The following is a 54,808-nucleotide window of genomic DNA, read 5'->3' as shown; positions in this document are numbered from 1 at the left end:
TCGCGACCCGGGCCGGGCGGCGCTCGACCCGGTGACCGGCTGGCGGTGACGCCGGACGTGCAGAAGTTCCTCGTGGGGGCCTGACGGGGCGCTCCGGCCGGGTTCTGCACGTCCGGCGTCACGCGCCCTCGTCCCGCCCAGCGGGCAGAAGTCGCTCGGGAGCGACTCCCCACCCCACCGGCGGTACTCCTGCATGCCCGAGGGGACGCCGCCGTGCCGGGTCAGCCGGCGGCGGGCACCTGCACGGGGCCTCCCAGGTGCATCCCCTCACCGGCGCCGTCGTCGATGCGGCCGTGGACGTCCACCAGCTCGCGGTTCCCCAGCTGCTGACCAAGATCCACCACGAGCGGAGCCGCCGGGTGGTTCGGACAGCCCTGCGCCCCCTTGCGGATGTAGGTCGACACCGCGATGCGCACCTGCGTGCCGGTGACCTCGACCTCCGGAGGGGCGGTGTTGCCCTCGGCCCCCCGTCCGCCGGTGCATCCCTGCTCGACGACCAGCACCTCCACGCGGGTCGCCGCCGGGTCGGGCACGAAGCCTTCCGGCAGGAACCACGTCGCGGCGTTCGTCGTCGTCGGGTCCCGGTCGTCGGCCTGGACGTCGACCGACAGCGGCGCGTCCCACCCGAGCGCGCCTTGCGCGGCGGCGATGACCGCGTCCTCCGTGCCCGCATCGGGGCGCCGCGTGAGCGGGTCGGTGGAGTAGTCGATGGTGACCACGCCGGTGGTCGAGTCGAAGTGGCCGCCCAGCACCAGCCCCTGCTCGGCCACCCCGAGGTCAGCGGCGAACGCCGTCGTCGCCGCGTCGATGATGACGCCGTTGCGGTGGCTGGACACGAGCGCTCCGCCGCGCAGCTCGATGGGGAACGGCAGCTGCTCCGCCATGGTGACGACCTCCGGCGGCACGGTTCCGGTGAAGGCGACCCACGGCCGGCCCTGCGACGACTCGTCCCCCGCGTGTGACGTGGAGAGAGCGTCCCTGAACCGCTCCTGGACGTCGTAGGTGAAGACCCCCACCAGCTCCTGGTCCTGGACGATCCGCGCGGCCTCCTCCAGCGAGATGCCTTCCTCCTGTGCGATCTGGTCCTGCAGCGACCCCGGGGTCGCCCACGTGAGGTCCAGGGGCGGGCGGACGCCGCGGGGCGTCGTGACGACCGTCAGCGCAGGGTCGGGCCAGGCGAAGGTGGCGCGCGGGGTGGGTGAGGAGGAGGACGACGACGCGCCGCCGGGCGGTAGCGGATGCGCCGCGCTCCCGCACCCGGCGAGCACCACCACCGCTCCCGCTGCCCCAGCTGCCAGCGCGACCGCTCGTGCCCTGGAACGTCCCACGTCCACCCCGTCCTCCGCCTCACCACCGACCGGCGCAGTGATCACCAGTCAGACGCTCCCGCAGGCGCGAGCGTTGCAGGGCGGCGCCGCGTCGTCGTCGTCCTCATCCGGCGGGCGGCGTCAGGAGCCCACCGCCGGGTCCTGCGCCGTCTCCGCGGAGGGAGCCGTTGACGTCCACGAGCGTCCGGTCGCCCAGGGGCTGGCCGAGGTCGACCACCAGCGGGGCCGTGCCGTGTCCGGGGCAGGTCTGCGGTCCCTTCAGGATGTAGGTGGACACCGCGATCCGGACCTGCGTGTCCGTGACCTCCACCTGCGGCGGGGCCATGCGCTCCCCCGGGTTGACCCCGCTCGCGCACTCCGGGGCGTCGACGACGACCTCCAGGCTCGTGGCGCTCGGGTCGGCGGTCCAGCCTGCGGGGAGGTACCAGAAGGCCGGCTCGGTGGTCTTGGGGTCACGGTCGTCCAGCTCGACCTCGACGCGGAACGGCGCGTCGCGGCCCAGCGCCTTCGCCGCAGCGGCGACCACGGCCGCCCTCACCTCGTCACCGCCCTGCCACTGCTCGGCAGGGATGCCGCCGTAGGTGAACGTCGCCGTGGGGGTGTCGAGGCTCCCGCTCCAGCCGAAGCCCCTCGGCGCTGCCGCGGCGAAGGCGTCGGTGCCGACCGACCGCACGCGGTCTGCCTCCGTCGCGGTGAGCAGCGCCCCGCCCCGCAGCTCCATCGGCAGGTAGAAGGCCTCCGCAGCCGCGACGAGCTCGGGCGGCACGTCGCCGGTGAACCCGATCCACGCCGGCCCGCCCTCCATCTCCGGGCGCGCCTCGGAGAACCGGTCACCGAGGATCGGCGTGACCGTCGCGGCGACCCAGTCGTGGAAGGCGGTCACGTCCTCCTGCTCCCGGACCACCGCCTCGACCGGCACGCCCTCCTGCTCGGCGTAGGTGGTGAGGTCCTGCAGCTGGGCCTCGTCGGGCGGAGGCATCGGCGGGCGCTGGCCCTGCGGCGTGATGACGACCGTGCGCGCCGCGTCGGGCCAGAGCTGGCCGGGGTCGGTGTAGGCGGACGACGACGGCGACGCGCTGCTGGCGTCCGGCGCCGGCTGCGCCAGCGGGGTGCCCCCGCACCCAGCCAGCGCCAGTCCCACCGCGAGCGCCGCCCCTGCTGTCAGACCGACCGATCCCGCCCTGGAACGCCGCACGCAGACCCCGCCCTCCGCAACCGCGCCGTCGCTCGTCGCGACGATCACCGGTCAGACGCTGCCGCACCGCCGTGCGTTGCAGAGCGGCGGCGCGCCGTCGTCGTCCGACCCGTGATCACCGACGTGCAGAAGTCTCCCGGTAGCGCCGCAGAGGGCTCCGGTCAGGACTTCTGCACGTCCGGCGTCACGCAGACGGCCGGGGCAGAGGGAAGGTGGGTCAGCGACGGCGCTCGGGGACGGCGGGCATCACGGACGTGGTCAGCGCCGGGTCGGGGTCCTCCCGGAAGCGGCGGCGGACCGCCTCGCGCTCCTCGGCCTCCACCCGCTCCCGCTCCTCACGGAGGAGGCGCTCGACGCGGTCGGCCTGCTCGGCCTCGCTGGGCCCGGCGAACGCCCGGGACCTCTCGACGGCCTCCATCGAGCCGGTGAACAGGGAGTCGTCGCGGCGGTCGGGCTGGCGGTCGGCGGCCACGGGGGGCAGCACGACGGTGGCCGGCGTCGGCACTCCCGCGCCCCGGCGGGGGGCCTTCGGGTCGTGCCCGCTCTTCGCCGGCACGCGCTGCTCGCGGGTCATCTCTGCGAGCGCGGCCTCCTCGGCGTCGGAGCCGGCCAGGCGCAGGCGCGGCAGCCCCTGGGGGTTGGAGGCCACCAGCCAGCGGACCATCGCCTCGCGCACGTGGCAGCGCAGGTCGAAGATCGTGGGCCCGTCCTGCGCGGACACGAGGATGCGGACCTGCACGAAGGTGTTGACGGCGTCGGTGACCTGCAGCACCGCCACGCGGCGGTCCCACAGCTCGTCGGCCTCGACCACGCGGTGCAGCTCGTCGCGCATGCCGTCGAAGTCGGTGCGCCAGTCGACCTCGAGCATCACGACGCCGAGGATCTGGGAGTCCTTGCGGGTCCAGTGCTCGAACGGGGTGGAGGTGAAGTAGGTGGAGGGCAGCACGTAGCGGCGGTCGTCCCAGACGTGGACCACCACGTAGGTGAGGGTGATCTCCTCGATGCGGCCCCACAGCCCGTCGACCACCACGACGTCGTCGACGCGCAGGGCGTCGGTGAACGCGAGCTGCAGGCCGGCGAAGACGTTGCTGAGGGAGCTCTGGGCGGCCAGGCCGGCCACCACGGACAGCAGGCCGGCGGAGGCGAAGATGCCGGTGCCGACCACGCGGGCCTCGGGGAAGGTCCAGAGCATCGCACCGACGGTCAGCAGGGCGATCACCAGCAGCGCGATGCGCCGCAGGAAGATGATCTGGGTGCGGATCCGGCGGGCGTGGCGGTTGTCGGCGACGTCCACCCGGAACTTCTCGAGCAGCAGGTCCTCGACCACCAGCACGACCTTGGCCAGCAGCCAGCCGATGCAGGCGATGACGGCGAGCAGCAGCACGGTGCGGGTGGCCATGAGCCAGCCGTCGTTCCCGGTGGAGCTGACGAACACCTGCTGGGCGGCCAGCGTCACGAGGATCCAGCGGAACGGGCCCTTGAGGCGGGCGGCGAGGGTGCGCGCCACCACGGACCTGCGGCCGATCCGCAGGACGACGGCGTGCACCACCATCCCCAGCACCAGTGCCCCGAGCGCCGCGCCGACCGCGACGGCGACGAGCTGCAGCGCTTGGAGCCCGGTCAGGGGCGTGGTCGCAGCGGCTTCGTCGCCGTTGAAGAGGTCGTAGAAGGCTTCGAGCATGGCTGGGGAGGGCCTCCGGGTCCGGGGCGGGTGGTGCGGGCGGTGCATCCACTGTCGCAGAAGATCCCGGGGTCGTGCACGCTCGCTGGGTGGCACCTCGGCGCCGGCTGGCGATCGCTCTGATGGCGCTCGTCGTCGTCCTGGTGGTGGCGGCGGGGGCGGTGCTGCTGCGCGGCGCGGGCCCGTCCGCAGGTGGCGCTGAGGACGACGACGCGCGCGGGTCCGGCGCGGCCAGCTCCGCCGGGCCGGCCGACCAGGCGGTGCAGGGCACGGTGCTGCTCGTGCCGGGGTACGGCGGCAGCACCTCCGGGCTGCAGGTGCTGGCGGGGGCGCTCGAGCGCGCCGGGCGGCAGGTGCGGGTGGTGTCGGCAGCAGGGGACGGCACGGGCGACCTGGCCGAGCAGGCCACCGCCGTCCAGGCCGCGGCTCAGGCGGCCCTCGCCGGCGGGGCGCCGTCGGTGGACGTGGTCGGCTACTCCGCCGGCGGGGTGGTCACCCGGCTGTGGCTGGCCGGTGACGGCGCCGACGAGCCCGTGCGCCGCGTGGTCACGCTGGGCTCACCCCACCAGGGCACGGACCTGGCGCGCTTCGCGGCGGTGAACGCCCCGCAGGACTGCCCGCTCGCGTGCCAGCAGCTCGAGCCGGGGAGCAGCCTGCTGCGGTCCCTGCCGGAGACCCCTGGCGACGGCGTCCGCTGGACCAGCGTGTGGTCCGCCGCTGACCAGGTGGTGGTGCCGCCGGCGGACGCCTCCTCGCTGCGCGGCGCCGTCGACGTGGAGCTCCAGCAGGTGTGCTCGGCGTCGAGGGTCGACCACGGCGGGCTGGTGCGGGACGCGCTGGCCGTCGGCGTCGTCGACGCGGCCCTCGACGGTCCGGTGCTCGACGCCGCGCCGCCCGCCACCGACTGCGACGCCCTCACCTCCCGCGGCCGGCAGCTCCTGGCCGGTGGGTAGCGGTCAGCTGGTGACGTCGCGGGTGGTGAAGGACGCCCAGGCCGCCGCCAGCAGCACGCCGGCCCACCCGAGCTGCACGAGCACGCCGCGCCGCACGTCCGTCCACAGGACCGGATCGCGGAAGAGGTCCACCCACGCCAGCCAGTACCGCGTGGGCAGCAGGTCGTGCACGGCCGACGCCGCGTCGAGCCCGACCAGCACGGTGCTCGCCACGAGGAGCGCCAGCCCCCCGAGCGCGGCGACCAGGGGCGAGTCGACCAGCGTCGACAGCAGCAGCGCCAGTGCCGCCACCCCCAGCATCGACACCGACACGTACGCCATCACCAGCAGCGTGCGCACCAGCAGCTCCTGCGGCGACAGCGAGGTCCCCGACAGCGAGGCGGTGGTCGTGCCGAGGGCGTCGGGCCGGGTGCCCAGCAGCTGCGTGCCCGCCGCGAACGACACCAGCGCCACGGCGATCACCGCCCCGAAGGTGAACGCCAGCACCGCGAACAGCTTGGCCACGAGCAGACGGGTCCGCCCGACGGGCCGCACGAGCAGGTAGCGCAGCGTGCCGGCCTGCGCCTCCCCCGCCACGGCGTCGCCCGCGACCACGCACACCGCCACCGGCAGGAAGATCGGGACGACGATGCCGAGCGCCGCCGCCGGGTAGAGCTGGCCGTTGCCGAGCACGGCCGAGAGGAACGCCGGGCCCTGCCCGGGCCGCGGCGCCAGCTCGCTCGTGGCGAGGAACGCCGCGACGACGACGGGCAGCGCGCACAGCAGCCCCACCGAGACCCAGGTGCGGGGCCGCAGCGCCAGCTTGCGCAGCTCCACGCCCGTCAGCGCCAGCAGCTTCACGCGCCCATCCCCTCGCCGACCGCCGTGGTGCGGGAGAGGACGACGTCGGTGAGCGTGCGCCGCTCCACCACCGCCTCCCGCACCACGAGGCCGCCGCGGACGAGGTCGCCGACCGCGTCACCGGAGTCAGCAGCGACGAGCCGCACGCCCTCCGGCCCGAAGACGGGGGCCCCCAGCAGGCGGGCCCCGAGCAGCGCAGCGGCCGCCGCTGGGACGCGCCCGCCGTCGTCGTCCTGAGCACCACCGGCGAGCGTCACGAGCAGCCTGCCGGTGGGGGCGCGCAGGGCGTCGACGTGGTCCTGGACCACGAGGTGGCCCCGGTCCATGACGCCGACCCGCGTGCACAGGTGCTCGACCTCGGAGAGCAGGTGGCTGGAGACGAGCAGCGTGGTGCCCTGCGCCGAGAGCTGCAGCAGCAGGTCGGTGACGAGGGCGATGCCCTGCGGGTCGAGGCCGTTGGTCGGCTCGTCGAGGACGAGCAGGCGCGGGCGGCGCACCAGCGCGGAGGCGATGCCGAGCCGCTGGCGCATGCCGAGGGAGTACGCGCGGACCGGCCGGCGCCCCACCTGCGCCAGGCCGAGGGCCTCCAGCGCGTCGTCTACGCGGCGGCGCCGGGTGCGGCGCCCGCCCGGGGTGGGCACGGCGGCGTCGAGCAGGCGCAGGTTGGCCCGCCCGGACAGGTGCCCGATGGCCGCCGGGCCCTCGACCATGGCTCCGACCTGCGGCAGCACGCGGGCGGCGTCCTGCGGGACGCGACCGCCCAGCACGCGCACCCGGCCCCCGGTGGGCAGCACCAGGCCCAGCAGCATCCGGACGGTCGTCGTCTTGCCCGAGCCGTTCGGGCCGAGGAAGCCGTAGCGGTCTCCCTCGGCGACGCGCAGGTCGACGTCGGCCACCGCCTGGACCCTGCCGAACCGCTTGGTCAGGCCCGTCGTCTCGACGGCCAGCTCGCTCGCGGCAGGTCCTCTCACGGGTGGATCACGGGCGGCGCTCCGGGGGGTCGGTGACCAGCTGCGCGGCGGCACGGGTGAGCAGCTCGGGCTGCACCGCCCCTGAGACGAGGTAGGCCCGCCCCTGCCGCGGGCCTCCCCGACCGTCGACGACGACGATCGCGGCGCTCAGCGCTCCGGCCCGCACGAGCGCCGTCCGGGCGTCTCCGGTGCGGGTCTCGTCGAGGGGGTCCGCGCCGGCGGCCTCGGCGGCGAACAGCGCCTGGCGGCCCTGGTCGGCGGGCAGCGAGACGACGGCCAGGCGCAGCAGCCCGGTGCCGTAGGCGACGGCACCGGTGGAGCGCGGGTCCTGCAGGGCGGGCAGCCCGGCCAGCTGGTCGGGCAGCACCCACGGCGCAGCGGTCGCGGCACCGGCGGCGACGTCGACCTCGGCGCTGCGGACGCTGGCGCCCGGCGGGTCCGGGACGCCGAGGGCGGCGGGGTCGGGTGCGCCGACGGTGATGTCGTCGAAGGCCGCCGCGACGACGGGACCGCCCACCACGTCGACGAGGTCCACGGCGAGCGGCAGCCCGGTGGCCCGGTCGACCCAGAGGTCGGCGTGGTCGAGCGTGGACAGGGCTGCGTCGTCTGCGCTGCCGGTGGGCGGGCGCAGCCGCACGCCGTCGGCCAGACGACCGGCCACCACGCGCTCCCCGGTCCGGGCGGCGCCCTGCGCGAGGAGCTCGGCCGGGGTGGCGCCGGCGAGCAGCGAGCGGGCCAGCGCCGGGGGCAGCAGGTCGCTGGCGCGGGGCAGCCGTGCGCCGGACAGCGGGGCGCCGACCGTCAGGGCGTCGCGCTCGTAGTCCCACCCGGTCAGCTGCCCGCCGGAGGCGTACTGACCGCGTTCGCCGGTGGCGGTGAGCACGTCGGTGCGCCAGGTCTGCTCGTCGGCCCACCACGTGCGGGTGCGGGTGCTCTCCCCCACGAGCGCGGCGACGTCGCCGAGGCGCGGCAGGTCGGGCAGGCCCAGGGCGCCGCTGCTCGTGGCGGTGCCGGTGAACGGGACGGACGCCGACGCAGCGGCCCGGGCGAGCACGTCGGTGACGTCGTCGTCCTGAGGTCCGCCGCCAGCGCCGGTCGCGCTCCAGGCCGGTCGGCCCACCATCGCGAGGGTCACGAGCAGCGCACTGCCGACCACGACGGCGGCCCACCGCAGGCCGGCGGCCCGTCGGTGCGGGACGGCGGGCACCTCGCCACCGTACGTGCCGCTCCTAGGAGCCGCCCTCCCCTCGCGGTCGGTCCTCGATCGTCGCGGGGTGGGGGGAGCCCGGGCTCTGGGGGTCCGGCCGCGTCAGCGGCTGTGCAGGGCGACCAGCGTGGCGAGCCGGTCGGCCTCGGCCGCGCCGCGCTCCCCGTCGGCGCGCTGCACGCCCATGACGGCGAGCGTGTCGCCGTCGGACAGGTCCAGCTGCACCCACGGGCGGCCGCCCCCGAAGGAGACGCCCACGACCTCGGCCCACTCCACCCGCTGCCTCCTGACGAGGTTGCGGACGAACAGCCCGCGCTCGTCGGGCACGGCGACCACGCGCGCCTGCATCTCGCAGAACGCCATGACCGCGAGCCCCACCACGAAGAACCCGAGCCGGTCCCACACCGTCTGCTCGACGACGAACGCCGCGAGGCCCGTGAACAGGACCACCGCCGCGACGCCCAGCGCACGGCTCATCGCCCGCCCGCGCACGGGCCGGAACGGCGCGTGCAGCCGCGCGGCGTCGGAGGAGGACGACGACGGAGACGTCACAGGCGGCACGCGTGGATCGTGGTGACGAGGATGGCGCGGGCGCCGAGGTCGTAGAGGTCGTCCATGACCTTGTTGGTCCTGGCCTTCGGCACCATGGCGCGCACCGCGGCCCACGCCGGGTCGGCCAGGGGCGCCACGGTCGGCGACTCGAGCCCGGGGGTCAGCGCGCACGCGTCGTCGAGGTGCTCGCGCGGCACGTCGTAGTCGACCATGACGTACTGACGGGCCACGAGCACGCCCTGGATGCGTCGCAGCAGCACGTCCAGGCCGGCTGGGCGCACGGGCCCGTCGGCCCCGCGGCGCGTGATGACCACGGCCTCCGAGCGCAGGATCGGCTCGCCGAAGACGGCCAGTCCTGCCGAGCGCAGCGTGGAGCCGGTCTCGACGACGTCGGCGATGGCGTCGGCCACGCCCAGCTGGACCGCGGTCTCCACCGCGCCGTCCAGCCGGACCACCGAGGCGCTCACGCCAGCGGCGGCGAGGTGGTCGGCCACGAGACCCGCGTAGCTGGTCGCCACGCGCTGCCCGTCCAGACCGGCCACGTCCAGCCCGCTGCTCACGGCGGCGGCCGGCCCGGCGAAGCGGAACGTCGACGCCCCGAACCCCAGCTGCATGACCTCGTCGGCCTCGGCGCGGGAGTCGAGGAGCAGGTCACGGCCGGTGATGCCGACGTCGAGCGTGCCCGAGCCGACGTACACGGCGATGTCGCGCGGACGCAGGAAGAAGAACTCCGCACCGTTCTCGGGGTCGGCGAGCACCAGCTCGCGGCCCTCGCGGCGCGTGGCGTAGCCGGCCTCGCGCAGCAGCTGCGCCGCCGGCTCGGACAGCGACCCCTTGTTGGGGACGGCGATGCGCAGGGGCTGGGGGGTCTCAGCCGTGGTCGAGGTGCTGGTCAGCGTCGTGGTCATCGTGCTGCTCACAGGTGGTCGTAGACGTCGTCGAGGGACAGGCCGCTGGCGATCATGAGGACCTGCGCGTGGTACAGGAGCTGGGAGATCTCCTCAGCGGCCCGCTGCGGCGTCTCGTGCTCGGCGGCCATCCACGACTCCGCGGCCTCCTCCACCAGCTTCTTGCCGATGGCGTGGACGCCGGCGTCGAGCTCGGCGACGGTCCGGGAGCCGGCGGGGCGCTCGGCGGCCTTGGCGGACAGCTCGGCGAAGAGCTGCTCGAACGACTTCACGAGCGGCCAGCCTAGGGGCGTCCGGTCCCCGCTCCGCCACCCCGGGGGCCGAGCGGGTGCTCCACGTCACCCGCGGCACCACCCAGCGCACCGCCGGCGGAGGCCCGCTGGCGCTCTGCGCGCTCCTCCTCCAGCAGCGCCACGGCCCGCCGCAGCAGCTGCTTGACCTCCTCCTGCTCCCGGTCGGTCCAGGCGTCGGAGTCGACGATCAGCTTGGCCGCGAGCGCCGCGGGCGAGACCACCGCGAGCAGGGTCCCGAGGATCCAGCCGAGCAGCAGCCGCGGGGTGTTCGCCACCCTGACGAGGTAGTCGACCAGCCCCGTCACCAGCCAGGTCGCCAGCACGCCTGGTGCCGCTGCTCTAGGCGACGGAGGCGACGACGACGCCGGCCATGGCCAGCTGGAAGGCGGAGGTGACCCACGCGGCGGGGTGCATCGCGCCGCTGGGCAGGTGGGTGCACACGAGGTCGCCGAGCCTGCCGGGGGTGAGGAGGTCGAGCACGACGAGCGCGACCGCCTGCATGACGATCCCGACCAGCCCGAAGACCACGGTCCACAGCAGGGCCGGCCCGAAGCCGGCGTCCGCGTTGCGCCAGATGGTGGTGAAGGTGATCAGTCCCACGCCGAGGGCACCGGCGGCCGTGACCAGCGCCGCTCCGGGCTCGGCGTCGCGGAAGACCCGCGTGGCCAGCTTGCCCGGCACGATGAGGTCGAGGGCGTAGAAGCCCGCGAGCAGCAGCCCGAGCCCCACCGCCGTGTACACCGCGGCAGCACCGACCGCCATCACCAACCCGTCCACGCGGACCTCCTGCTCGATCCTGCTCGATCGCTGTCGATCACTCGGCGAGCCAGGCGGCCCGCTGCTGCGGGCTCGGCGCCGGCCCGTCGATGTGGTGCGGCACGAAGCGCGCGTAGTAGTCGGTGACGGGCGAGTCGCTCTCGCGGATGCCGCACCCGGCGGCCTGCCCGTCCACCACCCAGCTGCCGACGACGCACTTGTTGCCCTCGAAGTCGGGCATGCGCACGTACTGCTGGTAGACGAAGCCCTCCTCGCCGTACTCGCCGGGCTGGACCAGCGACAGGTCGCGGGAGGAGACCTCGATGTTGTCGCCCTCGCGGCCGTGGAGGGGCTTCTTGACCCACTCGGCCATCCCGTCCGGCTCGAAGGCGGCCGGCAGGAGGTTCTCGTGGCCCGGGAAGCACCGCCACAGCGCCACGAGCAGCGCCTTGTTGGACAGCACCACCTTCCACAGCGGCTCGAGCCACACCGTGGAGCCCTGCTCGAGGGTGGTCAGCGCGTGCGCGCCGAAGTCCTCCCAGAGCACGTCCTCCCAGGGGTAGAGCTTGAAGAGGGCGTCGATGACGTCGTCGTCCTGACCGATGAACCGCTGCACGTCGGGGTTCCACCCCAGCTGCTCCACCTGCAGCTGCCGCGTGGTCCAGCCGGCCTGGTCGGCGCAGTCCCGCAGGTACCCGACCGTCATCTCCTCCTCACCGCTCTTCTCCGCGCCGAGGTGCGCCAGGTGCAGCACGCCGAGGCCGGTGCGCTCGCGGATGCCGCGCCAACCGTCGACGAGGCGCTCGTGCAGGGAGTTCCACTGGTCGAGCTCGGGGGCGACGTCCTGCAGCCAGTACCACTGGGCGACGCTGGCCTCGACGAGCCCGGTGGGGGTGTCGGCGTTGTACTCGAGCACCTTGGCGGGGGTGTCGTCGCGGCCGTCGAAGCGCAGGTCGAACCTGCCGTACAGCGACGGCGGGGAGGCGTCGAGGGAGGCGCGGGCCGCCGCGAGCGCGCCGGGCGGCAGGCCGAGGTCGCCGCACTCCCCGCTGCAGAGGTAGCGGGCGGCCTCGACGCACATCGCGTGGGCGCGCTCGGTGACGGACTCGAGGTGGTCGACCTCGTCGCTGCCGAGCACGTAGCAGGCCCGCTCGAACCAGTACTCCTGCTCACCGAGCCCCGAGCGCGCCGGCGTCATGGGGTAGACGAGTCCCTGCGACTCCACCGCCTCCCGCCAGCCGGGGCGCGGGGTGGTGCGGATGCGCCTCATCGCAGCCCCACTCAGCTGCCGGCCTTCGAGCCGCTGCCGAGCCCGCCGCGCACGGTCGTGCCCGACTCCGAGGCGGACAGGACCCTCCCGGAGGGCGCCTGCGCGGCGGTCCTGAGCGACGACGACGAGACGGTGCCGCCGGCCTTGTCCGCTCCTCCGGAGACGTAGCTGCTGCCCGTGGGGACCGAGCGCACGTAGTCGCTGCCCTCGCGGAACGTGCTCACCGGCGCGCCGACGGCGGGGAAGGCGCGACCGCGCAGGAAGTAGTACCAGAGGAAGGCCGAGCCCACTCCGCCACCGGACCCGTGGTAGCCGTCGTCGTCGTCGCAGACGTCGTCGTCGACCCGCTGACCGGTGTTCGGGTCCACGCAGACGCCCTGGTACTGCAGGTCGTCGGAGGCGGTGTCACCGCCGCCGGAACCGCTGCTGCCGGAGCAGCCCGACAGGGCCAGCGCCAGCGACGACGTGATGACGAGCGGCACCGCTGCCGACTTCCTCACTCCAGCCCCCCGCGTGATCGGTGGGGCCACACCCTACGGCGTCAGGCCTGGCCGTCGGCGCTGACCACATCACCGCTGGTGGGAGCCGCCGCAGGGGTGGTGCCGCCGGCGCGGCGCAGCAGCGCGCCGACGTCCACGCCGGTGGTGCGGCGCACCAGCTCGAGGGTCTCGGTGAGGTTGGTGGCCACGCCCTTGGACAGCGCGCTGGCGCCGTCGGTGGAGATGACCGTGAGGTCGCTGATCGCCGCCATGGGCGCCGCGAGCTCGCGGGCGACCTTGGGCAGGGCCTCCACCACCATCTGCGTGGTGGCGGCCTGGCCGTAGCGCTCGAACGCCTCCGCGCGCAGGCGCTGGGTCTCGGCCTCCGCCTCGCCCTTGGCGCGGATCGCCGCCGCCTCGGCCTCGCCCTCCGCGCGGACGGCGTTGGCGATGGCGGTGCGCCGGGCCAGCTCGGCCTCGCCCTCCAGGCGCACCTTCTCGGCAGCGGCTGCGGCGGCCACGCGGGCGGCGTCGGCGTCGGCCTTGGCGAAGGTGGTGGCGCGCTCGGCGTTGGCGGCGGTGGCCAGGCGGGTGCGCTCGGCCTCGGCCTGCGCCTCGGCGATCGAGGTGGCCTTGGCACCCTCGGCCTGGTAGATCTCGGCGTTGCGGCGGCCCTGAGCCTCCTGCTCGGCCTGGTAGCGGGCGGCGTCGGCGGGCTTGCGGACCTGGGTGTCGAGCTGGCGCTCGGTCAGGGCCGCCTGCCGCTCGGCCACGCGCTCCTGGCTGGTGAGCACCTCCTGGTCGCGCTCGGCCTTGGCCAGGGAGCCGGCGGCCTCGGCGTCGGCGGCGGCGCGGTCGGTGTCGGCCTTGAAGGCGGAGCGGCGCAGGTCGAGGTCGCGCTGGCTCTCGGCGATGGCCTCGTCGGCCTTGGCCTGCGCCTGGCTGGCCTCCCGGCGGGCGGCGGCCTCGGCGATGGCGGCGTTGCGGGCCGCGGCTGCGGCCTCGGGGCGTCCGAGGTCGCGCAGGTAGTTGGTGTCGTCGGAGACGTCCTGGATCTGGAAGGTGTCGAGGACCAGGCCCTGGTTGCTCAGCGAGGAGATGGACTCCTCGGCCACCTGCGCGGCGAACGCGGCGCGGTCGCGGATGATCTCGTCGACGGTGAGCGTGCCGACGATGGAGCGCAGGGAGCCCGCGAGGACCTCCTGCGTGAACGACTCGATCTCGTCCTGCTGGTGCAGGAAGCGCTGCGCGGCGGCGCGCACGTTGTCCTCGGAGCCGCCCACCTTGACGATGGCGACCGCGTCGAGGTTGAGGCGGATGCCCTGCTTCGACACCGCTCCGCCGATCTTCACGGAGATGCGGCGGCTGCTCAGCGACAGCACGTGGACGCGCTCGACGAGCGGCTTGACGAAGACGCCGCCACCCATGACCACGCGCTGGCCCGAGAGGTCGGTGGAGACCTGACCCGTCTCGGGGTTCGTCACCGCCTTGCCCTTGCGGCCGGTGACGATGAACGCCTCCGACGGGCTGGCGATCTTGTAGCGCCGGGCGATGGAGAAGACCACCACCAGCACGACCAGGACGACCAGGCCGATGATGACGGCGGGCACGAGCACCGATGTCGGGTCCACGGCTCGACCCTAGGGGGACACCGCCGGGCGACGGGTCATCCCAGGGGTGGGTTCACCCGCCCGCGACCCGCCCTGGCGCCAGCCGCCCGCCAGCACGCTGCGCTCACCCGCCGGCGAGTCCGCGCAGCTGCGCGATGGCGGCGGCCGGGTCGTCGGCGCCGTAGACCGCCGAGCCGGCCACGAAGACGTCGGCCCCGGCCTCGGCGCAGCGCTCGACGGTCTCGGCGGAGACGCCGCCGTCCACCTGGAGGCGCACCTCCAGGCCGTGCTCGTCCACGGCGGAGCGCAGGCGTCGCAGCTTGGGCAGGCACCCGTCGAGGAAGCTCTGGCCGCCGAAGCCGGGCTCGACGGTCATGACGAGCACCATGTCGAACTCGCCCAGCCAGTCGAGGAACGGCTCGGCCGGGGTCGCCGGGCTCAGGGCCAGTCCCGCACGGGCGCCGCGCTCGCGCAGCTCGCGGGCCAGGCGCACGGGAGCGGCGGCGGCCTCGGCGTGGAAGGTGACCGAGTGGGCGCCGGCCTCGGCGTAGGAGGGGGCCCACCGGTCGGGGTCAGCGATCATGAGGTGGCAGTCGAGCGGGACCGGGCTGACCTGCGCCAGGCGCTGCACCACGGGCAGGCCGAGGGTGAGGTTGGGCACGAAGTGGGCGTCCATGACGTCCACGTGGGCCCAGTCGGCGGTGGCGATGCGCCCCAGCTCGGCCTCGAGGTTGGCGAAGTCGGCGGACAGGATGCTCGGGGCGATGGTCACGGCCACGGTCGCAACCTACCCAGGCCGCCGGTGGACGGCTCAGGGCGTCTCAGCGGCGGCGCTCCCCGCGGACGTACGCGAGGTACACCGCCACCACCACGGCGACGAAGAAGACCGGGCTCCCCCACGAGGCGAGACCACGAGCGACGTCGCCCTGCACCAGTCCCACCACCACACCGACGACGACGGCGAGGACCACGCCCAGCCCGATCGTCACGAGCGCGCTGCGGAACGCCCTCCCGGTGCCGCTGCGGCCTCGCCCGCCCCTGCCCGTGCCAGCTGCCACGCCCCGACCGTAGAGGGACCGCGCCTCCGGCGCCTCCTCCTGCCCTGGCCGGGTGGCGGCGCCCCGGTCGTCAGCGGGGTCGGCGCAGGAGGCTGACGCTCATGGCGTCCGTGCCGTGCAGGTGCGGCCACAGCTGGGCACGGTTCGACCCGGCTCCCGTGCCGGCGTCCACACCGGCCAGCTCGCGCAGCACCGCGGGGGCGTCCAGCACCTCCAGCTGCTCGCCGTCCTTGGCCCAGCGGCGCACGACGTCGTCGAGCACCGCCTGCGTCTCCGCGGGGTGCGGGCTGCACGTCACGTAGGCGACCACCCCGCCCGGACGCACCGCCTCCAGCGCGGAGGACAGCAGCTCGCGCTGCAGCGGCGCCAGGGCCGACACGTCGGCGGGGGTGCGCCGCCAGCGAGCCTCCGGACGGCGGCGCAGCGCCCCCAGCCCGGTGCACGGGGCGTCGACGAGCACCCTGTCGAACTCCCCCGGCCGCTCAGCCCCGACGGTGCGACCGTCGCCGGCCACCACCTCCACGACGCTGCGGCCCTCCGACGACGAGGACGACGCGACGACACCGGCCAGCGCCTGCTCCACGAGCTGCGCCCGGTGCGGCGCCACCTCCACGGCCAGCAGGTGGGCGCCCCGCTGCGCGGCGCTCGCAGCGAGGAGGGCGGCCTTGCCTCCGGGGCCCGCGCACAGGTCCGCCCAGCGCTCGTCACGGCCCGGCCTGCCGCTGGGACCGGCCAGCGGAGCGGCCAGCAGCGCCAGCGCGGCGAGCTGGCTGCCCTCGTCCTGCACGCGGGCCCGAGCCTCGCGCACAGCGGGCAGGTCGCCGGGGTCTCCGTCCGGCAGCACTGCGGCCAGCGGCGACCACCGCCCGGGCTGCGCGCCCGCCGCCACCAGCTCGGAGGGATCGGCGAGCCCGGGCAGCGCGGCCAGCGCCACGAGGGGGCGGGCGTTGTCGGCGGCCAGCAGGTCGGGCAGCTCGGACGCAGGGCGCCCAGCGAGCACGAGCGCCTCGCGCAGCGCGCGCACCACCCAGGCGGGGTGGCTCTCGCGCACGGCGAGCGCGGCCGTGGGGTCGGCCCCCGGCCCCTCCACCGGCGGCGCGACCCTGTCGAGCCAGGTGGGCAGGTCGTGCTCGGAGACCCGCCGCAGCACGGCGTTGACCAGGCCCGACGGGCCGGCGCCGATGGCGCCGCGCACCAGCGCGACGGTCTCGCTCACCGCCGCGTGCGGAGCCACGCGGGTGGCGAGCAGCTGGTGGGCGCCCAGTCGCAGCGCGTCGAGGACGGGCGGGTCGAGCTGGGCCAGCGGCCTGTCGACGCAGGCGGCGAGCACGGCGTCGTAGGTGCCCCGCCCCCGCAGCGCCCCGTAGGCCAGCTCGGTGGCGAACGCCGCGTCGCGCCCGTCGAGGCGGGCGGCGCGCAGGAGGCGCGGGAGCACGAGGTTGGCGTACGCGTCCTGCTCCTCCACGGCGCGCAGGACGTCGAAGGCGACCCGCCGGGCGGGGTCGCCGCTGCGCGGGCGCGCGGACGGCGCCGTCGTCGTCCAGGGACGCGGCTGGCCGGGCTGTCCGCTGCCCTGTCCGCCGCGCTGGCCCGGGCGGCCGGACCGCTGGGGGCCGCCGCGCTGGGGGCCGCTCCGCCCGCCGGGCTGGCCGTTCGACCGTCCGCCGGAAGGCCCACCGGGACGTCCGCCGCGCGGACCACCGGGCTGTCCGCCGCGCTCGGGCGGGGTCATGCGAGCACCTCCCCGGCGTCGAGCCGGGCGCCGCGCGCCCAGGCCGCCGCGGGCATGGCGCGCTTGCCGGCGGGCTGCACCTCGCCCAGGCGGACGGGCACCGTCGCCGTGCCGACCAGCACCTCCTGGCCCTGCACGAGCAGCTCACCCGGCGCGAGGCGCGGGCCGGACGCCGTCGCCAGCGCCACCGGGGCCAGCGGGTGCACCGGGCCGAGCTTCAACCGCTCCACCGGTTCGCCGGGGTCGGCGTCGGGGCGCTGCACCGTCGTCCAGGCGCCGGGCGCCGGGGTCACCCCGCGCACCCGCCGGTCGACGGCGAACGCCGGCTCGTCCCAGCGCACGCGGGCGTCCTCCACGGTCACCTTCGGCGCCAGGCTCACGCCCTCGGCGGGCTGCGGGACGGGCACCAGCGCGCCGGCCTCCAGCCCGTCGAGCGTGGCCACCAGCAGCCGCGCGCCGTCCTCGGCGAGCCGGCCGAGCAGCTCGCCGGAGGTCTCGCGGGGCCCGATGGTCGTCGTCGTCGTCCCCAGCACCGGGCCGGTGTCCATGCCCTCCTCGAGGAGGAAGGTGGTGGTGCCGGTGACGTCGTCCCCGGCCATGACCGCGCGCTGCACGGGGGCGGCGCCGCGCCAGGCCGGCAGCAGCGAGAAGTGCAGGTTCACCCAGCCCAGGCGCGGGACGTCGAGCACCGGACGCGGCAGCAGCGCGCCGTAGGCGACCACGGGGCAGCAGTCGGGCTCGAGCGCGGCGAGACCGGCGAGGAACTCGGGGTCGGACGCGCGCGCCGGCTGCAGCACCGGCAGGCCCGCGGCGAGGGCGCGGACCACCACGGGGCTCTGCAGGGCGCGGCGGCCGCGGCCGGCGACGGTGTCGGGCCGCGAGACGACGCCGACCACCTCGTGGTCGGATGCGAGCAGCGCCTCCAGCGCTGTCTCGGCGACCGCGGGCGTGCCGGCGAAGACGATGCGCACCAGGTCACGGTACCGACCGCGGTGCGACCGCCCCCGACCCCGCTGCGAAGACGACCGCGGCGACGACGACGGGCGCAGCCGGCGCACCGACCAGGGCCAGCGCTGCGCCGCTGCCCGCGACCGTCCGGTCCCAGACCGGTGGCGTCACGCGCTGGCGTGCTCACCGACGAGCGCGCGGCGGGTGACGAGCTGGTTGAGCCGCTCGGACATGACCAGTCCCAGGGCCGCGAGCACGGCGAGGAACAGCGGGAGCACCCACAGGCCCGTCCACGCCGACAGCGCTCCGAACGCCGGGGGCGCCAGCGTCGACCCGGTGTACGCCGCCGCCATCTGGATGCCGATGACCGCCTGAGAGCTGCCGCGCCCGAAGTTCACGGGCGTGGAGTGGATGATCGCCGGGTAGACCGGTGCGCACCCCAGGCCCGCGACGACCAGGCCCGCGAGCGCCAGCACGTCGCTCTCCAGCGGCACGAGCAGCAGGAGGGCTCCGACGCCGACGGCGGCGAATCCACCGCGGATGAGCCAGCGGTCACCGATCCGGTCGGCGACGAAGCCCGTGAGGAACCGCCCGGCGGTGATGCCGATGAGGAACAGCGAGGCGAAGGCGGCCGCGGTGGCGGGGGCGACGTCGCGGGCGGTCACGAGGAAGGTGGAGGCCCAGACGATGGAGGTGGTCTCCAGGGCGCAGTAGGCGAAGAAGGCCACCAGCACCAGCCGCACCCCGGGGATGCGCAGCGCCTGCGCGAGGGGGACGTGGCCGCTCCGCTCCTCCGCTCCCCCGCTGCCGGTGCCGCCAGTGCTGCCTCCCTTCTGCGCGACGGGGTTGACTCTGCCCCACAGCGGCGTGCTGACGAGCAGCACGGCGGTCAGCACCACCTGGGCCAGCCCGATCGTCAGGTAGGCGCTGGGCCACCCCGCGCCCGAGGTGATGGCGTGGCTCATGACGAACGGGCTGATCGAGGCGCCCAACCCCCAGCAGCCGTGAAGCCAGCTCATGTGGCGGGCGGCGTAGTGCAGGGCCACGTAGTTGTTGAGGGCGGCGTCCACCGCCCCCGCGCCGAGGCCGTAGGGGACGGCCCACAGGCAGAGCACCCAGAAGGAGCCCGACTGGGAGAACCCGAGGAGGGCCGCTGCGGTGAGCCCGACGCTGAGCGCGGTGACCACGCCGGTGCCGAGGCGCCGGGTGAGCCGTTCCGAGGCGAGGCTGGAGACGATGGTGCCGCCCGCGATGATCATGGTGACGATGCCCGCGTAGGCCACCGGGACGCCGAGGTCGCGCTGCATGACGGGCCAGCCCGCGCCGACGAGGGAGTCCGGCAGGCCGAGGCTGACGAAGGCGACGTAGATGATCGCCAGCAGGAGCGAGTACACGGTGGGGCGGCCTTTCGCGGGGCGCGGGGTGGGGACGCGTGCGGGGGTGCCTCGCCGCGGGTGGTGCTGCCCACCCGGCGGTCCCGGCTCGCCCTGCACCCTCGCACGCGGACGGCCGCCCACGAGCGAGGGTCTGCACTTCAGGAGACGCCCCTCCAGGACGGCTCCCGCACGACCGATGAGGTGGGTGTCGCCGGGAACCTGCCGGCACGAGAGATCGAGGAACCCCATGGTCTGGCGACGGCGCGCGACTCCCCCCACCCAGGCAGCGGAACCCCGCGACGTGGAGGCCCTCGAGGCCGTGCTGCGCGCGCTCGAGGAGCCGGTCTCCGACCTGCTGGAGGTCCAGCGCCGCATCTCGAGCACCCTCGCCGAGCAGCTGTCCTGCTCCTTCGCCGGCGTGTGGATGCCGGACGCCTCCGGCGACTTCGTCCTGCAGGCGGTCAGTGGCGAGCTGAGCGGTGTCGGCGAGGGAGCGGGCGCGCGGAGCTCGGACTTCGCGGGGCCGGGCCAGGGCCAGGCGTTCGCCAGCCTGAAGCGGCCGGTGAAGCTGCCTCTGGAGGAGGGCACCCCCCAGGCGCTGGAGCGCTGCGCGGCCTTCGTGGCCCGGGGCGCCGTGCACGGCGGCCTCATGCCCGTCGTGCACGCCGGGCGCACGGTCGCCGTGCACGAGTTCCGCTCCACCCGCCCACTGCCGTTCTTCGACGGCCGCGAGGGCAAGTGGGCGGCCATCTCCCGCATCGCGGCCCAGGTCGGAGAGGTGGCGCGGGCCGGCGCGGCGATCGCCGAGACGCTCCACGACCGCGAGGCCGTGACCACCGTGGTCACCCGGCTCAACAGCGCCCACACGCCCGAGCAGGCGCTGCGCACGGCGCTGGACGAGGTGCGCAGCTCCTTCGGGTGGGCCTACGGGTCCTTCTGGAGCCTGGACGAGCAGGCTGGCGTGCTCCGCTTCGCGCAGGAGTCCGGCTCGGCCGGGGACGAGTTCCGCGCGGTGACGCTGGCGGCCTCGTTCGCCGAGGGGGTGGGCCTGTCGGGACGGGCCTGGCGCGCTCGTGACCTGGTGGCCGTAGAGGACCTCGGTGAGCTGAGCGACTGCGTCCGCGCGCCGGCCGCCCAGCGGGCCGGCGTGAAGTCGGGGGTGTGCTTCCCGGTGGTGCTCGGCGGGCGCGTGGTGGGCACGATGGACTTCTTCACCACGAGCACGGTGGTGCTGTCCGAGTCGCGGACCTCCGCGCTGCGCCAGGTGGCCCAGCTGGTCACCCAGCGACTGGAGGTGCTGCACCGCAGCGAGGCGGACGCCGAGGCCGCGCGGGCCCTGCTGGACACCGTCACGCGGCTGCGCGCCGCCACCACGGACGCCGTGGAGGTCGGTGACCGCAGCGCCGAGCAGGCGCGCGCCGTGGAGGCCGAGGTGGCGTCGCTGGCCAGTGCGTCCACCGCCATCGGCGACATCCTCAAGGTCATCACGAGCATCGCGGAGCAGACCAACCTCCTGGCCCTCAACGCCACCATCGAGGCCGCGCGCGCCGGCGAGGCCGGCAAGGGCTTCGCGGTGGTCGCAGGGGAGGTCAAGGAGCTGGCCCGGGCCACCGCCGAGGCGACCGAGCGCGTGGCGCAGCGCGTCGGTGACATGCAGGCGTCCTCGGCCTCGGTGGCCTCGGGCATCGCCGCTGCGGCGGCCACCATCGGCCGGCTGGACGCCGTGCAGAACCAGATGACCGCGGTGCTGGAGGAGCAGGCCGCCATGGCCAGCGCCTTCACCGCGCGGGAGGACGCGCGCTGACAGCTCCGAGCAGCGCGGAGGGCTGCTCGCTCGCGGAGGTCAGACGACGTGCTCGGGGTCCAGCTGGACCCTGACGGAGCCCGCCTCCTTGCGGGCGCTGCGGACGGCGACAGCCCCCTGCAGCGCCTTCGCCAGCGCTGCGCGCTCGGCGAGGGGCACCCTGACCAGGGCGAACGCTCGTGGCGTCGCAGCGCCGCCGTCGTCCCCGGCAGCGCTGGGGCGGCGGTCGGGCTCGAGCGGCGTGGGTCCGAGCACCTCGGCGTGCGGGGGAAGGGCGGCCCGGTAATCGTCGGTGCGCTGCAGCGCCGCCAGCAGCGCGTCCACGGCGACCGCCGGCCCGTCGAGCCGGGCGAACGCCGCCCCCGGCGGCAGGCCCAGCTCGCGGCGCTCGGCCAGCTCGCGGGAGGCGTGCCAGGCCGGGTCCCACCGCACCAGCGCCTCCACCGGCGGCACGCCGGCCGGTGCCAGCAGCACCACCGCGCCTCCGGCTGACTGCGGTCGCACGAGCGCGGCGGCCGCTGACCAGCGGCGCAGCGCCTCCTCCGCGGCCCGCAGCTCCTCGCGCTCCAGCAGGGCCCACCCGTCGAGGAGCAGCGCCGCGGCGTACCCGCCCTCGGCCACCGGCTCCGCGCCGGGCGTGCTGATGACGAGCGCGGCGTCGCCGTCGACGGTCTCGAGCACGCCCGCTCCCCCGCCGGAGGTCTTCACGGGCACACCGGGGAACGCCCGTCCCAGCTCCTCGGCGGTGCGGCGCGCGCCGACCACCGCCGAGCGCAGGCGGTCGCCCCGGCACTGGGGGCAGGTCCAGGTCGGGTCGTCCGTGCTGCACCAGCGGCACACGGGGTGGGAGTCGGCGCCCGTCAGCTGCAGCGGGCCGGCGCACCGCCGGCAGCGCGCACGGGCCCGGCAGTGCTCGCAGCGCAGGGTGAGGAGGTAGCCGCGGCGTGGCACCTGGACGAGCACCGGACCGGGACGCGCCTGCCCCGGCAGGCGCCCCGCGAGCGCTGACTGCGCCGTCCGGAACGCCAGGGAGGGCAGGCGGGCGGAGCGCGCGGCGGCGTCGCGCTCGGCCTCGACGTCGTCGCCGGGGAGGAGCACCCGGGGGGAGGAGGTGCGCACCACCTCGCGGGGGGCCTCCACGGCGCGGGCCCAGCCCGACTCCACCCAGCGCTGCGCCTCGGCGGTGCGGCTGTGGCCGCCCACCAGCAGCGCGGCGCCGGTGCGCTCGGCGCGCAGCGCCATCACCTCGCGCACGTGCGGGTAGGGAGCGTGGGGTTCGGCGTGCAGGTCGTCGCCGTCGTCCCAGACCGCGAGCAGCCCGGGGTCGGCCACGGGCGCGAGGGCGGCGGCGCGGGTGCCGACGGCCACGCGGACGTGTCCCCGCCGCAGCGCCAGCCACGCGGCGTAGCGGGCGGCGGGGCCCTGGTCGGCGGTGAGCCTCACGTGCCGCGGCGCGGACCTGGTGCCTCCCAGGGCGGTGGTCAGCGCGGCGTCGACCCTCGCCACGTCGCGGTGGTCGGGGACGACGATGAGCGCGCCCCGCCCAGCCGACAGCGCGGCCTGCGCCGCAGCAGCCAGGGCGGCCGGCCAGTCCTGCGACGTCGCGCGCGAGGGCAGCGCCGTCCACACCGCCCGGACGCCCGAGGTGGCGGCGGGGGCGGCCAGCCGCTCCAGCAGCGCGGGGCCGGCGGGGTAGGGCGCCCACGGGCCGGTCGGGTCGTGGGGGTCGGGTGCTGCGGGCAGCTCCACGCGTGTGGCGGCGCCGCCGTCGGCCACGGCAGCCTCGTCGCGTGCGGCGGCGCGCTCCGCCGTCGTCTTCTCCGTCGTGGCGTGGCGACGTGGGACCGCCAGGCGCAGCACGTCGGCGAGGGTGCCGCCCCACCTGTCAGCGACGGCCCGGCACGTGCCGAGCAGCTCGGCGTCGAGCACGGGCTCCGGGGAGACCACGGCGCGCAGCGGCGCGAGGCGGCCCGTGTGCTCCGCCACGGACTCCCTGCTGAGCAGGAAGCCCTCGACGTCCTGCCCCGCGAACCGCACGCGCACCCGCACACCCGGCTGCGCGGTCTCGGCCATCGACGCGGGGACCGCGTACTCGAAGGCCCTGTCGAGGTGGGGCAGGGGGACGTCGACGACGACGCGCGCCACCGGCTCGACCTCGGCCACCGGCTCGGGCGGCTTCGGGGCGCGCTTGCGCCCCTTCGCCGCAGCGGCCTTCGCGCGGACCTGGGCGGGCACGGCCACGTCGAGAGCGAGCTCGCCCGCTCCGTCCGAACACGCCGCCACGCAGCCCACTGTGTCAGCCGCCGCCGACACCCTCTGCCGCCCCGGCCCCCACCCCGCCCCTCGGTGACGATCGAGCGCCAGCGCGTCACATCGAGGCAGCAGCGGTGCGGACCTCGCACCGCAGGCCGGCTGCCCGCGCCAGTCGCCGGTCGCCGGTCGCCGGTCGACGGTCAGCAGCGGGCAGCCGAGCGACTCGGCGGCCACCGCGTACGCGGCGTCGCAGCCGCTGACGTGCCCGCGCAGCTCCCACATCCGTGCCAGGAGCAGCGCCACGGGCACCCGCTCGATCACGAACGACGCCAGGGCGGCGAGCGAGTCGACCGCCCGGTCCTCGGTGATCCTGCCGCCGGTACGCAGCCCTCGCACCGCCGAGAAGACCTCGACCGGGAGGTGGTCCGGGGCTGCCCAGTGCAGGTCCCGCTGCAGCTCGGAGCGAGCCGCCGTGCCGAGCGGACCGTCGTCGGTCAGGGCGCTGGTGATGACGGAGGCGTCGACGACGATCACAGGCGGTCGCGGGAGCGCCGCCCTGCGTCGAGCGCCGCCAGCACGTCCTCCGCGGCGAGCCGCGCCCCGTCAGACCGCGCCTCCTTCTCGCCCAGCAGCGCAGCGTTGCGCGACCGCGGCGGCGCTCAGGAGGTCTCCAGCACTCGCTGCCGCGCCTGACGGCGCCGCGCCCACAGCCCACGCAGCACCGCCGCCCCGCCTGCGAGAGCCACCAGCGCCCCGAGCCCGAGGACCGCGAGGTACCCGTCGCCGACGTCACCGGTGACGAAGACGCCGGGGTGGCGAGGGTCGTAGATCACGGTCAGGTGCCGTCCCACCACGATCGGGCCATCCACCTGCACTCCGGCCTCGACGATCCTGCGCCCTGTCGACGCGGTCCACTCGAGGGTGGCCTCAAGGCTGCGCCCGTCCTGGTCGACAGAGGTGACCACCGCGTCGGCGGGGACACCGCGCTCGGTCAGCACCTGCTGCTGTCGGGCCGATCCCAGACCCGCGACCAGCACGCCGACACCGATGGCGAGCAGCAGCGTTCCCAGGGTGAACGGGAGCCACCAGGGGTTGCGGCGGGCGTCGGGCGGCGACATCAGCCGTCCGACGGCACGTGCCGGTCGAGGAACCGCTGCGCCCGCAGTCGGTCTCGGAGGACCAGCACCGCTGCGACCAGGAAGAGGGCGAGGACGCCCGACGTCCAGAGAGTGCTGACGAGGCCGCTCTGGTCGACGAGCCGGCCCAGCTGCATGATCGAGAAACCGGCGAACATCACGAGCAGCCCGTCCGTGGACACGAGCCGACGGGCCAGGTCGAGCGAGACCGGCAGGTGGTCCTGGTGGGCGGGGACGCGTCCACGCACCTCCCGCAGCACGAGCCGACGCTGCGTGCGCGTCAGCACCGCGACGGGCGAACGCCACCGTGCACCCCACTGCCGTGCTCGGACGAGCATGGCGATGCCGACCGCCTCGACGGCGAAGCCCACGAGGACCGTCACCAGCACCACCGCGTCCCGCTGGTCGCTGTCGGCCGAGTTGCCGGCAGGGCCGCCGAAAGCGTCGGGGAACAGCAGACCCGCCACGAACCCCGCCGCTGAGGCGGCCGCGAGCAACCCGATCAGCCACAGCAGGACGTCCCGTCGACGTCGTCGCTGCCGGTCGAGAGCGGGCGGCGTCGGGGTGCCCTGGGCGATGCTCAGCGCCTGCTCCCACCGCTCCTCATCTGAGGGCGTGCTCGCCCGTCCATTCGTGCGCACCGCCACCAGCCGCCTCCTCGGACGACGCCGCGGCAGCGGGTGATCGCCGCCACCGATCGCGGATCTTGCCACCGGCCACCGCTGTCGGCACCCCGTCCTAGCCTGCCGAGATGAGCAGCACCGCCCCCGTCCCGTACCTGCTCCTCCCCGGCACCGCCCGCGCTGCCCTCACCCGCTACCGGGAGGTGTTCGGCGGGGAGCTGGCCCTGCACACCTACGCCGACTTCAGCCGCACCGACGGTCCCGCGGACCGCATCGCGCACGGCGTCCTGAGCGGTCCCGTGTCGCTGTTCGCCGCGGACACCAGCGGTTCGGACGTGCCGTTCCAGGCCGAGGGCCTGCTCATGTCCCTGCTGGGCGCGGCAGCGCCGGACGAGCTCCACCGCTGGTTCGACGCCCTCTCGGAGGGCGGCACCGTGCTCGACCCGCTGCAGCAGCGCCCCTGGGGCGCGACCGACGGGCAGGTCCGGGACGCCCACGGCGTCACCTGGCTCATCGGGTACGAGCCGGGTGACGCCGTGTGACAGCGCCGGGTGGTCAGTGCCCGGGGACCACCAGTCCGGGCCCGACGAGCCCAGCACCCGCGGTCCGCTCGAAGGTGACCCTGTCGATCTCGGTGACGCGCTTCCCCGAGCCGGGCAGCGCGTCGGCGAGGGTGCGGATGGTGAACGTCGTCCGCGCGCCGCGGCGGGCCGGGGCGACGTCCACCGCGATGAACGCGTAGTCGTCGTAGCGGACCTGCGACCAGTCGGCGACCTCTGGCACCTTGGTGCCCTGCGGGTAGCCGTCCTTGCCGACGGCGGTTCCGGCGTCGGTCCAGACGTAGCTGTTGACCACCTGCGTGGTGCCGTTCTCCTCGTCGTTGCCCGCGTACCCGCGGTACCGCTGCCCCTCGGGCAGCGCCTGCACGCCCTCCACCGTCACGCCGTCCGGGGCCGGGGCGTCCTTCGACGGTGCCGGCCGGAACGGGTAGCGCGGGCGACCACCGGAACCGATGCAGAGGTACGTCGTGCCGTCGGTGGCCGGGCAGATGGTGGCGCCGTCGGGCGCGTCCTTGGTCTTCTTCCCGTTGCGGATCGGGTCGGTGCGCTCCATGAGGTGGTTGTGCCCCTGGATGACCACGTCGACCTGGTACGTCGAGCACAGCGGCTCCAGCACCGCGCGCACACCGCCGTCGGAGGCGTGGTTGTTCGCGGTCGAGAAGGCGCAGTGGTGGAGGAACAGGACGACGAAGTCGACGTGCGGCGCCACCTGCGGGTCCGTGCGCCATGTGCGCAGCGTCTCCTCGAGCCACCGCTTCTGCGCGCCCCCGGAGTAGCCGAGGTTGGTCTGGATCTCGTGGCTGAGGTCGTTGGCGTCCACCGAGACCACGCCCACGTTGCCGTACGTGAAGCGGTACACCGACGGGCACGACGACGGGCCGCTGCGCGGCAGGTCGAGCCGGGCCGCGTGGCTGGCGTAGCCGTGGTTCGGGCTGCCGCCGAGGAACTCGGTGTTGCCGTACAGCGGCTCCATGTCGTGGTTGCCGGTGGCGAACATCCACGGGGTGAACGCGGCCTGCGCCTCGATCTGGGTGAAGAAGACGTCCCACACGTACGGGTTGAACTCGTTCTTGCCGACGGGCGCCTTGTTGCTCAGCGCCTGGGTGTTGTCGGCGGGCAGGCCGGAGCCGCTGGGGTCGGCGTAGCAGATGTCGCCGGCGAGCAGCGTGAAGCGCGGCTCCTGCGTGCTCATGAGGTTGGTCATCGACGTCGCCGGCTTGCGGTCGGTGCCGGTGGCGCCGGCCACCGGGTCGTCGTCCTTGTAGTACTGGTTGTCGAAGACGCCCTTCGGCCAGGTGCCGCCGGCGGCCTTGACGGAGTCGGGGTCCTGGCCCCAGGCCCACTTCGGGTCGGTCGGTGAGGTGTCGGTACCGACGTCGGCGAAGGCGGTGAAGGCGAACGGCTCCGCTGCGGGCCCTTCCCCGTGGTGCCCGTGGCCCGTGCCGCGGCTGCCGTCCAGGGCGGTGGCGGGCGCGGTGGAGAAGTGGGCGTCGCCCGTCGTCGTCCCGTCGGACAGCTGGATCCGGTAGTGGTAGACGGTGTCGGGCCGCAGCCCCGTGAGCCGGGCCTTGACGTAGTACTGGCTGGCCACCGGTCCCCCGGCGATGGCGTACTGGCCGAGCAGGTGGACGACGTCGGCCGTCACGCGTGAGCCGTACCCGCCGTGCTCGCTGCCCAGGTCGACCCACGCCTTCAACCCCTTCGGCAGCGTGCCGTCCTGCGTGACGAGCTGCGCGGTGAGCGCCATGGCGGTGGCGGGCGTGCCGCCGGCGTCCATGACGAAGGACAGGTGCCGGCCCGCGACGGCCACCCCGACCTTCCCCTGGGTGCCGCCTCCGGCGGCCATGGCCGCGTCGGCGAGCGCGTACTGCGCGGCGACGAGCCCCCCGGAGACGCCGAGGAACGCCTTGATGGCGCCGCGGCGCGAGACGGGGGTCTTGGCGAGCTGTCGGGCGTTCCACTCGACGTACTCGTCGACGGTGCGCGGCCCGGTGTGCTGGTGGCGGTCACCCGTGAGTGCTCCCATGCGCCGGACAGTGCTCCGGTCCAGGGTCCTCAGCCCCACCACCTGGTGCACGGTCCGTGAACATCGGGTCTGGTGATGGTCAAGAAGGGTCAAGAGAGGGTCATCTCCGCAGGTGGCGGGGCTCGTGGTCTGCGGGGATGCGCTACCGCCTGGACCAGGTCGTCATCGACGCCGTCGACCCCCAGCGACTCGTCCGCTTCTACGCCGCGCTGCTCGGCGGGGACCCCGTGGACCGCGCGCGGGGCTGGTCTCACGTGCAGCCGCCCGGCTTCCCGAAGCTGTCCTTCCAGCCCGTGCCGGAGCCCGTCACCGGCAAGAACCGCCTCCACCTCGACGTGGAGGTCGACGACGACGATGACGCCCTGCAGGTGGCGACCGCTCGCGCCGAGGAGCTGGGCGGCCAGCGGGTGGGCGCACCAGTCCGTGACGACGCCGGCGCCTACCAGGTGGTCCGGGACCCCGAGGGCAACGTCTTCTGCTTCGTCTGCGACTGACCGGCGCTGGGAGCGGAGAGCCTCACAGGCGCAGGAGGCCGCTCTCGGTGGGCGCGAACCCGCACGCGTCGACGTAGAAGGGGCGCAGCCCCGGCGAGAAGTCGACGTGCAGCCACTCGCACCCCGCTTCGCGGGCGCCCTGCGCCGCTCGCGCGACGAGCAGGGTGCCGAGGCCGAGGTGTCGGGCGCTGTCGGCGACCATCACGTCCTGCAGCCAGGCGTGGACCGCGCCGTCCCACACCACGTTGACGAAGCCGGTCAGCGCGCCACCGCGTCGAGCGGTCACCCACCCGAGGCTGTGCCGGTGGACCAGCGCCCACCAGTCCCACTCCTGGGAGGTGAGCAAGCGCGTCTGGAACGCCTCTGCGTGCAGGGCGTTCGCCTCGTTGCTGGTGAAGGTGCCGCGCCAGACCGGTGTGCCGTCGTCGTGCTCGCCCACCGCGGCACTGTCGCCGTGGTCGGCACCGCCCGGCAACGGGGTTTCCGCCCTGGTGAGGGCCCGTCAGCCGGCGAGCGGGTGCTCCAGCGCCGTGTCGACGTCGGGGTGGATGTGGAAGGCGCTCGTCAGCCCCGTCGCCCGCAGCACTCGCGTGGTGAGTTCGTTGGGGCCGGCCAGGCGGAGGTCACCGCCGTGGCCCCGCGCTCGCTTCAGCCCACCCACCAGCACGCCCAGGCCGAGCGAGTCGATGAAGGGGACGTCCGAGAGGTCCACCACGACGTCGTGGCGCTGCTCCCCGACGAGGTCCACCAGGCGCTGGCGCAGCGCGGGCGCTGAGTACAGGTCGACGTCGCCGTGGACGGTGAGCACGTCGACGCCGCCGCGGACGTCGTGGTCGATGCGCAGGGTCATGCCGCTCTCCTCGGGCACTCCACCCACCGGAACGCCCCGGTGCGTGGCAGGCACCTCACCACAGGTGCGACCCGTCAGCACCCCCGGGGGTGCTGACGGGTCAGCGCCGGCCCCGCCACTCGTGCTCCAGCACCGCCATGAGGACGTGGTCGTGCCAGGTGCCGGCGTGGAAGGCGACCTCGCGCAGGCGTCCCTCCTCGATGAAGCCGGCGCGGCGGTAGGCGGCGATCGCGCGGTCGCTGAAGGCCCACACCTCCAGCGAGACGCGGTGCAGGCCCAGCTCGTCGAAGGCGTAGCGCAGCAGCACCTCCAGCGCGTCGGGGCCGAGCCCGCGGCCCTGGTGGTCGGGGCCGAGGATGATCGCCAGCTTCGCGGAGCGGTCCCACCAGCTGGCCCCCCACAGCGTCACGTGCCCCGCGAGGTCGCCGGTGCTGCGCTCGACCACGCTGAAGCCGACGTCGGCGGTCTTGCCGTCGTTGGTGCTCCAGCTGCGGAACTGCGCGCTGGCGGAGCCGGGTGACCGCGGGACGACGACGCCGCGCTGCAGCGGAGCGTGGGCGACGTCGTGCCACCAGGCGTCGAGCAGCCCCAGGTCGTCCTCGACGAGCGGGCGCAGCTGCACGAGGTCGCCGACGAGCAGGCCCGCCCCGTACGACCGGGCGCCGTCAGCGCTCGTGAGGTCTGCCACCTCTCGATGATCACAGGTCGGCCGCCGGTGGCGGGACCGTCGCACACCAGGATGACCCGCGTGGACCTCCCGCCGTGGCTCGCGACCGCCTCCCGCCCCGTCACCGCGGCCGGGGTGCTCGTGCGCAGCCGCCACGGCCGGGTGCTGCTCGTGGAGCCGACGTACAAGCCGACCTGGGAGGTCCCCGGTGGTCTCGTCGAGGCCGGAGAGTCGCCGAGGGCTGCCTGCCGTCGTGAGATCGCGGAGGAGCTGGGCCTCTCGCCGAGCGAGCACGGCGTGGGCGTCGGTCGGCTGCTCTGCCTCGACTGGACCGACAGGTCGCTCGGCGCCCCGGCGCTGCGCCTCGTCTACGACGGCGGTGTCCTCGACGACCTCTCCGCCCTGCGGCTGCCGCCGGCCGAGCTGGCCTCAGCGCGCTTCGCCGCGCTGGATGAGCTGCACGGGCTCTGCGGCGAACGCCTGGCGCGGCGGATCCGTGCTGCTGCCGCAGCGCAGGCCTCCGGTGACCTGGCCGAGATCGACGACGAGCCAGCGGCGTGACGGCCCCCGTTCCCTGCCGGTCGCTGCCGGCGCACCTGACAGACGTCCGCTACGAGCACGGCCCCGACTCCGTCCGGCGCCCGGGCGTGCCGGCGGGACGGACCGAGGAGCTGGTCTGGGGCGCCAGCCGCGCGGCGAGGGGACGCCGACCGCTGGAGCCGGCGCCTCGAGATGTCGGAACCCTGCAGCGATGTGTCGGAACCACACGTCCGTTCCGACACATCGCGGCAGGGTTCCGACACATCACGGCGAGCCAGCGGGACCCCACCGCATCAGCACCCCGACGCCACCGGTGAAGGGCTCGCCGAGGTAGCTGGCAGCCCGGCCGACCTCCACGAACCCGAGCCTCGTGTGCAGCGCCAGCGAGGCGGTGTTGCGGGCGTTGGTGAAGAAGAGCACCGGCTCCCCGGACCGGCGCAGGCGCTCCAGGCGCCAGCGCGTCAGCTGCTCACCGAGGCCCCGGCGTCGCCAGGCCGGGTCGACCAGCAGGCCCGTCAGGTACAGGCCCGCTGGTGCGTCGTCGTCATCGACCGGGGCGCAGCGGGCGGCCTTCGCGCAGGCGACCACCTGGCCGCTGACCTCGGCGATCGCGAAGAGTGCGTCCGGCGCGGCCAGCGCGCGGGCGAGGCGCTCCTGCCACGTCGCGCCCTCCCCGCCGTAGTGCGCTGCGGCCAGGAGCGCTGCCGCCGACACGTCACCCTCTGTCGCCTTACGGACCAAGGGGGCGTTTCGAGTGGTCTGCGTCACGGACAGCGAGCATCCTCGAAGCAGAGACAGATGCAGCAGCGGGGGCGGTCGCCATGGGCTCAGGGTGCGCGAGGTCGTTCCTCGCCCTCCCCCACGACGACGGCGCCGCACGCACCGTCCGCGCTCACCTCGCCGCTGTCGGGGCGGGGTGGAACCCGCAGGTGCTGCACGCCGCGCTGCTCCTGGCCACGGAGGCGGTCACCAACGCGGTGCGGCACGCGCCGGAGGCCCCCGTGCTGGTCCGCATCGCCGACGACGACGAGCAGCTGGGCATCGAGGTGGTCGACGGCGGGACGTCGCCGCTGCCGCCGTCACGCTGCCAGGGCAGCCGCATGCCGACGACCTGCCACCTGGGGGGTCGCGGGCTGCCGCTGTACGGGCTGCTGTCGGACGGGTGGGGCAGCCAGCTGGAGCAGGTCGAGGAGGACGACGACCCCGACGGCGCTGCTCGCAGCGAGCGCCACGTCGTCTGGTTCACCCTGGCCCACAGCGCGCAGCCGCTGACGCGCGCGGCCGGGCGTGAGCGCCGCACGCGCGCCCAGCCGGCGGCGCCCACGGGGCAGCGGACCACGGGCGCTCCCGGGTTCGCCGCTCTCCACGCGGCGCCGAGGGTGGCAGCAGCCGGGTAGCGTGCGCCGGTGTTCGTCGAGGTCTTCAGCGGAGAGCGGTTGGGCGGCGGGCTGTGGGTGGACCACTACCTGCCGCAGTGGACGACGTCCGACCGGTCGGTGGCGCGGTACGACCTCACCGGTGAGGGGCTGAGGCTGCGCATCGACGCCGACCAGCTCGACTGGCGCCCCGAAGACGCACCGCTGCGGGTGTCCAACCTGCAGACGGCGACGTACTCCGGCCCGCTCGGGTCGGAGCGCGGCACGCACCGCCACCGGCCGGACGGCCTGGTGGTGCGGACACCGGTGACCGAGCGCGTGCTCTGGGCACCGACCAGCGGGCAGGTGGAGGTCACCGTGACGGCGAGCACCGACCCCGGCTGCATGCTCGCGGTGTGGCTCGTCGGCACCGAGCACCTCGACGAGCGGGACAGCGGCGAGGTGTGCGTCTTCGAGGTCGACGCCGAGGCCGTGGGTGAGGCGACCACCACCGCGCGGGTCGGGGTGAAGGCCCACCACGACCCGCGCCTCGTCACGGACATGACCGAGGTGGTGGTGCCCGTGGGCCGCGGTGAGAGGCACACCTGGACCGCTGCGTGGGACGACGACGGCGTGCGCGTCGCCTGCGGCGGACAGCTGGTCTACAGCTCGACGCAGCGCTTGCCCTACCCGCTGCAGCTCATGGTCGACCTCTTCGAGACCGCGCCTCCCGGGCCGGCGAGCGACTACCCGAAGTCGGCGCTGGTGCACCGCGTCGCGCTCAGCTGACGCTCCAGAGCCCGATCTCGGCCTGGAACGCCTCGGCCACCCGCTGCACGGGTCTGCCGGGCGCGAGGACCCGGAGGATGTCGGTCGTGCTGGCGGTGGCGTCGCCGTCGGCCCACGCGAGGAGCAGGCGCAGATCGTCGGCGACGACGGTGTCGACCTCTCCCCACCGCCGGGCGCCGGTGGCCCGGTCGGTGGTCCAGGTGCTGTCGTGGACGCTGACGAGACCGGCTGCCGCCAGGAGCGTCTTGCGCGCGAGGCGACGGCCCAGCAGCGACGAGGGCGTGTCCCACCCCGCGCGGGTGCGGACGGCGTCGCGCCACCGGTCCAGGTGCAGCGCGACATCACCGTTGAACCCCCGGGCGGCCCGGGCGTCCGCGGGGAACGGGCGCCAGTCCGCGGCGACGTCCTCTCCCGCCAGCAGCACGCAGTAGTGCCGCAGGAAGACGCGGTTGCCGTGCGCCTCGTCGTCGTCACCGTCGTGGTCCTCCACCTGGGCCGCTCCGACGGCCACCTCGCGGCACAGGTCGGCGAAGCGCGTGGAGAGCTCCTGCGCCACCGGCTCGGTCGCTGCGGGCGGCACGCCGAGCACCACGACGTCGACGTCTGAGGTCGGCGGCCGGGCCTGTCCGGTGGCCACCGATCCGTAGAGCAGCAGCGACGACGGCGCGGACGGCGCGAAGGCGGCGAGCAGGGCTTCGAGGACCGGCTCGTAGACCGCAGGCACGCGCGACCTGTCGGCGCCGGTGCGGATGCAGCCGTCGCCGTCGACGCCCTCCAGCGGATCTCGCACAGGACTACGGTGGCGCACCTCGGAGCGGCGGGTCCACTGAGCCTGAGGAGCCTTCATGAGCGACAGGTCGTCCAGCAGCGCCGCAGCGACGCACCCGGGTTCCGCGCTCGTCGTCGGTGCCTCCCGGGGCCTCGGGCTGGGGACCACCGCCGAGCTGCTGCGGCGCGGCACCCGGGTGGTCGCCACCGTCCGCGGTGACGTGCCGGCCGCGCTCCACGAGGTGGCCGACGGCGCAGCCGGACGGCTGCTGGTCGAGCGGCTCGACATCGACGACCCCGTCCAGATCAGCGCTCTGGGAGACCGGCTGGCGCGATGGACCTTCGACCTGGTGCTCGTCAACGCCGGCGTCACGCACGACCAGCAGCTCACCGCCGCGACGATGAGCACCGAGGAGTTCTCGCGGGTGCTCGTCACCAACGCCCTGTCGCCCATGAGGGTGGTCGAGCAGCTCAGCCACCTGGTCGCACCGCTGGGGACGATCGCCGTCATGTCCTCCGGCCAGGGCAGCGTCTCGGGCAACCACGGCGGCGGCTGGGAGGTGTACCGGGCGAGCAAGGCGGCGCTCAACCAGCTCATGCGCAGCTACGCGGCGCGCCAGCCTGAGCAGCGGACGCTGCTCCTGCTGGCGCCCGGGTGGGTCCGCACCGACCTCGGCGGCCCTCAGGCGGGGTCCACCGTCGAGGAGGCCGTGCCGCCGCTGCTCGACACCGTGCAGGCGCAGCAGGGGCGGCCCGGCCTGCAGTTCATCGACCGGGACGGGCGGCCTGTCGCCTGGTGAGGCACGGCAGGTGGCCAGCCGGCCCGGGCTCCGCACGGCCCTCGTGCGGAGGGCGCGCCTCGGCGGTCCATCCGCGTGGTGCTCACAGCGCCGCGGTGTGAGCATCACGCATGGCCGATGAGAGCCCCATGACCCGCGAGCAGGTGGTCGACCTCTACGAGCGCTACCTCGAGTGCTGCAACGAGCACCGGGTGGACGACCTCGGCGAGTTCGTGGACGGCTCGATCAGCGGCTCCGGCCCCGATGACGGCCTCGCGGCCTACGTCGAGGGCGTGCGGGCGGTCGTCACCGGCTTCCCCGACTACCGCTGGGAGGTGCAGCAGCTGGTCGTGGACGGCGACACCCTGGCGGCGAGGCTCGTCGGGCAGGGCACGCACACCGGCGCGTTCCAGGGGGTCGCGCCCACCGGGCGGACGGTGCGCACGCAGGAGCTGGTGTTCTACCGGCTGGCCGGCGGCAAGATCGTCGGTTGCTGGGGCGACCTGTTCCCCGTGGTCCGCGACGCGCTCAGAGCGGCGTGAGCGCGTCGTCGAACCCGTCAGCGGTGACCGCCTCCCACCACTCGCCCCCGCCGGAGGCTTCCCACTCGGCGAAGGCGTCGGCGTAGGAACGTGGCAGGGCAGGAGGGGCTCGGCCGCAGAGCGTCGCACGGCCCCATCAGTGCTGACCCGCGACGAAGGCGCGGATGTGCGCGTGGCCGTGGACGGCGCTGACGACGAGCGGGTTGTCGTCGTCCTCGAGCGCCGTGACGACGTCGGGCGGGAGGATGCGCTGCCCGGCCAGGTACCAGCGCTCGACGGCCGTGCCCTCGCGCGCTGTGCGGCGGGCGCGCTCGGCATCGGCCTCGGCGGCCTCCCCAGCCGTCCGGTCCCGGACCGCCTCGACCTGCAGCCACGCGACGGGGGCGGCGTCATCAGCTCGCCCGACCATCGACGACGTGGTCGGGTGGAGCGTCGCGGACACCTGCAGTCCCGTGCCGTCCTCACAGCCCCAGAAGGCGGCGAACTGGTCGGGCTCGTGGCTCGCATCCCGCATCGGCGCGGCGCCGAGGAGCTTCTCGATGCGTGAGACCACGCCTGCCAGTGCCGCGTGGGCGTCGTCGTCGTCCTCGTAGCTGAGGTGCACCGAGACGGTCGGCGGGGTCACCGACGTCCACGCGCCGAGGGACTCCGGCTGGTCGCGCAGCCACGCGCCGCCGCGCCGGTGGCGCCGCCAGCCGCGGGCGACCAGCCCTTCGCTGAGCGAGCCGACGTCGTCGAGGAGGCCGTGGTCAGCGGCCGCTCGCACGAGGTCGACGACGACGTCGAGCGCGGCCCAGCAGCTCTCCTGCACGTGACGGAGTGTCCACGTGAAGGCAGGGCTGGTCTACTCCGCGGTGTGGGGCGCACGAGCACGAGCAGCGACCTGGCAGCGGGGTACCGCCGGTGGGCCGCGCGCGAAGCCGCAGGGTCCTCACCGGTCTACGAGCGCCTGGCTCACGCCGTCTCCGCCGACGACGCAGCGCTGGACCTGCTCGCGAGACTCCCCGCCGCCAAGCGGCAGCCGAACCTGCTGTTCGGCGCCCTGCGCTGGCACGGCGTGCCCGTCGAGGACCCGGCCACCGCGCTGACCTGGCTGCAGGACCACTGGGACGAGGTGCGCGCCACGGTCCAGGAGCGCTCGACGCAGACCAACAAGGCCGCTCGGTGCGCGGTGCTCCTGCCGGGCCTCGCCGAGCTGGCAGCACGCACGGACGGTCCGCTCGCCGTCGTCGAGGTGGGGGCGAGCGCTGGTCTCTGCCTCCTCTACGACGCGTGGCGCTACCGGTACGCGCTGCCGGGCGGGCGCGAGCACGTCGTCGGGTCGGTGGGCAGCGCCGTGGAGCTTCCGTGCGCGGTCGACGGGGCTGATGCGCAGCTGCGGCTACCGGCCAGCGTCCCGGCCATCGCCTGGCGCACGGGGCTGGACCTCTCCCCCGTCGACCCGACCGACGCCGACACCCGCAGGTGGCTGCAGTGCCTCGTGTGGCCGGAGCACGTCGAGCGCGAAGAGCGGCTGCGCACCGCCCTGGACGTCGCCGCGCGGCTCCGGCCGCCCGTGCTGGCCGGTGACATGACCACGGACCTCGCCCCGCTCCTCGCGCGGGCACGTCGGCGCCTGGACGAGGTGGCGGGTGCGGGGCGCGGGGCCGTCGTCGTGACGCACAGCGCCGCCCTGGCCTACCTCGGTGCCGACGAGCGCGACGCCGTGCGCCAGGTGGTCTCCGGGGCAGGGGCGCACCGCCTCGGGCTGGAGGCTCGCGCCGTCCTGCCCGACCTCGCGGAACGGCTGGCGGCGGACGTGGCCGACGACGGGCGCTTCCTCGTCTCCCTCGACGACGAGCCGCTCGCCCTCGCGGCACCGCACGGGTCGACGCTCACGTTCCTCTGAGCAGCAGCCCGGGGCTGCCGCTCAGGGCTCCGTCGCGGCCTACGCCGTGGGAGCCGGTCCGTGGACCGTGATGGCGTAGCCGTCGGGGTCGGCGAGGGTGAAGGTGCGTCCGAAGGGGCTGTCGAAGGGCGGCTGCAGCACGGTGACGCCGGCAGCGGCGAGGTCGTCGTGCAGCGCCTGCGCGTCGTCGGCGGCGAGCCACAGCGCCACACCCGCTCCAGGGCGGGGGCTGACGGCGCCGAGGTCGAGACCGGGCAGGGGCTGGCGCACGGCGAAGGCGACCGGCGACGTGGCGAAGACGACGGCGCCGGGCGGGCTGGCCGGCGCGCGGCGCAGCCCGAGGTGGGACCCGTAGAACTCGGCCGACGCATCGACGTCGCTGACCTGCAGGGCGATGAAGTCGGGACCGGAGACGGCGGCCATGGGAGTGCTCCTTGATGTCAACTGGACTGACATGAGCGACTCTATGTCAGACTCCTGACATGTTGCAAGCACGCGTGGACGTCGAGAGCTCCGTGGGGCTCGCCCTCAAGCGCGCCGCCGCCGCCCTGCGCGCGGCGATGGACGACGCCCTGCGCCCGCTGGACCTCTCCGTCCCGCAGTACGCGTGCCTGGAGCAGCTGGCGCACCGCCCGGGGATGTCCGCCGCCGACCTCGCCCGCGCTACGTTCGTCACCCGGCAGTCGGCGCACACCACGCTGCAGGGCCTGGAGCAGCGCGGACTGCTCACCCGCCCGGAGCAGGCCCCCTCGGGCCGGGCCCTGCCCACGCGCCTCACACCAGCCGGTGAGGAACTGCTCGCCCGCGCCAGCCGCGACGTGGCGGGCGTCGAGGCCGCGATGCTCGCCTCCCTGGGCCGAGCGGGCGCGCAGCGCCTCCGCGACGACCTCGTCACCTGCACCCGCGCCCTGGAGGCCGGGAACCCGCTCGACGCACCACCGCCCGCTCCCCCAGGGTGACCGCATGGCAGCCCAGCCCGACGCCGGCTGCCTCCGCGGCGGAGACCCGGCCGACGAGCTCGCGAGCGCCCGCCGCGTGCTCGACGTCGACACCGGCGGAGGTGAGCTGCTCAGCCGCTTGCTGGCCCGGGCCACCGCTTCCTCTGCACGGGGGTGGGAGGTCACGGCCACCGAGGGCTGGCCGCCCACCATCCCCATCGCCACGGCGCGGCTGGAGCCCCTCGGCGTCGTCGTCCGGGAGGCACCCAGCGACCACCTGCCGCTCGCGGACGCCTCGGTGGACCTCGTGCTCGACCGCCACGGCCGGCTGGTGGCCAGCGAGGTCGCGCGGGTGATGGCCCCGGGCGGCGCGCTCCTGACGCAGCAGGTGGGCAGCGAGGACTGCACCGACCTCGACGACGCCCTCGGGGTGCCACCACCGCGGAGGCCGGGGTCGTGGACGGCGCAGGTCGCTGCTGACGCCCTGGCCCGCGCGGGACTGGTGGTCGAGCGGGTCGTCGAGGAGCGCCCGGTGATGGTCTTCGACGACGTCGGCGCGGTGGTCCGGCACCTCCGGCTCGTGCCCTGGCAGCTGCCCGGGACGTCCGTCACCGACCACCTCGACGCCCTCCGCGGTCTCTGCGCGGCCGGACCGCTGCCGGTGAGGACGCACCGCTTCCTGCTCACCGCCCATAAGCCGTCGACGGTCTGACGAGGAGGAGCCGTGGACGACGACGTCGAGGAGGTCCTGCACGGGGGCTTCTCCACGCACGTGGTGCGCAGAGGCGCCACGACGCCGAGCGCGCCTGGCTGCGCGAGAACCGCGAGCGCCTCGTCGCGACCGCTTCAGCAGAGCTGGCTCGCCGTCCACCCGCCGGATCCGCTCGGGCGCCCGCGCCGGTCCCAGCGAACCGTGGCAGGGTGTCGATCTCTCGTCCCCTCGAGCGCACCGTCGAGTGACCTGGAGCCGCACATGCCCCTCGCCGTCGTCACCGGAGCGCGCTCGGACCGCGGGACCGTCAGGCCCTACAACGAGGACTCCGGCTACGCCGGCCGCCGCCTCGCGCTGGTCGCTGACGGCGTGGGCGGAAGCGCCGCGGGTGACGTGGCCTCCTCGATCGTCATCGAGGAGCTGCTCCCCCTCGACGACCGCGACGACGAGCAGCACCCCGACGAAGACCCGGCCGCCGCCCTGGAGGCCGCGATCGCGCGGGCCCAGGCGGCACTGCTCGACCACGCGGCGGACCACCCAGAGACCAGCGGCATGGGCACCACGCTGACGGCGCTCATGGCCACCGACGACGACGTCGTGCTCGCCCACATCGGTGACTCCCGCGCCTACCGCCGCCCGCTCGGCGGGGTGCTGGAGCAGGTCACCCGCGACGACACCTACGTGCAGCAGCTCGTCGACGAGGGCCACCTCAGCGCCGAGCAGGCCGAGGGGCACCCGATGGGGCACGTCATCACCGCCTGCCTGGGGACCGCGGGCTCCTGGAGCACGCCGGCGCTCAGCCGCCACCCCGCGGACGTCGGCGACCGGTGGCTGCTGTGCTCCGACGGCCTCTCGGGCGTGCTGTCGGTGGAGACGATGCAGCACGTCATGGAGGAGGAGCCCTCGTCGTGGCCGTGCGCGCTGCGGCTGGTGGAGCTGGCGCTGCGGGCGGGAGCCACCGACAACGTGACGTGCGTCGTGGTCGCCGTCGTCCAGGACGACCAGGTGCTGCCCTTCCCACCGCGCCTCGTGGGCGCCGCGGCCGCTGAGGCCGACGCCGACGGGTACGGCCTGCACCTCTGACCGCTGCCCCTCCATGACGGCGCCCCTCAGCCTCGGCCACCGCACCGACCTCATGGTGCTGCGGCTGACCGGCAGCGAGATCACCGAGCTCGGCCCCCTGACGCTCGTCCGCACGCCGGACAACCCCGCCTACCGGTGGGGGAACTTCGTCCTGGTCAACCACCTCAGTGACGGACCGGTCTGGATCAGGGCCGAGGAGCTCTTCCGCGGCGCCTTCCCCGGCGAGACGACCGTGAGGTTCGGCTTGGCCCCCAGCCCGGCCGTGATCGTCCTCCCCGGCCACATCGCCCGGCTCCAGCTCGAAGGTGACGTGGCCCTCGCCTCTGGAGCCCCTCCGTCCGCCCCCGTGCCGGACGGGATGTCGGTGCGCCCCCTGGCCGGCGACGACGACTGGGCCGCCGCCCAGGAGCTGCAGCGCGTCAACAACGCCTACGAGGACGACGACGACGTCGCCTTCCTCACCCGGCAGGTGGCCGCCTACCGCGCAGCGGTGGAGCGCGGCAGCGGGCGGTGGTTCGGCGCGTTCGCCGGCAACGCCCTCGTGGGCGGGCTCGGCGTCTTCAGCGACGGCGGCCCCGACGCGCGCTACCAGTCCGTGGACACCCACCCTGACTGGCGCGGGCGCGGCGTCGCGTCGGCCCTGCTCGCCGCAGCAGGGCGCTGGGCCTTCGACGCGCTCGGGGCGCAGCGCCTGGTGATCGTCGCTGAGCGCGACTCGGCGGCGATGCGGCTCTACGAGCGCCTCGGCTTCGCCGAGGTCGACGTCCAGCTGCGCCTGTCAGGCCCGCTGTCAGCACTGCACGCCTGAAGCTGCACGGGGATGGGGGCACCTCCCGCTTGCGGGGGACCATGATCACGGTGGGGTGGGTCAGGTGAGGCGCAGGGCCACCACGGCGACGTCGTCGGTGGCGACCTCGGGGAGCATCTCCGAGAGCACCAGGTCGAGCAGCTGGTGGTGGTCGGCGACACGCGGGGCGACCCGCGCCACCACCTCCTGCAGGCGGGCGATGCCCTGCTGCAGGGGCATGTCGCGGCGCTCCACGAGCCCGTCGGTGTAGAGCAGCAGCGTGGCCCCCAGGCGCAGCGGGTGCTGCGTCTGCCGCCGGGAGGTGCCCGGGTCCACGCCCAGCAGCAGGTCCGTGGCGGGCGCGGTGAGGAGGCGGACACCGCCGTCGTCGTCGAGGACCAGCGGCGGCGGGTGGCCGGCGTTGGACCACTCCACGAGCACCGCCGCCCGCTCGGCGCGGCTCCCCGACCGGTCGGGAGCGTCGGGCTCGGGCAGCCTCACCACGGCCGCGGTGGCCGTGGTGTCCATGCCCGAGGCCCGCATGAGCGCGTCAGCGCGGCGCAGCACCTCCGCGGGACCGTCGTCGGTGAGCATGCCGAGGGTGCGCACCGTGGAGCGCAGCTGCGCCATCGACGCGGCGGCGTCGGTGTCGTGGCCCATGACGTCACCGATGACGGCGACGGCGGCCCCGGACGGCTGGGTGAAGACGTCGTAGAAGTCGCCCCCCACGCGGGCGGCCTCGGCCGCTGCGACGTAGCGGACCGCCACGGTGACGTGCGCGGGCACGGCGCCGGGTGAGAGCGTCAGCAGCGAGCGCTGCAGGCCCTCGGCCAGGTCGCGCTGCTGGCGGAACAGCCGGGACCTGTCCAGGGCGAGGCCGGCGCGCGCGGCGATGTCGGCTCCCAGGTCGATGTCTCGCGCGGTGAGCGGGGCCCGGTCTGCGTCGGTGCCGACGGTGAGCAGCCCGAGCGTGCGGCCGCCGCTGCGCAGCGACCAGGTGGCCATCGACGAGGGCGCCAGCTCCAGCAGCGCGTCGCGGACCTGCCCGGGAGCCATCAGGTCCGCGAGCGCCTCGGCGACGCTCACCCCCTGCGGTGCCGTGTCGGGCACGGCCACCGTGACCCCGTCGGGCCCCAGCAGCGAGCGCAGCAGCTGCTGCCCGCCGTCGCCGAGCCCTCCGAGGCGGCCCTGGGCGATGGTCCGCACGAGCGCTCGGCGCGCGTCGTCGTGGTGCCACCAGGCGACGTCGCGCAGGCCGTGGCGCCGGAGCGCGACGGCCGGGGCACCACCGCGACCGTCGTCGTCCTGGGGCTGCGTGGTCGCCACCGCGGTGTCGTCGCCGACCACGGCGATCATCGCGAAGTCCGCGAGCGCCGGGACCACGAGGTGCGCGAGCCTGTCGACGGCCGCCTGCGCGTCGGTGACCTCCGACAGCTGCCGAGTGACCTCGGCGAGCAGCTGCAGGCGGGAGTTGGCCAGCTCGGCCTCGGCGCGGGCGGCCTGCTCGGCGGCCAGGGCGCGGTCGCGCTCGGCGTCGGCGGCGATCCGGCCCGACACGTCGGTCTGGATGCCCACGTAGTGCGTGACCCGACCGTCGGCGTCGACCACGGGGCTCATGGCCACCTGGTTCCAGAACGCCGTGCCGTCGGCGCGGTAGTTGAGGAGCACCTGCGTGATGGACCTGCCGGTCTGCAGCGCCTCGCGCATGCGGCGGGTGGCGGCGGGGTCGGTGCCCGGTCCCTGGAGGAAGCGGCAGTTGCGGCCGACGGCCCGCTCGAAGGTGTACCCCGTGACGGCCGTGAAGGCGGGGTTCACCCACACCAGGGGCAGGTCCGGCTCGCTCGCGTCGGCCACTGTGAAGGACAGGCCGGTGGCGAGCACCGCGGCCTCGCGCAGGGAGAGCGCGCCGTCGCCGGCCGCCACCGGCTCGGACGACGACGAGCGCCCGTGCGCTTCCGCGGCGCGCTGCTGCATCTCCTCGCGCTCTCGCACGGGGAGGAACACCACCAGGGCACGCCCCTGCAGGTCGGGAGCGTCGTCGAGCGGCAGCGCCACCACCCACAGCGGTTCCCGGCTGCGCCCCATGGCGGAGCGACGGGCTGCGGAGACGCCCTGCCCGGCGACGGGCTCGAAGCGCGCGATGCGCGAGAGGGGATGGGCGGTCTCGTCGAGCTGGTCGCCGTCGAGGTCGCGCAGGTCCGCGGCAGCGGACCACTCCTCGACGGGCACCGGGAGGTGCAGGCCCGGGGCCAGCTGCCCGGCGACCTCGTTCGCGTAGAGCACCTGCCGGGCGGACAGGTCCACCACGAGCACGGCGGCAGGAGCGTCGGGGCGGACCTGCGCGACCCCGCGCGGGAGCAGGAGCCGGTCACCGCCGCGCAGGTCGAGGGCCAGGGAGGCCTCGTCGAGCGGGTCGTGCTCCTCGGCGCCGACGGCGCTCACTCGGGGGCGCCCTGCTGACGGGGCCGATCGTGCACGTGGGTCAGGGCCTGCTCCCGGGTCTCGAACACCTGGAGCACCGCGGGCAGGCCCAAGGACGCGAGCAGGTGGGTCAGCTCGTGGTTCGGCCCCGCGAGCACGAGGTCTCCGCCGCGACCGCGGACGTCGCGGAGCACTGACAGCAGCGCCCCGACACCGGTGGAGTCGACGAACGGCACGTCGGTGAGGTCGACCACCACGGCGACGGCGCGGCGGGAACCGTCAGCGGGCTCCGTGAGCAGCCGGGACGACCAGCCCTTCACCTCCGGCGCCGCCTGGAGGTCGAGGTCTCCGACGAGGTGGAGGACCTCCGCGTCCTGGTCGCGGGTCAGGGCGGCGTCGAGCGGGCGGCGCACGGGGGCCTTCTTCCGGAGGTCGCGGGGCGGCCGCGCGGGCGCCCGGCCGGAGCCGGCGGGCGCCGGCTCCGCTGAGGATCCACCACCGGCGCTGATCTCGCCCGTCGAGGGCCCGGACCCACCGTGCTGCCGCGCCCCGGCGGCGTTCCAGCGGCGTCCCGTCGGGCATGCGGAAGTCCCGCCAGGGTGTCGATCGCTGCCGGGTCCCGCGACTTCTGCATGTCGGCCGGGACCAGGTCCTCGCCGCCGCTGGGGACGTCACCGCGGGAGGATCAGAGGGTGACCGAGCACGACGACGCGGACCCCGACGACGTCGTCGACCTGGACCTGCACTGCGTGCCGGACCGCGAGCACTGCGTCCGCGTGGACGACGCCCACCTCGATGCGGTGCACCTGGACGACTCCGACAGCTGACGAGGTCGCTGCGCCCCTCAGGGCAGGAGGGGACGTCAGCGCCCGCTCTCCTCCCACCACGACGAGTACGGCCACCCACTCGTCGTCGGCGGGGGCCGCTGGGCACGGCGCACCAGCGGGCGCAGGCGTCCGACCAGCCACTCGGCCACCGTGACGGTGCGCCGCTCGGCCTCTACCGCGCAGACCACGCACGCGGGCACGCTGCAGCGCCCGGCCGGCGCGGACGGTCGGGGGGTCAGCGAACGAGCGTGTTCGGGCATGCGGCGGCTCCTTCCGGGCGCGGGAGGTCGAGCCGACCGTCCGGCTCCTGCGGCGGTCGCTCTCCCGCCAGCCTGCCCGGGGGAGATCACCGCCTCAACGCCTTTTCAGCGCCGCACCCCGCCGGACAGCGGCGAGCAGCTCCGCGGTGCCCACCGCCACCAGGTCCGGCCGCGGGCCACCGGGCCAGGGGCGTCCGCCGCTCACCCATCCGGTCAGGAGCCCCGCGCCGCTGCCGCCGGCGACGTCCGCGACGGCGTGGTCGCCCACCATCCACGCCGCTCCCGCGCCGCCGAGCTGCGCGGCGCGCGCGAGGGCCACCTCGAAGACCCTCCGGTCGGGCTTCTTGACGCCGACCGCCTCGGACACGACGACGCCGTCGACGTCGTCCACCAGTCCGCTGACCGCGAGCTTCCGCTCCTGCTGGGCGACCGTCCCGTTGGTCACCACGACGACGACGGCGGGAGCACGACCGTCAGAGGCCGTCCGCAGCGCGTGGAGCTCCTCGCGGACGCCGGGGAAGGGGCGGACGTCGTCGACGTGCTCGAAGAGCAGCCGCTCGACCAGCCGCAGCACGCCGTCCTGCAGACCCAGGCGGTGCTGGAGCGCGGCGGCGACGTCCGAGCGCGGCGCGTACCCGTCGGCATCGAGGTCGAGGAGCCAGCGGACGTCGTCGTCGTCACCGCCGTGGGCCACCACGAAGCGCCGGGCCCAGCGCGTGAAGGCCCCGGCCCTGTCGACGAGCGTCCCGTCGAGGTCCGCCAGCACGATCACCGACCGGAGTCTGCCGCCCTCCTCCCCTCTGCTGTCGTCACGTGCTGCTGGCCCACCTCAGCGACCCGCACCTGCCCGCCGGCGTCCTCGCGGCCGGACCGGCCCGCGCGCTGCACAGCGCGCTGGGGCGGGCTGCTGCCCTCGACGTCGACGCGGTGGTCATCACCGGTGACCTCGTCGAGCACGGCAGACCGGAGGAGTACGCAGTGCTGCGAGAGGTCCTCGACGACGCCGCCGGCTCGTCACCGGTGCCCGTCCTGCTGGCGGCCGGCAACCACGACGACGGCGAGACGCTCGTCGCGGCGTTCGGCGGCTCGTCGCACCTGGGCGGTGGCACGTCGACGCACTACGCCGTCGACCTGCCCGGTGCCCGGCTGCTCGTGCTCGACTCCTCCGTCCGCGGGCAGGGAGCCGGGCGGCTCGGGGAGCAGCAGCTGGCGTGGCTCGCGGGTGAGCTGGCCGCCCACCCCGACGTGCCAGCGCTGCTCGCGCTGCACCACCCACCGACGGCCGTGGGCATCCCCTTCCTCGACGGGATGGGGCTGGAGGACTCCAGCGCGCTCGCCGTCGTCGTGACCGAGCACCCGCAGGTGGTGCGGCTGCTCGCCGGGCACGTGCACCGGTCGACGACAGCGGCCTTCGCGGGGACGGTCGCGACGACCGCGCCGAGCACCTGGCGCCAGAGCGCGCTCGACCTGGGCTCGCCCGGGCGCATGGGCTACCTGGACGAACCGGCGGGGCTCCTCGTGCACCAGCGCGACGAGCGCACCGGGGGCCTCTGCGTGACGCACGCCGTGCCCGTCGCCGCTGCCGCTCCGGTGTTCCCGGTCCCCCGCTGACCGGCCTGCGTCACCGACCGGCCTGCCGCAGCAGGGCGTCCAGCCCGGACCAGTCCGCGGCGTAGGACGGGTCCAGCTGGACCGCCAGGTCGTCGCGCGCCAGCTTCACCGTCGCGAGCGCTGCGGCCTGCCGGACCTCCATGAGCTCGGCCGTGCCGCCGTCGTCCTCGTCTCCCGGTGCGCCGCCGGCAGCTCCGTCGACGACGACGTCGAGCCGCCTCCCGTCGTCGTAGACCGCGCGCACGACGCGCCCTCGCGGCCCGGGCTGCGACGTCAGCGCCCAGGGCATGCCGAACTGCGCCACCCACCGGGCGGGGTCGAAGCGGGTCGGGCCGTCGTCGGCCAGCCGGACGTGCAGGTCGACGTCGCTCCAGGGGTCGACGCCGCTGCCGTCGGCCAGCGACCCGGCGAGGGCGACCTCAGCGACGCTCGGCTCGCGCCGGGCGGCGCGCAGGGCGTGGGCGGCGAGCTCCTCCTGCCAGGTCACCGCACGATCGTGGCGCCCGCGGCCAGCGATGTGGCGCGCAGGTCCTCGGTCGTGGCGGAGACGGGAGCGGTGGAGGTGGCGGGACGGGGTCGTCATCGGGAGGTGGGACGGGGGTCAGCGGCACCGGGCGAGAGCCAGGGCCTCGTCGCACCAGCGCACCAGGTGCGCCAGCGCCTCACCGCGCTGGGCGTAGAGGTGCTGGGCGTCAGCGGCGCGCCAGTAAGCGGCGTGCTCCGCCGCCCCCGCGCTCTCGAGCAGCAGCGGCAGCAGCCACGCGTACTTCACGCACGAGGCGAGCACCCCGAGCCGCGCCTCGTCGGTGCTGCCGCGCCACCCGGCCTCGCGCAGCCCCGCGAGGTAGGCGGACACGCACGCGTCCTCCAGCTCCGCGAAGCGCTCTGCCGGCCAGAAGAGGTCGAACACGGCGTCGGGGACGTGGTTGCCGACGTCCTCCCCCACCGCACCGTCCCCGGCGAAGGCCCAGTCGAGCAGCACCACCTCGCCGGTCGGCCTGCGGATCTCGTTGGCCACCCACACGTCGAGGTGGCAGCGCGTGCGGGGCAGGGACTCCTCCAGGCGCAGCAGCTCCTGGCGGGCCCGCAGCAACCTCACCCACCCCGAGCGCAGGGACGGCGGCCAGGCCTCGCGGACGAGCGGTTGGCGCCACGCGTCGTCGTCGTCCACCAGCGCCCAGGCGACCCTCTTGCTGCCGGAGTACTCCCGCAGGAAGCCCCGCGAGGCCCACGGCGCCTCCAGCGGTCCCTGCGCCTGCCAGCGGCCGAGCCCGGCCGCGAGCGCGGCGTGGTCGGCCAGGTCGAAGCGCTCCCCGGGAGTGCCCTCGACGTCCTCCATCCACAGCACCGCACCACGGCCGCCCTCGACGTCCTCCACGGAGCACGGAGGCAGGTCGAGCCCGGTGCCGCGCACGCTGCCGCGCAGCGCGTCGTCGCGGTGGGCGTCGGCCTCGCGCCGCCAGGAGTTCCAGTGCCGCGGGTCGTCCGAGGCCGCCCAGGGGCCGGAAGGGGACGACGACGCGGCGGTCGGAGCACGCAGCTGCTTGCGCACGAGCCGGCGCCCGTCGGCGAGCGTGACGCGCTCGACCGACGCGGTCACCTCGTTGAGCGGGTTGTGGCGCAGCTCCTCACGGGCAGCGACCAGGTCGTCCAGCTCGTCCACACGGCCCATGCTCACCCCACCCCGACCTGGGCGATGGGCCACGGGTCGGTGTCGGTGTGGCGGACGAGCAGGTACCCCCAGCCCCTGGGGACGTCCGTCGAGGAGCCGGAGGAGCGGAGGTGAGCTGTGGGCCGTGTCGTACGGGACCGCGCGGTCGGACGCGCTGACGTCGCAGACCCGTCGCCTGGAAGCTCTACAAGCACGCCGGCGTGTGGCGCTCGCGCCTCCTCCGCCCACGGACTCGGACTGCAACGGCCTGCCGGGTCTGCGCGTCGTCTGGAGGTGATGACAGCGCAGCGGGGGCACCTGCGGATCCGGAGCGCGACGGTGGCCGGGGGGACGGCTCTGCTGGTCGCGGGGTGCGGCACGCCGGGGCCGGCAGCTGCGCCGACGCCGGGCAGCGGCGGTCACTGCACCTCCGGCTTCGTCGCCGACCCGGTCAGCGGCTTCGAGGGTGAGCCGACGGCCGCCGACGCCCTCGCCCGCTGGCTCGAGACGCCGAGGGGTGACCAGGCCGCCGACCCCGGGGTCATCCCGGCCGGTGTCCCCTCCGACGGCTGGGAGGCCGAGCAGGACTCCGGCTCCGGGCCGGCCCAGCAGGAGTGGCAGACGCGCAGCTTCACGTCGGGAGAGTGGCGGGCGACCGCGGTCCAGTCCTCGAACGGCAGCTGGATGGTGGACGAGCTCGGCTGCACCACCCGGTGAGGGGTGGCGCAGCCGAGCTGGTCGTGGCCGGGGTCAGGCGACGGGGACGGCGCCCAGCGCGCGACCGGCCTCGCGGGCCGCGGACAGCGCCCCGGTGTGCAGCGCCTTCGCCTGCTCGGTGAAGGCGTCGAGCGCGGGGTTGACGCCCACGAGCGTGAAGTCGCGCTCGACCACGGTGAGGTCGGCGCCCCACACGTCGGCGAGGATCCGGCGCAGGTAGTCGGTGGCGTGGTCCCAGCCCTCGCGGGGCGTGCCGGCGCTGTAGCTGCCGCCGCGGACGGTGGCGAGCACGGCCGGGGTGCCCTCGAGCAGCCGCGAGCCGGGCGTGCTGCCGGCGATGACCAGGTCCACCCACGCCTTGACGTGCTGCGAGACGCCGTAGTTGTAGAGCGGCACGGCCAGCAGGACCGCGCTGGCGGAAGTCAGCTCGTCGACCAGCTCGGAGGCCAGCGCCAGGGCGCCGCGCTGCTCGGGGGTGCGCTGGGCCTCAGGGGTCATCGAGCCCGCGACGGCCTCGCCCCAGGTGGTGGAGGGGAACGGCTCGGTGCCGACGTGGCGGCGCACGACGGCGTCGCCGGGGTGCGCGAGCTGCCACTCGGCCTCGACGGCGTCGGCGAGCTCGCGGCTGGCGGACCCGTCGACGCGGATGCTGGCGTCCAGGCGGAACAGGCTCATGGTCGGTCTCCTCGGTCGTCGAATGACTTCACGTGTGAAGTGAAGGTAGCAGATGACTTCACGCTTGGAGTCATCCTTCCGGGTGGCGACGCACCGGCGCGGCGCGCACTACCGTCGGAGGGTGGACGGCGACCCCTGCGACGAAGGCGCCTGCACCGAGACCTCCGCACCCCTCTCCGCAGGACGACGACGGCCCGCGCTCAGCACGGGCGCGGCCCCGGGCGCGACCTCCGCCCCCACCGAGCCCGCGGGTGGCTGGCTCACCGAGGAGCAGCAGGAGGCGTGGAAGGCCGTCGTGGGCATCGCCTCGCTGCTGCCCGGCCCCCTCGACGCGCAGCTGCAGCGCGACTCGGGCCTGAGCCTGTTCGAGTACAGCGTGCTCAGCCAGCTGTCGATGCGCCCCGGGCGCAGCGCCCGCATGAGCTCCCTCGCGCGGCTGGCCAGCGGGTCGCTGTCGCGCCTGTCGAACGTGGTGAGGAAGCTCGAGGACCGCGGGCTCGTGCGCCGCTCCCCCGACCCCGCCGACGGCCGCTTCACCGTCGCCGCGCTCACCGACGCCGGCTGGGACGCCGTGGTCGCGGCCGCCCCCGGGCACGTCGACGCCGTGAGGACGCACGTGCTGGCCCCGCTCAGCGCCGAGCACCTGAGGGCTCTCGTGGAGATCGCCGAGCGCACCGGTGCCATGCCGGGCCTGGTCGGCGACTGCTGAGCCGACCTCCGGCGCTCACCGCTCGGCGCCCGGAGCGCTCCTGGCGCGTCCTGCTTGCGCTGCGGGCCGGCCGCGATCCACCATCCGGTCATGAGCGTCCACCACGACGCGGTCAGCGCTGACCTCGTCGAGGGCCCACTGGGCCCCCTGCGCCCGCGCCAGCTGCTCCTGCTGGCGGGTGCCGTCGTCGGATGCGCGGTGCTGTTCGCCGCGACCGTCGGGCACGGCTACCTCGTGAACGGCCTGCAGCACGTCCCCCTCGACCAGGTCGGCAGCGGGGCGTACGACCCGAAGGACCTGCCGGCCCCGCCCTCGCTGGCGAGCCAGGCGCTGGGGTACCTCGCGATCGTCACCGCACCGCTGGCCGGCTTCGTCGCGCTGCTGGTCTCGGGGGCCGACGTGGTCCAGTCCGTCCACGACCACCGCTCCCCGCGCCAGACCGCTCCCGCCGCTGCCGTGGTGGCGCTGTCGGCGGTGATGCTCGTCGGGTGCGTGGTGCTGAGTCCGCTCGCGACCTGGTGGCTCGACTAGGCCGCTGGACCCGTGACGTCCGACGTGCAGTTGCGCCTCCCCCGGAGCTGGAGCGGCGTTCCGGACGAGTCCTGCCGGTCCGGCGTCACTCCCCGGTGGACCCGTCCAGCGCCTCGCGCAGCAGGTCGGCGTGCCCGGCGTGGCGGGCGTACTCCTCCACGAGGTGCACGAGCACGTAGCGCACGGACACCCGCTCGCCGTGCCGCTCGGTCGCACTGAGCTGCCCCAGGTCGTCCAGGGGCAGGTCGGTGCGTGACCGCTCGACGGCGTCGCGCCACACCTGCCGGAGGTCGTCCGCGGCATCGCTGGCAGCGGAGTGCCAGTCCCAGTCAGGATCGTCACCCCACGGCGCGGTGTCCCACGGCGGGCTCGGGTCACGCCCCAGCAGCACGTGGCCCACCCAGTAGTCCTCCACGAACGCCAGGTGCTTGAGCATCCCGCCGAGCGTCATCGACGACGGCGGGTGCGTCCCGCGCAGCTGGTCCGTGGTCAGACCGTCGGTCTTGACCGCGATCGTGTCACGCAGGAAGTCGAGGAAGCCGACCAGCGTGACAGCCTCACCAGCTGCTACGGGCGGGTCGGTGCGCGCATCGTCCACGCCGGAACCGTACTGAGCGCCAGGTGGACGTCCCGCCGAGCGGGCAGAAGTGCGTCGAGGGCGGCCTGAGGGCGCTCCGGGGTGACTTCTGCATGCTGGGCGGGACGGTGCGAGGCGGGACGGTACGAGGCGGGGCAGCCGTCGAGGCGCCGGAGCACGAGCGCCCGGTCCTCAGCGGGGAGCTCGGGCACGTCGCGGAGCAGGGGCAGCAGGTCGGGGCTCGTCGTCGTCGCCGCGAACACCGTCCGCACGTCCACGCCGTGGGCGGGCCGCGACAGCACCCGCACCGCGTCGCCAGCGGCGACGTGCCCGTCGCGCAGCACGCGCAGGTACGCCCCCGGCGTGCGGACCTCGGTGAAGCGAGGCACCCAGCGCCGCTCCCCCAGCCACACCGCGAACGTCACGCACGGGATGCGCGGGGCGCTGACCTGCAGCAGCGCCGTCCCGACCTCCCACACCTCCCCGACCACCGCTCCGTTGACGTCCACGCCGACCGTGGTGAGGTTCTCCCCGAAGGTCCCGCCGGGCAGCTCCCTGCCGAGCTCGCGGCCCCAGGCGTCGAGGTCCTCGCGGGCGTAGGCGTAGACGGCCTGGTCGTCGCCGCCGTGGTGCGCGGTGTCGCTGATGTGGTCTCCGGCCAGCCCGCTGGCGCCGGTGCGCCCGGCCAGCTTCGGCCCCGGCGCGCGCACGGCCACCGGCCCGTCCACGGGGCGCTTGTCGATGCCCGTCGTCCCACCCTTGGCGGCGATGGGCCGCTCCCGACCGACGTTGACCGAGAGCACGCGGCCGTCGCCGTCCTGCTCTTCCAGGTGCTGGGAGGTCATCAGCGGTAGAGCCCGTCGGCGTAGCTCGGGCCGTAGTAGGTCTGCAGCTCCTCCAGGGGCGTGTCCCGGCGCTCGAGGGCCTTGGCGATGTGGGCCCGGCTGGGGACGCCGGCGCTCGCGCCGCCGTCCCAGGTCACGGTGTCCCACAGCGACGACCGCAGGAACGCCTTGGAGCAGTGGTGGAAGACCTCCTCCACCTCGATCACCACCGCCAGCAGCGGTCGGTGGCCCTTCACGACCATCGCGTCGAAGAACGGCGCGTCGCGCACGAGCGTCGCGCGCCCGTTGATGCGCAGGGTGTCGCTGCGTCCCGGCAGCCACGAGATGAGCCCGGCGTGGGGGTTGGACAGCACGTTGAGGAAGCCGTCCACGCGGCGGTTGCCGGGACGCTCGGGGACGGCGACGGTCCGGTCGTCCAGCACCTGGACGAAGCCCGGCGGGTCGCCCTTGGGCGAGACGTCGCAGCGGCCGTCGGCGTCCGAGGTCGCCAGGAGGCAGAACGGCGAGGCGGCCAGCCAGGCCCTGTCGAGCTCGTGCAGGTGGTCGCGCTGCTTGGCGCGGGCCGCAGGGGCGGGCTCGCCGACCAGCTCCCTCACCTCGGCCTCGCCCGACACGACCTCGCCCCAGCGACCAGCTGCCACGGGGAGCAGTCTCGTCCGCCACGGGCCACCGGGTCCACCGCGACAGGTCGCTGTGGTGGGCTGGGCCGGTGACGGTCTACGTGGTCAGCCACCCCGAGGTGCACGTCGACCCGACCGTCCCCGTACCGCGGTGGGGTCTGTCGGGGGCGGGCCACGAGCGCCTGGAGCACCTCTTGGCGCTGCCGTGGGCGCAGACCCTCACACGGGTGGTGAGCTCCACCGAGGTGAAGGCCGTGCAGACGGCGGAGGCGCTGGCCGCTCCGCTGGGGCTCGTGGTGCTGCTCGACGAGGAGCTTGGCGAGAACGACAGGTCCTCCACGGGGTTCGTGCCGCCGTCGGAGTTCGAGGAGCTGGCCGACGCGTTCTTCGCCCACCCGAGCATCAGCGTGCGGGGGTGGGAGACCGCGGAGCACGCCCAGGCGCGCTTCACCGCGGCGGTGCGGCGGCAGCTGGAGGGCGCGACCGGCGACGTCGCCGTCGTCGCCCACGGCGGTGTCGGGACCCTGATGCTCTGCCAGCTGCTGGGCGTACCCGTCGACAGGGCGCTCGACCAGCCCGGGCAGGGCAGCTGGTACGCGTTCGAGCAGGTCAGCGGCGTCGTCTACCACGGGTGGCGCCGCATCGGGCCGCAGCGGTCCACCAGCCGGTAGATGACGGGAGGCCGTCGGGTGTCTGGCAGTCGTCTGGAGAGCGTCCGGAACGCCAGCGAAACCCGCTGCGGAGCGTGATGCTTGACCCGTGGACAGTCACGACGCCTTCGCCCTGGACCTGCACGCCGTCGAACCCGGCCTCATCCCGCAGCCGCGCAGCCACAAGGACGGCCTCCTCTGGCCGGCCTGCGAGTGCGCCGGCTGCTTCGACGAGGGCGGCAGCATGTGGACGACGGTCACCCCTCGCTCGACCGCCGCCTCCCGCTGACGCCTCACTGACGCCTCACTGGTCCGCCGGGGAGCACGCGGCAGCGCTGCCGCGTAGCGTCACCACGTGCGGATCGTGGTGCTCGACGACTACCAGCACGTCGCGCGGGACAGCGCGGACTGGGGGTCGCTGCCGGAGGGCGTCGACGTCGACGTCGTCCACCAGCACCTCACCGGTGCCGCCCTGCGCGGCGCGCTCGCTGGCGCCGAGGTGGTGGTGGCGATGCGGGAGCGGACCGCGTTCGACGCCGCGCTCCTCGGCGAGCTGCCCGACCTGCGGCTGCTCGTGACGACGGCGATGGCCAACGCCGCCATCGACCTCGACGCCTGCCGCGAGCGCGGGGTGGTGGTGTGCGGCACGCGCATGGTGGTGCCGGGGACGGCGGAGATGACGTGGGCGCTGCTGCTGGCGCTGCTCAAGCAGGTGCCGCGCCTCGACGCCGGAGTGCGCGCCGGTGCCTGGCAGCAGCGGCTCGACCGTGCGTCCGGGATCGGCGGAGACCTGGCGGGCTCGGTGCTGGGCGTGGTCGGGCTGGGCAAGCTCGGTCAGCGGGTGGCGCGGGTGGCGCAGGCGTTCGACATGCAGGTGCTGGCGTGGTCCCAGCACCTCGACCACGACCTGGCTCGCCGGCTGGGGGTCGAGCCGACGACCAAGGGCGACCTGCTGGCCCGCTCCGACGCCGTCACGCTGCACCTCGTGCTGTCCGAGCGCACGCGAGGAGTCATCGGTGCGCGCGAGCTGGCCCTCATGAAGCCCGGCGCCCTGCTGGTGAACACCTCGCGCGGGCCGCTGGTCGACGAGGCGGCGCTGCTGGAGGCGCTGCGCTCGGGCCGCCTGGGTGGTGCGGGGCTGGACGTGTACGACGTCGAGCCGCTGCCCGACCACCACCCGTTGCGGTCGGCTCCACGCACCGCGCTGACCCCGCACGTCGGGTACGTCACGGAGGACACCTTCGCGGCGTTCTACGGCGACGCCGTCGAGGACGTCGCGGCGTGGCTGGCGGGGTCACCGGTGCGCGTGCTCACCTGAGCGGCTGGTCGGCCTCGAGCGCGGCCGGTGGAACCGCGACCCGGACGGGCGCCATGATCGAGCGGTGACACCCCCGGCGGACGGTCCAGGACGACGACGGACGCGCTGGTGGTCGCCGCTGCTGCTCGTGCACGCCGCTGTCGTCGTCGCCCTCCTCCTGGTGACGCAGCTCGAGGCGGCACCGGCGACCGCGCCGACCGACGGCCCCGGGCTCGTCCGCGGCCTGGTGACGGCGCTGGTGGTCATGCTGGGTGCGCCGTGGTGGCTGCTGCTGTGGGGCGTTCCCACGTGGGTGCCGCTCATCGGCGACCTCGTGCTGCACCTGGGACTGCTCCGGGCGTTCGGGCAGCGCGAGAAGACGGGTGGGCCGAGGCGTCGACCGGAGAGCCGGTCGCTGCAGTTCGCCCTGTCCGTGGTGGCCGGCGCCCTCGTGTGGGCCTGCTGGCTGGGGTGGGACACCACCGCCTCGTACGACGTGGTGACGCGCCAGGTCGAGTCGCCGTACGTGACGCTGCAGGTGCTCGGGTGCGCGGTCACCGTCGGTGTCGTGACCGCGCTGCTCGGCGCTCGGTGGTGGTGGGCGGCCGCTGCCGGTGGGGTGTCGGTCGGGTTCTGGCTGGGGTGGACCACCCAGGCGGCGGCCACGGACACCACCGGGCTGTACCTCATCGGGTCGCTCCTGCTGGCCGCGGGCCTGGCGGCGGGAACGTCGTTCGCAGCGTTCGTGGGTCGTGTCCTGGCTCGGGCGCGTCGGGAGCGGGCGTCGGCGTGACGAGCGCCAGCAGACAGTGCCGGCCCCACCCTGCCGACCAGAGTCGTGTGGGGCTCGGTGCGGTCGGGGCGGTGTCGTCGTCCACGACGTCCTCGTGACCTGTCGCCGTCGGTGCGTGGGACGACTGCCCAGATCTCGAGCGGACCCTCCCCCGGTCCCGGGCGCTCGTCCGTCGACAGGGGTGACTGAGTCGCGCTGTGGAGGTGGCGTGACCCACCACCCCCGACACGTATCCCTCATGACAGACACGTTCGAAGCGTGGTGGTGCTGACGCAGCGATCAAGGCGGTGTCGGGAGCAGCCGATGCAGGGAGTCGGCCGGACTGGCCGGCACTCATCACGCGGAGGCCCTGTTGTCTGGACGTCTCGCCGACCTCAGGGTCGCGCACAAGCTCTACGCGGGGTTCGGCCTCGTCTGCGTCCTCCTGCTGGTGGTGGCCGGTCTCAGCGCCAGTCGTCTGCACGACGCGCAGAAGAACCTCGACTACCTGGCCTCGTCGGGTCTTGCCGCCGTCGACTCCTCCGACCGGACGGCGCTGGCCCTCCTGCAGGTCCGCTACGACGCCTCGATGCTCGCCCTGGTGAGCGACGCCGCAGCACTCGAGCAGACCGTCAAGACGATCGAGGCCGATGACGCCGAGCTGCAGAGCCAGTGGACCACGTACCTCGGCACGCAGCCGGCCAGCACCAGCACCCAGCGCGAGGCCTTCCTGTCTGCGCTGAAGGCCTACGAGGACGGACTGCAGCAGCAGATCCCTCTGGCCAAGGCCGGTGACACGGCCGGCTTCCTCGCCATCCGGGAGAAGACGACGAGCCCGGCGGCCAAGGCCGCGTTCGCCGCGCTCACGGAGATCGTGGACACCGAGAAGGCGCA

65 protein-coding genes and 1 pseudogene (2 of these 66 cut by a window edge) are annotated in these 54,808 nt (G+C 75.0%); 25 read left to right on the top strand and 41 right to left on the bottom strand.

Annotated elements, in window-relative coordinates:
• Positions 1-35 carry the end of a Fic family protein gene (locus FMM08_RS04320; RefSeq protein WP_147925112.1) on the top strand. The gene continues 1,135 nt to the left of window position 1, outside the view, so 35 of the gene's 1,170 nt are visible here — the last part of the coding sequence; its start codon lies beyond the left edge, outside the window; its stop codon occupies positions 33-35.
• Positions 36-221: 186 nt separating this feature from the next.
• Here FMM08_RS04320 and FMM08_RS04315 read toward each other — a convergent pair whose 3' ends face one another.
• The 3 genes from FMM08_RS04315 to FMM08_RS04305 all read right to left on the bottom strand — a co-directional run bounded on the left by FMM08_RS04315 (position 222) and on the right by FMM08_RS04305 (position 4,204).
• A complete protein-coding gene (locus tag FMM08_RS04315) occupies positions 222-1,373 on the bottom strand; it encodes a hypothetical protein (RefSeq protein ID WP_147925111.1) in 1,152 nt (383 codons plus the stop codon).
• Between the two features lie 58 nt (positions 1,374-1,431).
• Positions 1,432-2,571, bottom strand: a complete 1,140-nt coding sequence (locus tag FMM08_RS04310) for a hypothetical protein (protein ID WP_147925110.1) — start codon at positions 2,569-2,571, stop codon at positions 1,432-1,434.
• 169 nt (positions 2,572-2,740) lie between these two features.
• Positions 2,741-4,204 carry a mechanosensitive ion channel family protein gene (locus FMM08_RS04305; protein ID WP_222710393.1) on the bottom strand — a complete coding sequence of 488 codons (1,464 nt, stop codon included), beginning with the start codon at positions 4,202-4,204 and terminating at the stop codon, positions 2,741-2,743.
• Between the two features lie 89 nt (positions 4,205-4,293).
• Here FMM08_RS04305 and FMM08_RS04300 point away from each other — a divergent pair, with 89 nt between their 5' ends.
• A complete protein-coding gene (locus FMM08_RS04300) occupies positions 4,294-5,157 on the top strand; it encodes an esterase/lipase family protein (RefSeq protein WP_147925109.1) in 864 nt (287 codons plus the stop codon).
• Between the two features lie 3 nt (positions 5,158-5,160).
• Here the strand turns inward: FMM08_RS04300 and FMM08_RS04295 are convergent, their stop codons facing one another.
• The 17 genes from FMM08_RS04295 to FMM08_RS04220 all read right to left on the bottom strand — a co-directional run bounded on the left by FMM08_RS04295 (position 5,161) and on the right by FMM08_RS04220 (position 19,175).
• Positions 5,161-5,982 carry an ABC transporter permease gene (locus FMM08_RS04295; protein WP_147925309.1) on the bottom strand — a complete coding sequence of 274 codons (822 nt, stop codon included), beginning with the start codon at positions 5,980-5,982 and terminating at the stop codon, positions 5,161-5,163.
• Positions 5,983-5,993: 11 nt separating this feature from the next.
• The gene (locus FMM08_RS04290; protein ID WP_147925108.1) at positions 5,994-6,968 is read right to left on the bottom strand and encodes an ABC transporter ATP-binding protein; all 975 of its coding nucleotides are present in this window, start codon (positions 6,966-6,968) and stop codon (positions 5,994-5,996) included.
• A 7-nt stretch (positions 6,969-6,975) separates the two neighbouring features.
• Entirely contained in the window at positions 6,976-8,175 is a 1,200-nt protein-coding gene (locus FMM08_RS04285; RefSeq protein WP_147925107.1) for a hypothetical protein, read from the bottom strand.
• A gap of 102 nt (positions 8,176-8,277) precedes the next feature.
• Positions 8,278-8,736, bottom strand: a complete 459-nt coding sequence (locus FMM08_RS04280; protein WP_222710391.1) for a PH domain-containing protein — start codon at positions 8,734-8,736, stop codon at positions 8,278-8,280.
• A complete protein-coding gene (hisG, locus tag FMM08_RS04275) occupies positions 8,724-9,635 on the bottom strand; it encodes an ATP phosphoribosyltransferase (protein WP_147925307.1) in 912 nt (303 codons plus the stop codon). The genes FMM08_RS04280 and hisG overlap by 13 nt, the downstream gene beginning before the upstream one ends.
• Before the next feature lie 8 nt (positions 9,636-9,643).
• Entirely contained in the window at positions 9,644-9,907 is a 264-nt protein-coding gene (locus FMM08_RS04270; RefSeq protein ID WP_147925106.1) for a phosphoribosyl-ATP diphosphatase, read from the bottom strand.
• Positions 9,908-9,918: 11 nt separating this feature from the next.
• Entirely contained in the window at positions 9,919-10,251 is a 333-nt protein-coding gene (locus FMM08_RS04265; RefSeq protein WP_147925105.1) for a hypothetical protein, read from the bottom strand.
• Positions 10,252-10,267: 16 nt separating this feature from the next.
• Positions 10,268-10,705 (bottom strand): DUF350 domain-containing protein, encoded by a 438-nt coding sequence (locus FMM08_RS04260; protein WP_222710390.1) that lies wholly within the window; start codon positions 10,703-10,705, stop codon positions 10,268-10,270.
• 37 nt (positions 10,706-10,742) lie between these two features.
• Positions 10,743-11,954 carry a glutathionylspermidine synthase family protein gene (locus FMM08_RS04255; RefSeq protein ID WP_147925104.1) on the bottom strand — a complete coding sequence of 404 codons (1,212 nt, stop codon included), beginning with the start codon at positions 11,952-11,954 and terminating at the stop codon, positions 10,743-10,745.
• Positions 11,955-11,965: 11 nt separating this feature from the next.
• Positions 11,966-12,454, bottom strand: a complete 489-nt coding sequence (locus FMM08_RS04250) for a hypothetical protein (protein ID WP_147925103.1) — start codon at positions 12,452-12,454, stop codon at positions 11,966-11,968.
• A gap of 41 nt (positions 12,455-12,495) precedes the next feature.
• Positions 12,496-14,064 (bottom strand): flotillin family protein, encoded by a 1,569-nt coding sequence (locus FMM08_RS04245; protein ID WP_255472030.1) that lies wholly within the window; start codon positions 14,062-14,064, stop codon positions 12,496-12,498.
• A gap of 103 nt (positions 14,065-14,167) precedes the next feature.
• The gene (gene rpe, locus FMM08_RS04240) at positions 14,168-14,821 is read right to left on the bottom strand and encodes a ribulose-phosphate 3-epimerase (RefSeq protein WP_147925102.1); all 654 of its coding nucleotides are present in this window, start codon (positions 14,819-14,821) and stop codon (positions 14,168-14,170) included.
• Positions 14,822-14,864: 43 nt separating this feature from the next.
• A complete protein-coding gene (locus FMM08_RS04235; protein WP_147925101.1) occupies positions 14,865-15,101 on the bottom strand; it encodes a hypothetical protein in 237 nt (78 codons plus the stop codon).
• A gap of 70 nt (positions 15,102-15,171) precedes the next feature.
• Positions 15,172-16,833 carry an RsmB/NOP family class I SAM-dependent RNA methyltransferase gene (locus FMM08_RS04230; protein WP_147925100.1) on the bottom strand — a complete coding sequence of 554 codons (1,662 nt, stop codon included), beginning with the start codon at positions 16,831-16,833 and terminating at the stop codon, positions 15,172-15,174.
• Positions 16,830-17,804 (bottom strand): methionyl-tRNA formyltransferase, encoded by a 975-nt coding sequence (gene fmt, locus FMM08_RS04225; RefSeq protein WP_147925099.1) that lies wholly within the window; start codon positions 17,802-17,804, stop codon positions 16,830-16,832. Before fmt ends, FMM08_RS04230 begins: the two co-directional genes overlap by 4 nt.
• A 4-nt stretch (positions 17,805-17,808) precedes the next feature.
• The gene (locus tag FMM08_RS22835; protein ID WP_187279537.1) at positions 17,809-17,952 is read right to left on the bottom strand and encodes a hypothetical protein; all 144 of its coding nucleotides are present in this window, start codon (positions 17,950-17,952) and stop codon (positions 17,809-17,811) included.
• The gene (locus FMM08_RS04220; RefSeq protein WP_222710389.1) at positions 17,949-19,175 is read right to left on the bottom strand and encodes an MFS transporter; all 1,227 of its coding nucleotides are present in this window, start codon (positions 19,173-19,175) and stop codon (positions 17,949-17,951) included. Before FMM08_RS04220 ends, FMM08_RS22835 begins: the two co-directional genes overlap by 4 nt.
• A 283-nt stretch (positions 19,176-19,458) precedes the next feature.
• Here FMM08_RS04220 and FMM08_RS23555 point away from each other — a divergent pair, with 283 nt between their 5' ends.
• The gene (locus FMM08_RS23555; protein ID WP_304653963.1) at positions 19,459-20,961 is read left to right on the top strand and encodes a methyl-accepting chemotaxis protein; all 1,503 of its coding nucleotides are present in this window, start codon (positions 19,459-19,461) and stop codon (positions 20,959-20,961) included.
• Between the two features lie 39 nt (positions 20,962-21,000).
• On the opposite strand, the gene FMM08_RS04210 is transcribed toward FMM08_RS23555, so the two are convergent.
• The 3 genes from FMM08_RS04210 to FMM08_RS04200 form a co-directional block, all read right to left on the bottom strand.
• Complete coding sequence (locus tag FMM08_RS04210; protein WP_147925098.1) at positions 21,001-23,748, bottom strand: primosomal protein N' family DNA-binding protein; 2,748 nt, start codon at positions 23,746-23,748, stop codon at positions 21,001-21,003.
• Positions 23,749-23,873: 125 nt separating this feature from the next.
• Positions 23,874-24,332: a DUF3592 domain-containing protein gene (locus FMM08_RS04205; RefSeq protein WP_147925097.1), complete on the bottom strand. Its 459-nt coding sequence runs from the start codon at positions 24,330-24,332 to the stop codon at positions 23,874-23,876.
• Positions 24,332-24,997 (bottom strand): hypothetical protein, encoded by a 666-nt coding sequence (locus FMM08_RS04200; RefSeq protein WP_147925096.1) that lies wholly within the window; start codon positions 24,995-24,997, stop codon positions 24,332-24,334. Before FMM08_RS04200 ends, FMM08_RS04205 begins: the two co-directional genes overlap by 1 nt.
• A 104-nt stretch (positions 24,998-25,101) precedes the next feature.
• Here FMM08_RS04200 and FMM08_RS04195 point away from each other — a divergent pair, with 104 nt between their 5' ends.
• Complete coding sequence (locus FMM08_RS04195; protein WP_147925095.1) at positions 25,102-25,515, top strand: VOC family protein; 414 nt, start codon at positions 25,102-25,104, stop codon at positions 25,513-25,515.
• Between the two features lie 13 nt (positions 25,516-25,528).
• Here FMM08_RS04195 and FMM08_RS04190 read toward each other — a convergent pair whose 3' ends face one another.
• Positions 25,529-27,559 carry a purple acid phosphatase family protein gene (locus FMM08_RS04190; RefSeq protein ID WP_147925094.1) on the bottom strand — a complete coding sequence of 677 codons (2,031 nt, stop codon included), beginning with the start codon at positions 27,557-27,559 and terminating at the stop codon, positions 25,529-25,531.
• Positions 27,560-27,696: 137 nt separating this feature from the next.
• On the opposite strand from FMM08_RS04190, the gene FMM08_RS04185 reads away from it, so the two are divergent.
• On the top strand, positions 27,697-28,053 hold the full coding sequence (locus FMM08_RS04185; protein WP_147925093.1) for a VOC family protein: 357 nt from the start codon (positions 27,697-27,699) through the stop codon (positions 28,051-28,053).
• A 22-nt stretch (positions 28,054-28,075) separates the two neighbouring features.
• On the opposite strand, the gene FMM08_RS04180 is transcribed toward FMM08_RS04185, so the two are convergent.
• The 3 genes from FMM08_RS04180 to FMM08_RS04170 form a co-directional block, all read right to left on the bottom strand.
• Positions 28,076-28,492 (bottom strand): GNAT family N-acetyltransferase, encoded by a 417-nt coding sequence (locus FMM08_RS04180; RefSeq protein ID WP_147925092.1) that lies wholly within the window; start codon positions 28,490-28,492, stop codon positions 28,076-28,078.
• 63 nt (positions 28,493-28,555) lie between these two features.
• Positions 28,556-28,903: an STAS domain-containing protein gene (locus FMM08_RS04175; RefSeq protein ID WP_147925091.1), complete on the bottom strand. Its 348-nt coding sequence runs from the start codon at positions 28,901-28,903 to the stop codon at positions 28,556-28,558.
• 100 nt (positions 28,904-29,003) lie between these two features.
• The gene (locus FMM08_RS04170; RefSeq protein WP_222710388.1) at positions 29,004-29,591 is read right to left on the bottom strand and encodes a GNAT family N-acetyltransferase; all 588 of its coding nucleotides are present in this window, start codon (positions 29,589-29,591) and stop codon (positions 29,004-29,006) included.
• A 60-nt stretch (positions 29,592-29,651) separates the two neighbouring features.
• Between FMM08_RS04170 and FMM08_RS04165 the strand changes: the two genes are divergently transcribed.
• The gene (locus FMM08_RS04165; protein ID WP_222710387.1) at positions 29,652-30,131 is read left to right on the top strand and encodes an NUDIX domain-containing protein; all 480 of its coding nucleotides are present in this window, start codon (positions 29,652-29,654) and stop codon (positions 30,129-30,131) included.
• Positions 30,132-30,374: 243 nt separating this feature from the next.
• Here the strand turns inward: FMM08_RS04165 and FMM08_RS04155 are convergent, their stop codons facing one another.
• Positions 30,375-30,824: a GNAT family N-acetyltransferase gene (locus tag FMM08_RS04155; RefSeq protein WP_222710386.1), complete on the bottom strand. Its 450-nt coding sequence runs from the start codon at positions 30,822-30,824 to the stop codon at positions 30,375-30,377.
• Between the two features lie 107 nt (positions 30,825-30,931).
• On the opposite strand from FMM08_RS04155, the gene FMM08_RS04150 reads away from it, so the two are divergent.
• A complete protein-coding gene (locus FMM08_RS04150; protein WP_147925089.1) occupies positions 30,932-31,507 on the top strand; it encodes an ATP-binding protein in 576 nt (191 codons plus the stop codon).
• A gap of 9 nt (positions 31,508-31,516) precedes the next feature.
• Positions 31,517-32,254, top strand: coding sequence for a family 16 glycosylhydrolase (locus FMM08_RS04145; RefSeq protein ID WP_187279535.1), 738 nt, complete (start codon positions 31,517-31,519; stop codon positions 32,252-32,254).
• Here FMM08_RS04145 and FMM08_RS04140 read toward each other — a convergent pair.
• Positions 32,247-33,044 carry a nucleotidyltransferase domain-containing protein gene (locus FMM08_RS04140; protein ID WP_187279534.1) on the bottom strand — a complete coding sequence of 266 codons (798 nt, stop codon included), beginning with the start codon at positions 33,042-33,044 and terminating at the stop codon, positions 32,247-32,249. The genes FMM08_RS04145 and FMM08_RS04140 overlap by 8 nt on opposite strands.
• Before the next feature lie 55 nt (positions 33,045-33,099).
• Between FMM08_RS04140 and FMM08_RS04135 the strand changes: the two genes are divergently transcribed.
• Positions 33,100-33,822, top strand: a complete 723-nt coding sequence (locus FMM08_RS04135) for an SDR family NAD(P)-dependent oxidoreductase (protein WP_147925087.1) — start codon at positions 33,100-33,102, stop codon at positions 33,820-33,822.
• Positions 33,823-33,932: 110 nt separating this feature from the next.
• Positions 33,933-34,343: an ester cyclase gene (locus FMM08_RS04130; protein ID WP_222710385.1), complete on the top strand. Its 411-nt coding sequence runs from the start codon at positions 33,933-33,935 to the stop codon at positions 34,341-34,343.
• Positions 34,344-34,479: 136 nt separating this feature from the next.
• On the opposite strand, the gene FMM08_RS04125 is transcribed toward FMM08_RS04130, so the two are convergent.
• The gene (locus tag FMM08_RS04125; RefSeq protein WP_147925086.1) at positions 34,480-35,154 is read right to left on the bottom strand and encodes a hypothetical protein; all 675 of its coding nucleotides are present in this window, start codon (positions 35,152-35,154) and stop codon (positions 34,480-34,482) included.
• Between the two features lie 45 nt (positions 35,155-35,199).
• On the opposite strand from FMM08_RS04125, the gene FMM08_RS04120 reads away from it, so the two are divergent.
• Positions 35,200-36,231, top strand: coding sequence for a DUF2332 domain-containing protein (locus tag FMM08_RS04120; RefSeq protein WP_222710384.1), 1,032 nt, complete (start codon positions 35,200-35,202; stop codon positions 36,229-36,231).
• 39 nt (positions 36,232-36,270) lie between these two features.
• On the opposite strand, the gene FMM08_RS04115 is transcribed toward FMM08_RS04120, so the two are convergent.
• Positions 36,271-36,654: a VOC family protein gene (locus FMM08_RS04115; protein ID WP_147925085.1), complete on the bottom strand. Its 384-nt coding sequence runs from the start codon at positions 36,652-36,654 to the stop codon at positions 36,271-36,273.
• A gap of 59 nt (positions 36,655-36,713) precedes the next feature.
• On the opposite strand from FMM08_RS04115, the gene FMM08_RS04110 reads away from it, so the two are divergent.
• The 4 genes from FMM08_RS04110 (at position 36,714) to FMM08_RS04095 (ending at position 39,772) form a co-directional block, all read left to right on the top strand.
• A complete protein-coding gene (locus FMM08_RS04110; protein ID WP_147925084.1) occupies positions 36,714-37,190 on the top strand; it encodes a MarR family winged helix-turn-helix transcriptional regulator in 477 nt (158 codons plus the stop codon).
• A 4-nt stretch (positions 37,191-37,194) separates the two neighbouring features.
• Complete coding sequence (locus FMM08_RS04105) at positions 37,195-37,881, top strand: class I SAM-dependent methyltransferase (protein ID WP_147925083.1); 687 nt, start codon at positions 37,195-37,197, stop codon at positions 37,879-37,881.
• A gap of 261 nt (positions 37,882-38,142) precedes the next feature.
• A complete protein-coding gene (locus FMM08_RS04100) occupies positions 38,143-38,964 on the top strand; it encodes a PP2C family protein-serine/threonine phosphatase (RefSeq protein ID WP_147925082.1) in 822 nt (273 codons plus the stop codon).
• Between the two features lie 13 nt (positions 38,965-38,977).
• Positions 38,978-39,772, top strand: a complete 795-nt coding sequence (locus FMM08_RS04095; protein ID WP_147925081.1) for a GNAT family N-acetyltransferase — start codon at positions 38,978-38,980, stop codon at positions 39,770-39,772.
• A 60-nt stretch (positions 39,773-39,832) separates the two neighbouring features.
• Here the strand turns inward: FMM08_RS04095 and FMM08_RS04090 are convergent, their stop codons facing one another.
• Together FMM08_RS04090 and FMM08_RS04085 are read right to left on the bottom strand one after the other, a co-directional pair.
• Positions 39,833-42,193 carry a SpoIIE family protein phosphatase gene (locus tag FMM08_RS04090; protein WP_147925080.1) on the bottom strand — a complete coding sequence of 787 codons (2,361 nt, stop codon included), beginning with the start codon at positions 42,191-42,193 and terminating at the stop codon, positions 39,833-39,835.
• A complete protein-coding gene (locus FMM08_RS04085) occupies positions 42,190-42,585 on the bottom strand; it encodes an anti-sigma factor antagonist (protein ID WP_187279533.1) in 396 nt (131 codons plus the stop codon). The genes FMM08_RS04090 and FMM08_RS04085 overlap by 4 nt, the downstream gene beginning before the upstream one ends.
• 279 nt (positions 42,586-42,864) lie before the next feature.
• Here FMM08_RS04085 and FMM08_RS23550 point away from each other — a divergent pair, with 279 nt between their 5' ends.
• Positions 42,865-42,999, top strand: a complete 135-nt coding sequence (locus FMM08_RS23550; RefSeq protein ID WP_255472024.1) for a hypothetical protein — start codon at positions 42,865-42,867, stop codon at positions 42,997-42,999.
• 35 nt (positions 43,000-43,034) lie between these two features.
• Here the strand turns inward: FMM08_RS23550 and FMM08_RS04080 are convergent, their stop codons facing one another.
• Entirely contained in the window at positions 43,035-43,259 is a 225-nt protein-coding gene (locus FMM08_RS04080) for a hypothetical protein (RefSeq protein ID WP_147925078.1), read from the bottom strand.
• 94 nt (positions 43,260-43,353) lie between these two features.
• Positions 43,354-44,031 (bottom strand): HAD family hydrolase, encoded by a 678-nt coding sequence (locus FMM08_RS04075; protein WP_147925077.1) that lies wholly within the window; start codon positions 44,029-44,031, stop codon positions 43,354-43,356.
• A 41-nt stretch (positions 44,032-44,072) separates the two neighbouring features.
• On the opposite strand from FMM08_RS04075, the gene FMM08_RS04070 reads away from it, so the two are divergent.
• On the top strand, positions 44,073-44,870 hold the full coding sequence (locus FMM08_RS04070; protein ID WP_147925076.1) for a metallophosphoesterase: 798 nt from the start codon (positions 44,073-44,075) through the stop codon (positions 44,868-44,870).
• 10 nt (positions 44,871-44,880) lie between these two features.
• Here FMM08_RS04070 and FMM08_RS04065 read toward each other — a convergent pair whose 3' ends face one another.
• Together FMM08_RS04065 and FMM08_RS04060 are read right to left on the bottom strand one after the other, a co-directional pair.
• Entirely contained in the window at positions 44,881-45,357 is a 477-nt protein-coding gene (locus tag FMM08_RS04065) for a nucleotidyltransferase family protein (protein ID WP_147925075.1), read from the bottom strand.
• Positions 45,358-45,471: 114 nt separating this feature from the next.
• Positions 45,472-46,533: an aminoglycoside phosphotransferase gene (locus FMM08_RS04060; protein ID WP_255472023.1), complete on the bottom strand. Its 1,062-nt coding sequence runs from the start codon at positions 46,531-46,533 to the stop codon at positions 45,472-45,474.
• Between the two features lie 285 nt (positions 46,534-46,818).
• On the opposite strand from FMM08_RS04060, the gene FMM08_RS04055 reads away from it, so the two are divergent.
• A complete protein-coding gene (locus tag FMM08_RS04055) occupies positions 46,819-47,238 on the top strand; it encodes a hypothetical protein (protein ID WP_147925074.1) in 420 nt (139 codons plus the stop codon).
• Between the two features lie 33 nt (positions 47,239-47,271).
• On the opposite strand, the gene FMM08_RS04050 is transcribed toward FMM08_RS04055, so the two are convergent.
• Positions 47,272-47,913, bottom strand: a complete 642-nt coding sequence (locus tag FMM08_RS04050) for an FMN-dependent NADH-azoreductase (protein WP_147925073.1) — start codon at positions 47,911-47,913, stop codon at positions 47,272-47,274.
• 121 nt (positions 47,914-48,034) lie between these two features.
• Between FMM08_RS04050 and FMM08_RS04045 the strand changes: the two genes are divergently transcribed.
• Both FMM08_RS04045 and FMM08_RS04040 read left to right on the top strand, forming a co-directional pair.
• Positions 48,035-48,622 carry a MarR family winged helix-turn-helix transcriptional regulator gene (locus tag FMM08_RS04045; RefSeq protein WP_255472022.1) on the top strand — a complete coding sequence of 196 codons (588 nt, stop codon included), beginning with the start codon at positions 48,035-48,037 and terminating at the stop codon, positions 48,620-48,622.
• A 90-nt stretch (positions 48,623-48,712) separates the two neighbouring features.
• Positions 48,713-49,153, top strand: a complete 441-nt coding sequence (locus FMM08_RS04040) for a hypothetical protein (protein ID WP_147925071.1) — start codon at positions 48,713-48,715, stop codon at positions 49,151-49,153.
• 85 nt (positions 49,154-49,238) lie between these two features.
• Here the strand turns inward: FMM08_RS04040 and FMM08_RS04035 are convergent, their stop codons facing one another.
• The 3 genes and pseudogenes from FMM08_RS04035 to FMM08_RS04025 form a co-directional block, all read right to left on the bottom strand.
• Positions 49,239-49,751: a DinB family protein gene (locus FMM08_RS04035; RefSeq protein ID WP_147925070.1), complete on the bottom strand. Its 513-nt coding sequence runs from the start codon at positions 49,749-49,751 to the stop codon at positions 49,239-49,241.
• A gap of 146 nt (positions 49,752-49,897) precedes the next feature.
• Positions 49,898-50,575 (bottom strand): annotated as a pseudogene (locus FMM08_RS04030) (MOSC domain-containing protein); the annotation flags it as partial.
• On the bottom strand, positions 50,575-51,216 hold the full coding sequence (locus FMM08_RS04025; protein WP_147925068.1) for a pyridoxamine 5'-phosphate oxidase family protein: 642 nt from the start codon (positions 51,214-51,216) through the stop codon (positions 50,575-50,577). The pseudogene FMM08_RS04030 and the gene FMM08_RS04025, both read right to left, overlap by 1 nt.
• A gap of 68 nt (positions 51,217-51,284) precedes the next feature.
• Between FMM08_RS04025 and FMM08_RS04020 the strand changes: the two genes are divergently transcribed.
• The 5 genes from FMM08_RS04020 to FMM08_RS04000 form a co-directional block, all read left to right on the top strand.
• A complete protein-coding gene (locus FMM08_RS04020) occupies positions 51,285-51,866 on the top strand; it encodes a histidine phosphatase family protein (RefSeq protein WP_187279532.1) in 582 nt (193 codons plus the stop codon).
• An 88-nt stretch (positions 51,867-51,954) separates the two neighbouring features.
• Positions 51,955-52,134 carry a hypothetical protein gene (locus tag FMM08_RS04015; protein WP_147925066.1) on the top strand — a complete coding sequence of 60 codons (180 nt, stop codon included), beginning with the start codon at positions 51,955-51,957 and terminating at the stop codon, positions 52,132-52,134.
• A gap of 66 nt (positions 52,135-52,200) precedes the next feature.
• Positions 52,201-53,163 carry a D-2-hydroxyacid dehydrogenase family protein gene (locus tag FMM08_RS04010; protein ID WP_147925065.1) on the top strand — a complete coding sequence of 321 codons (963 nt, stop codon included), beginning with the start codon at positions 52,201-52,203 and terminating at the stop codon, positions 53,161-53,163.
• Between the two features lie 64 nt (positions 53,164-53,227).
• Positions 53,228-53,935, top strand: coding sequence for a hypothetical protein (locus tag FMM08_RS04005; RefSeq protein WP_147925064.1), 708 nt, complete (start codon positions 53,228-53,230; stop codon positions 53,933-53,935).
• A gap of 352 nt (positions 53,936-54,287) precedes the next feature.
• Positions 54,288-54,808 carry the 5' end (the start) of a methyl-accepting chemotaxis protein gene (locus tag FMM08_RS04000; RefSeq protein WP_255472021.1) on the top strand. Its footprint extends 1,066 nt past the window's final position, so the window shows 521 of its 1,587 coding nt (coding positions 1-521); the start codon lies at positions 54,288-54,290; its stop codon lies off the right edge, out of view.

Source organism: Quadrisphaera setariae (genome assembly GCF_008041935.1).
Lineage (GTDB): Bacteria > Actinomycetota > Actinomycetes > Actinomycetales > Quadrisphaeraceae > Quadrisphaera > Quadrisphaera setariae.
Note: the sequence above shows the minus strand (reverse complement) of the source record. Positions and strands in the feature narration are given on the sequence as shown.

Bases quoted from the DNA above. Each gene is read 5' to 3' on its own strand.
- FMM08_RS04305 (WP_222710393.1), bottom strand. From the start codon at position 4,204: ATGCTCGAAGCCTTCTACGACCTCTTCAACGGCGACGAAGCCGCTGCG.
- hisG (WP_147925307.1), bottom strand. From the start codon at position 9,635: ATGACCACGACGCTGACCAGCACCTCGACCACGGCTGAGACCCCCCAG.
- FMM08_RS04255 (WP_147925104.1), bottom strand. From the start codon at position 11,954: ATGAGGCGCATCCGCACCACCCCGCGCCCCGGCTGGCGGGAGGCGGTG.
- FMM08_RS04230 (WP_147925100.1), bottom strand. From the start codon at position 16,833: ATGACCCCGCCCGAGCGCGGCGGACAGCCCGGTGGTCCGCGCGGCGGA.
- FMM08_RS04205 (WP_147925097.1), bottom strand. From the start codon at position 24,332: ATGTCGCCGCCCGACGCCCGCCGCAACCCCTGGTGGCTCCCGTTCACC.
- FMM08_RS04195 (WP_147925095.1), top strand. From the start codon at position 25,102: ATGAGCAGCACCGCCCCCGTCCCGTACCTGCTCCTCCCCGGCACCGCC.
- FMM08_RS04190 (WP_147925094.1), bottom strand. From the start codon at position 27,559: ATGGGAGCACTCACGGGTGACCGCCACCAGCACACCGGGCCGCGCACC.
- FMM08_RS04185 (WP_147925093.1), top strand. From the start codon at position 27,697: ATGCGCTACCGCCTGGACCAGGTCGTCATCGACGCCGTCGACCCCCAG.
- FMM08_RS04175 (WP_147925091.1), bottom strand. From the start codon at position 28,903: ATGACCCTGCGCATCGACCACGACGTCCGCGGCGGCGTCGACGTGCTC.
- FMM08_RS04150 (WP_147925089.1), top strand. From the start codon at position 30,932: ATGGGCTCAGGGTGCGCGAGGTCGTTCCTCGCCCTCCCCCACGACGAC.
- FMM08_RS04135 (WP_147925087.1), top strand. From the start codon at position 33,100: ATGAGCGACAGGTCGTCCAGCAGCGCCGCAGCGACGCACCCGGGTTCC.
- FMM08_RS04130 (WP_222710385.1), top strand. From the start codon at position 33,933: ATGGCCGATGAGAGCCCCATGACCCGCGAGCAGGTGGTCGACCTCTAC.
- FMM08_RS04115 (WP_147925085.1), bottom strand. From the start codon at position 36,654: ATGGCCGCCGTCTCCGGTCCCGACTTCATCGCCCTGCAGGTCAGCGAC.
- FMM08_RS04110 (WP_147925084.1), top strand. From the start codon at position 36,714: ATGTTGCAAGCACGCGTGGACGTCGAGAGCTCCGTGGGGCTCGCCCTC.
- FMM08_RS04105 (WP_147925083.1), top strand. From the start codon at position 37,195: ATGGCAGCCCAGCCCGACGCCGGCTGCCTCCGCGGCGGAGACCCGGCC.
- FMM08_RS04100 (WP_147925082.1), top strand. From the start codon at position 38,143: ATGCCCCTCGCCGTCGTCACCGGAGCGCGCTCGGACCGCGGGACCGTC.
- FMM08_RS04095 (WP_147925081.1), top strand. From the start codon at position 38,978: ATGACGGCGCCCCTCAGCCTCGGCCACCGCACCGACCTCATGGTGCTG.
- FMM08_RS04080 (WP_147925078.1), bottom strand. From the start codon at position 43,259: ATGCCCGAACACGCTCGTTCGCTGACCCCCCGACCGTCCGCGCCGGCC.
- FMM08_RS04055 (WP_147925074.1), top strand. From the start codon at position 46,819: ATGACAGCGCAGCGGGGGCACCTGCGGATCCGGAGCGCGACGGTGGCC.
- FMM08_RS04050 (WP_147925073.1), bottom strand. From the start codon at position 47,913: ATGAGCCTGTTCCGCCTGGACGCCAGCATCCGCGTCGACGGGTCCGCC.
- FMM08_RS04040 (WP_147925071.1), top strand. From the start codon at position 48,713: ATGAGCGTCCACCACGACGCGGTCAGCGCTGACCTCGTCGAGGGCCCA.